This window comes from Streptococcus alactolyticus, from assembly GCF_012277075.1.
Taxonomy (GTDB): domain Bacteria; phylum Bacillota; class Bacilli; order Lactobacillales; family Streptococcaceae; genus Streptococcus; species Streptococcus alactolyticus.
This window is the reverse complement of the sequence record NZ_JAAXMT010000008.1, coordinates 1-57,671: the sequence shown is the minus strand read 5'-3', so window position 1 is coordinate 57,671 and position 57,671 is coordinate 1. Positions and strand designations below refer to the sequence as shown.

The following is a 57,671-nucleotide window of genomic DNA, read 5'->3' as shown; positions in this document are numbered from 1 at the left end:
TCCTACTGTTTGATAGATAGAACTTTCATATGCTTTGTCTGACCAGAAGCTGAGTTTATAACGCGTATTATCATAAACTTCGGTCTTAATCCCAGAAATTTGGCCATTTTTCCAAACATTCCAAGATGATGGACTTTCGGTATAACCATCCCATTCAAAGCTATTGTTTTGAAGGAGATTTGTTAGATTAGAGTAATTAAAGGCTTTGATGCCACGTAAAGCATTTCCTTGGAAATCGAAGACAGCTTGATTTTCCCATTCGTTACCTGTCATATCTGAAACGCCAAGATGTGACATACCCACTTGCGTAGCTCACAAGACGTTACCGTTGTACCAGAGTGGTTCCTAATAGAAGAAACCAAGTCCATTGTTATTTTTGACATCCTTAATCTTATCAACTAAATCTGTCAAAAATTCGTACTAACCATCTTGGCTAGCTTTGTAACCAGCTGCTGCTTCTTCTGTTGCTGTGACAGCATTTGTCTTTTGGTCAAGATTGTCAAGAGTATTGGCATAAGCTGTTTCAACCACAACAACTTTTTTAATGTTTGAGAAATAGTACCAGGTACTTCTTTTGGTATCTTGATGGTGATGTCACGAAGTACACAGAATTTATAAACATTGACAGTGATAAAGGCTGCTAGGATACCTTTTACTCGTGGTGCTAGTTCATTTCATTTGGTAAGTAACTTTATTTTATGATGAAAACCCAAAAAAGCCCTCCGTCGTTAGACGTAAGGCTTTTTGGGTTGTATTCTAGAAGAGTTCTGTTTTGGATAGCGTTAAATTAGCGAATAGCTTTTTCTGTTTCAGGGTCGAAGAAATGTCCTTTGGCAACGTTGAAGGTTAATTCAACAGCTTGACCTGGTTCGAAAACGTCACGCGCATCGGTACGTGCTACCAATTCAACACCACCTGAACGAACGTAAAGCATGGTTTCTGAACCAAGCAACTCTGATACGGTCACTTCAGCTGAAAGCGTTGCGCCAGGGTAAGTTTCACGTGCCAATGGGTTATTTGATACGTCTTCTGGACGAATACCAAAGATAACGCGTTTGCCATTGTATCCTTTGGTTTCAAGCAATTTCTTTTGGCCTTCTGGCAATTTCACAGTGAAGCCACCATCGCTCACTAGCGTATCACCGTCAACAGTTGCTTCAAAGAAGTTCATGGCTGGGCTTCCGATAAAGCCAGCGACAAATTTATTAGCTGGACGGTTGTAGAGTTCTTGTGGGGTTCCGATTTGTTCCACGCGTCCAATAGTTCCTGAACCGTCAGGGTTTTTCGTTGAACTCATGATAACGATGCGGTCAGCCAGTGTCATGGCTTCGGTTTGGTCGTGGGTAACGTAGATAGTTGTTGCCCCGATACGGCGGTGAATTTTAGCGATTTCAGCACGCATTGACACACGCAATTTCGCATCCAAGTTTGACAAAGGCTCATCCATCAAGAATACTTTGGCGTCACGGACAATTGCACGTCCCATGGCAACACGTTGGCGTTGGCCACCTGACAAGTCAGCTGGTTTACGTTGAAGAAACTCGGTCAAACCAAGGATTTGAGCAGCTTCACGAACACGTTTGTCAATATCGTCTTTTTTGTATTTTCTTAATTTCAGACCAAAGGCCATGTTATCATAAACGCTCATGTGTGGGTAAAGGGCGTAGTTTTGGAAAACCATGGCAATATCACGATCTTTTGGTGCTTTGTCATTGACCACTTCGCCGTCAATTTTAAGTTCACCTTCTGTGATGTCCTCAAGACCTGCAACCATACGAAGCGTTGTTGACTTCCCGCAACCTGAAGGTCCTACGAAGACGATAAATTCTTTATCTTTAATGTCAAGGTTGAAGTCCTCAACAGCATAGTGGCTTGCATTTGGGTATTTTTTGTAAATGTGGTTAAGATTTAATTCGACCATTTTGTTACTCCTTTGAACGATGTGCTTTTATTATAGCAAAGGCAGCGTTTACAAAATAGAGACAAAATGCCCAAGTTTTTTTGTGCAAGATGACCAAAATTAAGACATCTTGACCAACAAATAAGACAAGGTCAAATCATTTAAGTTTTTCACATTCAAACCAGAAGCTAAGCGAAATTTTTCCAACTTATACTGAAGGGAGTTGCGGTGAATGTACAGGTGTTGAGCTGTTTTAGCTAAATTCCCCTGCTCTTGCCACAACATCATGATGACATCACGCATATCTTTGCTACTGTCAATACACTCCAACAGCGTGCGTTTAATCGTAGGAACATCTGAAGCATGCGCAAGGTTTAAGAGGAGCAATTCTGAAAAAGTACTGGTTCTCTCATTGCCACCATACAATTTGACACTTGAAAAAAGCCGCATCTCCTCCTCAAAATAAATCTGAGCATCTTCCTTTTTCACACAATTCCAGCAATTGCCAAAGAAAACGGTCAGCTTGGTTCCAAAATCACTCTCCAAAGTCGGCAACACATCTTGAATGACATCCTCAACCACCATTGGCTGTTCTTGATTGAGCAAGAGCAAGCTACGATTTTCCGACAAGGTCACCACCGTAATGAGATTAGGCAATAGCGCCTTAAAAAACGTGAACAACTCTTTGGGAAGGGCATAAGGATGCTCGATGTAAATCATCTGTAGTCGTTTGTAGGTTGTTGGAGGATTGCCCTTTTTTTGCACCAAATACCGATACCAAGAATGGTTGGTGTGACTATTATCTGAAATGGCCACCTGCTTAAACTGCAGCAAGGCTTTTTCACGCTCACTGAGTTGGGCAATGGGAAGGTACCACTTTTGACCATTTTCCTCTAAAACAATCCACTCCTCACCAGACGTGTCCTCTTTGTCACGACGAGCTTCAGGGAACCATTTCTCTATTGACATATCTCTCCAATCATTTTAAATACAGACATTACTAGCGCGATTTGGTGTCTAGTAGGATAGTCACAGGGCCGTCATTGACTAGACTTACCTGCATATCAGCACCAAATTGCCCTGTTTCAACTGGGACAAATTGGGATAGGGCAGCATTAAACGCTTGATAATACTTCTCTGCCATCTCAGGCTCTGCAGCACCTGAAAAAGCTGGGCGATTGCCTTTTTTGGTTTCTGCAAACAGCGTAAACTGAGAAACAGACAAAATCTTGCCCTTGATATCTTGGACTGACAAGTTCATCTTACCATTATCATCTGAAAAAATACGCATATTGACGATTTTACGCACCGCATAATCCAAATCTTCCTGCTGGTCATCTGGTCCCACGCCAACCAATAATAGAAGTCCTTGGTCTATCGCACCAACAGTAGCCTCATCGATGCTTACGGCTGCACGCTTGACACGTTGCATCACAATTTTCATTTTAATTACCTTTCTTAGACGAAAGACCCCCAATAGTGAACAAAACTACTGGGAGTCTGTGCTTTATTTAACAGAAAACATCACCCATTTGTTCGCTTAACAGAATAAACATCGGGAATGATTTTGATTTTATCAACCACGCTTGTCAGAGCTGTTAGATTAGGAATAGCAAAGCTAATATGGATATTAGCAAACTTCATATCCTTAGTTGGTTGGGCATTGACGGTTGATACGTTTTTTGTCGCATTTGACACGACTTGTAGCACGTCATTGAGCAATCCTGAACGGTTCAAGCCGTAAATATCAATTTCCGCCAAGTAGTCATTGCTTGAATTAGCATCGTCCCACTCCACTTCAATTAAACGTTCTTCATAGCCCTCTTGGCTCTTGATATTATGGCAATCAGCACGGTGAATGGCAACCCCGCGACCTTTTGTAATGTAGCCTTCGATAGGATCACCTGGTACAGGATTACAACATTTTGCGATACGCATCAGCAAACCTGACGCCCCTTGAATAATCACGCCATTTTCACTGCGAACCTTCAAAACATCGCGGTTTTCAGTCTTGACTTCGCCGCCTTTCATCAATTCTTCGGCTTCGGCTTTGGCTCTCGCACGCTCTTCCTCACGACGTTCTTTTTCAGTCAGGCGATTAAAGACAGCAACGGCGCTGATTTCGCCAAATCCAACAGCTGCATACAAGGCTTCCTCACTGCGCACACTAAAACGTGGCAAAATCGCTTCGATATGCTTTTTATCTAGATATTTATTAGCAACGTAACCATGGTCTTGAAAATAATCCACCAACAACTCACGACCTTTATTGGCCGAGAGTTCCTTGTCTTGGTTTTTCAAAAATTGACGAATACGATTGCGAGCTTTGTTGGTCTTAACAATCTTAATCCAGTCACGGCTAGGCCCAAATGAATTTTGATTGGTGACAATTTCAACGACATCACCTGTTTTTAATTTAGCCGTCAAGGGAACCATGCGTCCATTAACCTTGGCACCAACTGCCTTTTCACCTACTTGTGTGTGGATAGCGTAGGCAAAATCAATCGGACCAGAATCTTTTGGCAATTCTTGCACGGCACCTGTCGGTGTAAAGACGTAAATGCGCTCTGAGAAAATATCTTCCTTAACAGAATCCACAAAGTCAATGGCATCACCGTTTGAAGCGTCTTGCAATTCCACAAGCTCTTTAATCCAGCTCATGCCGACCGCTTGTTCTTGCTTGTCAACCTTGCCTTTGATTCCTTTTTTATAAGCCCAGTGAGCAGCTACACCATATTCGGCGACTTGGTGCATTTCCTTGGTTCTAATTTGGATTTCAATGGGACCTTTTGGACCATAAACAGTGGTATGGATTGATTGATAACCATTTGCCTTTGGAGCCGCAATGTAGTCTTTGAAACGTCCTGGCATTGGGCGCCACAATTCGTGAATGTAACCCACCATGGCATAAACATCGCTTGGTGTTTCCATAATGCAACGAATGGCAATCAGATCATAAATCTGATCAAAGCGTTTCTTTTTGTCACGCATCTTGCGGTAAATTGAGTAAATGTGTTTTGGACGTCCATAAACATCGCCGTAAAGCCCTTGTTCTTGCGTGTAGTCCTTGATTTTCTTGACAATCTCGTCAACCAAGGCTTCTCTTTCACGACGTTTTTCCTTCATCATGTGAGAAATCTTGTAAAACTCGACTTCATTAAGGTAACGAAAAGACAAATCTTCCAATTCCCACTTGATACGGCTAATCCCTAAACGGTGTGCCAAAGGTGCGTAAATTTCCATGGTTTCACGCGAAATACGTTCCTGCTTATCCTTACGTAAGTGTTTCAACGTACGCATATTGTGTAGCCTGTCTGCCAATTTGACCAAGATAACGCGAATATCTTTTGACATCGCCATCAGCATTTTACGATGGTTCTCTGCCAATTGTTCTTCGTGTGATTTGTATTCAACCTTACCAAGCTTGGTCACTCCATCCACGATATCACGCACATCGCGTCCAAATTCTTTTTCAATGTCTTCCAAAGTCAACTCGGTATCTTCTACCACATCGTGCAAGAAACCACAAGCCACTGTTACCGCATCTAAATGAAGTTCCGCTAAAATGCCCGCTACTTGGATCGGGTGAATGATATAAGGCTCACCAGATTGTCTGACTTGGTAAAAATGAGCTTTAGTAGCATAATCCAACGCCTTTTGGACCATTTGAACATCAGATTCGCTCATGTACTGAGCTGTCAGCTCAACGACTTCTTCTCCTGTTAAATTTACATTTTTTGCCATAATGACCTCTTCTTACGCATACAGATTGTTGATATTGTCTATTATTTTAACATTAAATACCCTAAAATACCAACTCATCTGCCGTAAAAATCACGGCATCTCTAGCATTAATTATGGGTCAAAACAATATCAACAGAAAATTCGTCGTAGCGGTGTTTACTGATAGAATATTCAAAAGCCACACCTGTATTTAAATAACCTGTTTGAACCGCAACTGCCACAGGATCGCCGCTTTCCAAATCCAAATAATGTGCTTCCGTATCTGTTGCACGGCGAACCGTAATCGTACGGTGACCTGATTGGATTTTCAAACCTAAATCATTCTCAATGTAATCATAAATCGAATGCTCAACTTGCTCTAAGCGCAATCCTGTAATCAAATCGATAGGCATATAAGTTTCTTCGATGACAGTAGGCTTATCATTCACAAAACGCACGCGATTGATTTTGTAAACAAAGCTGGTTTCTTTGATTTTCAATTTATCAGCAATTTCAGGTGTTGCTTTCACCACTGAAAAATCCAAAACTCGACTAGTAATCATTTTATCAGGATAAAAAGCTGTCATCCCCATCATCTGAATATCCATCAGCATTTTTTCCATCTTTTCAACTGGTAAATCCATGACAAAAGTCCCAGCCCCACGACGTTTGTAAATCAAACCTTCCGCCACCAAAATATCCAGAGCTTTTTTAACCGTCATTTTACTCACATTGTAGTACTCACAAAAATCACGTTCAAAAGGCAACTGCTCATTTGGCTTATAAAACCCTTCTAAAATTTTCTTTCGGACATCGTTTGCAATAAGATTGTATTTTTCCATAATTTTCCCTTCTTTCAAGCCTTGACACGTCGTTGACAAGTTTGCCAACTTAACTTGACAAACTTGTCAACCCATCAGATGTTAGATGCTAATATAACTAACTTTTTCTCGTTGACACAAGTAAAACATCTTGTCACAGGTTGTTGACAAGATAACAGAAAAGAAATCCATACGGATTTCCTGTTTTATTATAAAAAGTAGAACAAACCAAAGATGCGTATTAGTCTTCGTTAGGATGGCTCACAATCATCTCTAATTTCCCATCAAATGACCATTCTTTCACGTCATTTGGCAAGATAAAGTGATCACCTTTTTTCAGATCATAGACACGACCATCAACAGTCAATTGTCCCTGACCAGACAAGACACTAAGCAACAAATAAGGAACAGTTTGCGTGAAATCGACCAAGCCTGTAACTTCCCAACGGTAAACAGAAAAGAATTTGTTTGATACCAACAAGGTTGATTCCAAATGGTCAACTGCCATCGTTGCTGGCGTGCTGTTTGCTGGTTTCCCAATAGTTAACACATCAATTGACTTATCAATGTGAAGCTTTCTTAAATTGCCTTGGGCGTCACGACGATTAAAATCGTAAACACGATAAGTTGTATCACTGGATTGTTGTGTTTCTAAAATCAAGATTCCCTTACCAATCGCGTGCATCGTCCCACTTGGAACATAGAAGAAATCACCAGCCTTAACAGGGATTTTTGTTAACAAATCATCCCAGCGACCTTCTTCAATCCATTGGCGTAACTCTTCTTTTGACTTGGCATTATGACCGTATATAATCTCAGCTCCTTCATCTGCTGCAATGATATACCAGCATTCTGTTTTACCAAGTTCGCCTTCGTGAGCTAAAGCAAAAGCGTCATCAGGGTGAACCTGAACACTAAGCCAGTCATTAGCATCCAAAATCTTAATTAACAAAGGAAAAACTTCTGATTTTGGGTGGCCAAAAAGCTCTTTGTGCTCGCGATACAATTGATCTAAGCCTTCGCCTTCGTAAATGCCATTTTTGATAACCGAAACCCCATTTGGGTGAGCTGAGATTGCCCAATACTCACCCGTTGTTTCAGTTGGAATATCATAACCAAAGGCCTCACGAAGCTTCGTGCCTCCCCAAATTTTATCATGCATTTGCGATTTTAAAAATAACGGTTCTGACATAAATGCCTGCCTCCTCCAAGTCCATTCCTTACTGTACGTTTTATTTTAATAAGCTCCTAATGTATAGACCAATATTCCAATAATACCTTTATTATAACGCAGAATCCTCTTGTTTGTCTAGCATTCTTAAGAATGGATACCAAATAAATCCTACAAGTATAAAATCGACAATTTGGAGAAGTCCTCCTGCTAGCGAATTGGTTGCAATTATACCACTAAAGAATATTGGGACAGTCCAAGGTACAGACACACCTGTTGGAGCAGGTACGATCCCAATGGCCATAACAAAATAATTAAATGCTGTAACAATGATTGGAGCAATGACCCAAGGAATAAGAATCGTTGCATTTAGTACAATTGGTAAACCAAAGATAACAGGCTCGTTAACATTGAATATTCCTGCACCTAACGCTAAACGACCAACATCACGATATTGTTTCTTTCGCAAGAAGAATGCCATAATAATGACAGCTGCCAAAGTCATACCTGAGCCACCTAAACCAACTGTAAATACCTCCATGAGAGGTTTTGTAATAATATGAGGAAGATGCTCACCTGCTTTGTAGGCTTCCAAGTTTTCGAACATTAGAGTATTCCAAACGGGATCCATTACCGAATTTACAAGAATTTGTCCATGAAGTCCGAAAAACCATAAGAATTGAATAAAGAAGATAGCAAGCAACGTTGCCCAAATACTACTTCCCAAACCAACTAACGGAACTTGAATAATATTATAAATAACATCATGAAGATTGGTATTTAAACCAACTGTCACAATAGCATTGATAGCGGTAAAAATAGATAAAGTTAATATAGCTGGAATCAATGCGGCAAATGATTTAGCAACTGCAGGTGGAACGCTATCAGGCATTTTTATTTGCCAACCTTTTCGGCTAGTTCTACTATAAATCTCAGCTGCTATAAAAGATACAATCATTCCAAGAAACATCCCTTTAGCACCAAGTCGATCAAGACTTAAAACACTCAAAATCGTTTCACCACTATCGCTTGTGACAAAAAATGGTGTCAATATAAGGAAACTTGCAAATGAAATAGCACCCCCAAAAATACCTTCCACATCATAAGATTTTGATAAATAATAACCAATACCAAAAGTAACAAAGACGGTCATAATAGACATGGTTGCACTTTGACCACTACCTAACAGTTCGTTAAAAAGCGCTTTCATTTAGCCGTTTAAAAAAGGAAGATTACAAATAACCACAACAATCGAGCCAAACATGGTTAAAGGAAACGCCAATATAAAAGCATCTCTTAAAATTGATAGATATCGATTTGATGCTAATTTGTTTGCTACAGGTAAGAGCTTGTCGCTAATACTATCCAGAAATTTGTTCATAACTACGCCTCTTTCTTCTAATTTTATCTTTACAGTGTAAGTATAAAATATTCCTGATTAAAAGTATAGTATTTTTAAATATGAATATTGTTTTTTGTATTTGAAAAGTATATAATTTTATTGAAAATAAAATGAGGTGAAGCTTATGGTAACTTACACATTTCCAAATCATTTTTGGTGGGGTGCTGCTACATCAGGACCTCAAAGCGAAGGACGTTTCAATAAAAAACACGCTAATATGTTTGACTATTGGTATGAAATTGAACCTGAGGTATTTTATAACCATGTAGGACCTGATACAGCCTCAAACTTTTATAATAGCTAAAAAGAAGATATTGCTTTAATGAAAAAAGTTGGGCTTAATAGTGTTCGTACCTCTATTCAATGGACCCGTCTAATCGATGACCTTGAAACAAATACCGTTAATCAAGAGGCACTAGAATTCTATAATAATGTCATCGACTGCTTCATCGAAAATGGCATTCGTCCCATTATGAATTTGCATCACTTCGATCTACCTGTTGAGCTTTATCACAGATATGGAGGGTGGGAAGCACGCCATGTCGTAGATCTTTATGTTGGCTTTGCAGAACAAGCGTTTAAGGCTTTTGGCAATCGCGTTAAAGATTGGACAACACACAATGAACCAATGGTTGTTGTTGACGGAGAATACCTTTATCAATTTCATTACCCTAAATTAGTTGATGGTAAAAAAGCAGTTCAAGTTGCATATAACTTAAATATTGCTTCTGCAAAAGCTATCGCTAAATTTAAAGAGCTTGGTTTAGATAAAGACGGTGGACGAATTGGTACAATTTTAAATTTAACACCTACTTACTCTGCCTCTAATTCCAAAGAAGATTTAGCCGCAGCACACTTTGCTGAACTTTGGAACAACAAAATGTTCCTTGAACCTGCTATCAATGGAGAATTTCCAAAAGAACTCGAAGAGATTCTAACAAATGATGGGGTTATTTGGCAAACAGAACTTGGAGATTCTGACATCCTTAAAACAAATACTATGGACTTTTTAGGAGTTAATTTTTATCACCCCAATCGTGTAAAAGCACCTGATATTGCGCCGAATTCTGTAGGCGATTGGTTACCAAACCGTTACTACGATGAATACAACATGCCTGGTCGTCGTATGAATATTGATAAAGGATGGGAAATTTATCCAGAAGCTATTTACGACATCGCTATCAATATTCGAGATAATTATAAGAACATTCCTTGGTTTGTTTCTGAAAATGGGATGGGGGTTTCTCATGAGGGACGTTTCATGGACGAAAATGGGCAAATTCAGGATGACTATCGTATTGACTTTATCAAAGAACATCTTGCTTGTCTTCACCGAGGAATCAAGGAAGGTTCAAATTGTTTTGGATATCACCTTTGGACACCAATTGATTGTTGGTCTTGGGTGAATGCTTATCGTAATCGCTATGGATTTATATCAAATAATATTCATACACAAGTCAAAACAATTAAAAAATCTGGTGAGTGGTTCAAACAAGTTACTGTTGACAACGGATTTAATGAGTAGTCAATATCCCTAAAGGTTTACAGCGCATCTGATCCTTTAGGGGTATTTTAAAATCTATAGTTCCCCTCTTCCTTGTCTATCTCAGTCCTTTATGTTACATTTTTAGGTAGACTATTGAAAGGTACATTGCGATGTTAGATCAAAAGAGACAATCACTCTTATATGTTGTTTATATTAGTTTAAGTGGCAATACCAAGAGCTTTGCCAAGCGTTTTAGGGAGCATTTGCTGAGTCAGTATGACTTACAGACAGAAGAAATCAATGTTAAAGACCTTAATCATGATACTTTCCCTATTACAGAACCTTTTGTCGCCATTTTGCCAACTTATTTAGAGGGAGGAAACGGCATTGATACAGGCGATGTGGAAATTTTAACCAATCCTTTGGGGGATTTCATCGTTGCACACGGCAATGATAAGCACTGCATTGGTATTATTGGCTCTGGAAACCGCAATTTCAACGAGCAGTATTGCCTGACAGCCAACCAATACGCCAAACGTTTTGGTTTCCCAATGTTAGGTGATTTTGAATTACGTGGGACCGGTGCAGATGTGGAACGTCTTGCCAAAATTACCATGAAGCGATTAGCCCAAGTCAGCCAAGCCCATTAGCCAAATCTTCTACCAAACGGAAAAGTCATGGTATAATGGTAATGAGCTTATTTTATAAGCTGATTAGATATTATTGGAGATCATTATGCAAACAACAGTTGATTACATTACAAAACTCACGAATATTCCATCACCTACTGGCTACACTAGCCACATCATGAATTACCTCATTGCTGAATTGGAAAGTTTTGGTTACGTTCCAACTCGTACCAATAAAGGGGGTGTCATGGTTAGCATGACAGGAAAAGACGATAACAAACACCGCATCGTGACCGCTCACCTTGATACACTTGGTGCCATGGTTCGTGCCATCAAACCAGACGGTCGCCTAAAAATGGATCTTATCGGTGGCTTTGTTTACAATGCGATCGAAGGGGAAAACTGTATTGTCCATGTGGCTAAAAACGGCAAACAAATCAGCGGAACCATTCTCATGCACCAAACATCTGTCCACGTTTACAAAGATGCTGGTACAGCCGAACGCAACCAAGCCAATATGGAAATCCGTTTGGATGAGAAAGTCACTTCTGAAGCAGAAACACGCGCTTTGGGCATTGAAGTCGGTGATTTCATCTCATTTGACCCTCGTGTGGTTGTCACAGAATCAGGTTTCATCAAATCACGTCACTTAGATGATAAAGTTTCAGCAGCCATTCTCATCAAACTGCTTAAAACCTACAAGGAAGAAAATATCGCCTTACCATACACAACCCACTTCTATTTCTCAGCATTTGAAGAATTAGGACACGGTGCCAACTCAAGTATCCCAGCTGAAACTGTTGAATACCTTGCCGTTGACATGGGAGCCATAGGAGATGATCAACAAACAGACGAATACAGTGTATCAATCTGTGTCAAAGATGCTTCAGGACCTTACCATTACGAATTGCGTCAACACTTGGTCCATTTGGCTGAAGAAAATAAAATTCCTTATAAATTGGATATTTACCCATACTACGGCAGTGACGCTTCAGCAGCTCTTCGCGCAGGCGCTGAGGTCAAACACGCTCTATTTGGTGCAGGTATCGAATCAAGCCACTCATACGAACGTACGCACATCGATTCTGTTCAAGCAACCGAACGCCTCGTTGATGCTTACCTAAAAAGCCCAATTATTGATTAACATAGTAAAAAGGAAGATGGCAACATCTTCCTTTTATTTTTGCTCATTAAAACTCAATATCAACCGCAATACCAAAGTGGTCGCTCACAATTGGTGAAGCACCGCCGTCAAATACAACCACAGACGACAAGACATCAATATCTTTACTTGTAAAGACGTGATCAACTTTTAGAGACTGCTTATTCCCTTCCCAACCGTCGATATCTTCGATGATGGTGTGATCACCTTGAATGACTTTTGCTACCTTGTGGCTATCTTGCAACTCAAGCGGGCTCTTTAAAACCATGTCATAACCAGCAGTATCTGTCGGGTTATTAAAATCTCCCATGAGCACCATTGGTTTTGGATAATCACTCAAAGCGGTTTCCAGCTTGTTCCATTCTTCTTCGAAGCCTTTGCCAAACCAAGACATATGCAAACTAACAACTGTAATAGGCTTTCCATCGGCTTTGGTTTCACCAACAAGGACACGTCGTGTGTGATAATCCGTTTCATCGTCCACATCAGACACTAAAACATCTTTGACTTTCAGTGGCTCTTTTGACAAGATAACAACACCCTCATTGTATTTGTCATAACCGATATGATTATAAGCCCAAGACCAGTAATAATGTCTGCCTTGGCTCTTAAGATAATTGACTAATTGTAGGGCATAATTGTCACGATGGAGTTCTGGACTACCTGGTAATTCCTCATACCCTTCAATCTCTTTGGTTAATAAACCACGAATATCTTGATTGATTTCTTGCAAACAAATCACATCATAATCTTCAATGTAAATGTGCTCCGCCAAATCGAATAATTTCTTTAATGAATTTGCCTCTAACCAAGAATGCGTATTAAGCGTTAAAAATTTAGCCATGTCTTTCTCCCCAAAAATCAAAGGAGAGTCCTCGATTCTTATCTTAGACTCTCTTTGCTTATTAGATATTCTAATCTTATAATTCTACTTTAGCAACCACTGTGTTGGCTTTTTGTTTACCAACTTTTGTCAAGGTTACTGATTTGATTTCAGCAGTATTTGTAAAGGCAACGATAACAGTTGTTTCACGTCCTGCAGATTCGATAGCTGCTAGGTCTGCTACTACAAGAAGATCGCCAGCTTTCACACGTTGACCTTCAGCCACTTTAACAGAGAATGGCACACCGTTAAGGGCTACTGTATCCAAACCAATGTGAACAAGCACTTCAAGTCCGTTATCTGTCAACAAACCAAAGGCGTGTTTTGTTGGGAAGACACTTGTCACGATACCTGATACAGGAGAGAAGATGTTACCATTTTCAGGTTCCACGATGAAACCATCACCCATCATTTTACCTGCAAAGACAGGGTCTTTAACGTCTGTGATTGGTCGTACTTCACCATCAACGACAGATTCAACCATTTCAACAGCACCTTTATAAGATACTTGAGTAACGTCGTGACCTTCTACTTCTGAAAAATCAATTTTTGGAACTTCAGCACCTGAGTCTAGGAAGTCTTGGATATCAGATTTCAAGATATCAGCTTTTGGTCCGTAAACCGCTTGAACACCATTACCTTTGATAATCAAGCCCATCGCACCAGCTTTTTTCCAAGTTTCTTCGTCACCTACTTTAGCAATATCTTTAACAGTTACACGAAGACGCGTCATACAAGCATCTACATCTTCAATGTTTTCACGTCCACCAAGAAGGTTGATGATTTGGATAACTTGAGTATCTGCGTGACCGATAGTGCCACCGTTTGATGAATCACCTGATGCTGCTGCATCTTCAGAATCCATATCGTCGTAGTTACCGTTACGACCTGGAGTTGCGTAGTTAAATTTCTTAATCATGAAGTCTGCGATGAAGTACATCAACACACCTGACAAGATTGAGCAAATAACAAAGTTGAATAAGTCGCCACCAAGTCCTGCTTTAATAGCCATCGGTGTACGTGTTAGCAATTCGATATTACCGAATGAGTGAAGACGTAGGTTTACCAAGTCAGCCAATGCAAATGTCAAACCTTGTACCACTGCATACACAACGTAAAGTGGCATCGCAACGAACATGAACATGTACTCGATTGGCTCAGTTACACCTGTTAGGAAAGTTGCTGCTGCTGTTGAGATAAACATAGCAGAGTATTTTTTCTTCTTGTCTGGGTCAACATTACGGTACATTGCATAAGCAACCCCCATCAAAGTACCAGTTGCACCAATCATTTGTCCAACTTTGAAACGAGCTGGAACAACTGTTGCAAGAAGGTTTTGGTATTCTGTTACATTAGAACCTTTAAGGTTGATAAGGTCAGTTACCCATGCTAACCAAAGTGGGTCTTGTCCAAATACTTCTGCACCTTTTTGAGCACCTGTAAGGATAACGTAAGTACCACCAAGAGAAGTGTAGTTCATTGGGATTGTAATCATGTGGTGCAAACCAAATGGTAGAAGCAAACGCTCTAACGTACCATACAAGAATGGCGCCAAGAATGGAGCAGAATCTTGTGATGATGCAATCCATGTACCAAATCCATTGATACCTGATTGGATGATGGGCCAAACAACAGCCATGATCAAACCAACGATTGTTGCACGGAAGATAACGACAAATGGAACAAAACGTTTTCCGTTAAAGAATGACAAAACATCTGGCAATTTACGGTAGTTGTAGTATTTGTTGTAAGCTGTTGCCCCTACAAAACCTGAGATGATTCCGACAAAGACACCCATGTTAAGAGCAGGTTGTCCAAGAATGTTAACGAAATAGTCAGAAACAAGCATTGGTGAACCAAGAACGTTGTGAACCACACTTGTTCCATCTTCAATCATATCAAGGGTAACACCATAAACGTGACCTGTGATAAGATTGATCAAAATAAATGCAATACCAGCTGCGAACGCACCACCTGCACGCTCCTTAGCCCAGCTACCCCCGATAGCTAATGCAAAGAGAATGTGAAGGTTATTAATAATTCCCCAACCAATTTGGGCAATAACGTTACCAACAGTTGCTAAGATAGCTGAGTCGGCATTGATCAGAGAAAGTGAGTTTCCGATACTAACCATCAACCCTGCTGCTGGCATAACAGCAATAACAACCATCAAGCATTTACCGAACTTTTGCCAAAATTCAAAGCTGGTTAACTTTTGAAATGCTTTCTTCATGTAATAACTCCTTAAACCTTTTTGCTAATAAACCAATTACTTTTTGACTTAAAAAAATAATGCCATCTATTTTTCCATTTAAAAAGAGATTGATTTGCGCTTAAAGCTACGCAAACGTTTGCGTTGCTTTGATGATTTTATTATAGCACGTATTTTCATTTTGTAAAGCGTTTTCTGAATTTTTTTAAAAAAAGCTTTTTAGAACTTGAAAACAGTTACAACTTTGCGCTTATCCTCTTTTAAGACAACCAAAAAAGCAAGGATATTTCGACCTTATTTGCTTAATTAAAAATATATTAAAACACCACTAGATAACTAGTGATGCCTGTCAAATAATAATAAGGCCTACTAGAAACACTCTAGTCGAGAACCTTAGACCTTACAAATCATTTCTCTTGTCATACCTGCTACTGCATTAATTTAAAAATCGATCCATAATGCACCGAACCACCACCATGGTATTTATCTTAGGTATGACCTGCTAGTTTGAGCAAGTCAAGCGTCAAACTCTTTTACAAGTAATGATCTTTCATCTCTCCCTAGGAAAACCTAGTCCCCCTAACAATCGTTTTTTAGCATCGCCAAATCAAACAATTGTTGCATAAGTACTATCAGTAAATACTTATAAGAATACTATACCATAAAAAAAGTGAAATTTACAGAATTTTCAAATATGAAAATAAATTTTTTATTCTCACATCTGATAATCAGATGTTTTTAGTCATTTCTCGGTTATTCGGTTATAATGGTAAGAAAAGGAGGTTTTTGAGATGCGTTTTAAAGGATTGCTTTTGGCTTTTTTGCTACTTACTTTTCGTATTTGGCCATTTTAAAGAAATAATTATCAAAATCTGAGTGCAAAGGCTCAGATTTTTTCTATCAATCCAAAGGCTACAAGACGCTCAGTCAGCAAATCAGCCAAGGTCGGATTGCCCACTTTTTTAACCATATCAATATAATCTTTGATAGGTGTCACACTTACCAAAGAGCCATTGAGATAATCAAGTACTTGTCGCAAAAAGGTCAAGACGCTCAAGGCAAACATATCTTGATAAGTCAGCAAAGCTTCCAATTTTTCCATAAAATAAGGAATGTGATGCAACTCACGCCGCTCAATTAAGGCAAACATGATATTTAAAAAGATCAACTCAGCTGTCTTTCTGTGCTGAGGCAAGGTTTGGTAAAAGCTGTCCCGCTCAGCAAAGGCTTTACCCAGAAAAATCAAATCCTTACTAGACAAGATAGACATGGTATTGCCAAACAAGTAGAGTTCGTATTCTGTCCACTCCTCGATGCCATAGAGATAATCTGTCAAAAAAGCCTTGTCTGCTTCTGAAATCGCATAAACTGGGTCAAGCGACTGAATAGCACTCGCCACATCGATGGCATTCAAACGCGTGTAAACATCGGTATCTGCCACATCATGTATCAAAGCTTTTAAACCATCAACATCACCTGTCAATTGAAGCATTGCAATTTGCTTGCCTTTAGAAAAGAAGGGGCTCTCTTGGTAATGGTTAAGAGCGTGGCCAAATTCTGCTAAACTCATGTGAATGCCAGACAGCGCAACCAACAACTTATCTGCCGCAATCATGGTCTGCCCATTTTCAAATTTAGAGAGTTGGGAAAGGGATAATTGTTGGTTAGCAACGTCTTTTAATTTCAAACCACGCGCTAAGCGTAATTCCCGATACAATTCCCCAATCTGCAGGAATTCTTTATCATCCAATACCCTCACCTCCATCTGTAAACCTTATCATGTGTCATATTTGTCCTATTATATCAAATTTTAAGGGAAAAACTAAAAAAAAGAAGCTAAGAGAAACCTCTTAACTTCTTTATCGAGTAAAATCTGACTAGAGTGGATAATTAGAAGCCACCCATCATTGATGGATCCATACCTGGAGCAGGTTGTGCTGGAGCAGCAGGTTCCGGTTTGTTAGCCACGACAGCTTCTGTCGTCAAAATCAAACTAGCAACAGAGGCAGCGTTTTGAAGAGCTGAACGTGTTACTTTCACTGGGTCGATGATACCAGCTTCAACCATATCTACCCATTCACCGTTAGCAGCGTTGAAACCTGTACCAAGTGATTCATTTTTCAAACGTTCAATGACAACTGAACCTTCGTAACCAGCGTTTGTTGCAATTTGACGAACAGGTTCTTCCAAGGCACGAAGTACGATGTTACGTCCTGTTGCTTCGTCACCTTCCAATTCAAGTTCTGCAACTTTTGAAATGACATTAACAAGTGCTGTACCACCACCAGCAACGATACCTTCTTCAACGGCAGCACGTGTCGCGTTAAGGGCATCTTCAATACGCAATTTCATTTCTTTCAATTCTGTTTCTGTTGCAGCGCCGACTTTAATTACGGCAACACCACCTGCTAATTTAGCAAGACGTTCTTGCAATTTTTCACGGTCAAATTCAGATGTTGTTGCAGCCAATTGTGATTTAATTACATTGACACGGTCAGCAATAGCAGCGCTATCACCAGCACCTTCCACTATAACTGTACTGTCTTTATCAACGGTTACTCTAGCGGCTTGTCCAAGAGCAGTCATGTTTGCGTCTTTCAACTCAAGACCAAGATCTTCAGTAATCACTGTACCACCTGTCAAGATAGCAATATCTTCAAGCATGGCTTTACGACGATCACCAAAGCCTGGTGCTTTAACCGCTACGACATTAAAGGTACCACGGATTTTGTTAAGAACAAGTGTTGGAAGAGCTTCACCATCGATATCATCGGCAATAATAAGAAGCGGACGGCTTGTTTTCAAGACTTCTTCAAGCAATGGCAAGATGTCTTGAATATTTGAGATTTTCTTATCGGTAATCAAGATATAAGGGTTGTCAAGTTCAGCAACCATTTTTTCATTGTCAGTTACCATATATTGTGACAAGTAACCACGGTCAAATTGCATCCCTTCAACCACGTCAAGTTCTGTTTCCATACCACGTGATTCTTCGATTGTGATAACACCGTCATTACCAACTTTTTCCATAGCTTCTGAGATGTATTCACCAACTTTTTCAGAACGTGATGATACGGCAGCAACTTGGGCAATTGCTTCCTTGTTAGCAACTGGTTGTGCAATTGATTTCAAAGCATCGACAGCTACTGAAACCGCAGATTCGATACCGCGACGAATACCAATTGGATTTGCTCCTGCAGTCACGTTTTTAAGACCTTCACGCACGATAGCTTGTGTTAAAACAGTCGCAGTTGTTGTACCATCACCAGCGATATCATTTGTTTTAGAGGCAACTTCTGATACCAATTTAGCACCCATATTTTCAAAATGGTCTTCTAATTCGATTTCTTTGGCGATTGTCACACCATCATTCGTGATCAATGGTGAACCAAATGATTTTTCAAGTACCACATTGCGTCCTTTAGGACCTAAGGTTACTTTCACCGTATCTGCTAAAATATCAACCCCGCGTACCATACTTTCACGCGCATCTGATGAAAATTTAATATCTTTAACCATAATATATCCCTCTTTTAACTTTAATAGATTAACGTACCACTGACGTTTTTATTAAGCTAATACCGCTAAAATTTCTGCTTCACGAACAATCATGACTTTGTCGTCACCATCTTTGACTTCAATTCCAGAACCATGTTCAATAAGAACCTTGTCACCGGCAGCAACACTTGGTGCTACCAATTCACCAGTCAACGTACGGCTACCTTCACCGACAGACACAACAGTCGCTACTTGTGTTCTTTCTTTACTTACTCCAGCTAGGACAAGACCACCAACGGTTTGTTCTTTTTCTTCTTCGACTTTTAAAACAACACGATCTCCTAATGGTTTTAACATGCCTTTTGCCTCCAAATTTCTTATTTATCCTGAGAAATAGAAACCTAAATCTCAAATTAGCACTCTACACTCTTTAGTGCTAACTCATTACAAGAACTATTTTAGCACTTAGTCAGAAATAGTCAAGAAAAAAACTCAATTTCTAAAAAATAAGTCAAGCAGTTATTTGAGCATTGAAAAAGTTCCTAGCTGGGAGATTATCAGCATTAGGAACTTTTTCAATATTATGTCAAGGGGAAAAATAAACTACTTTTGATAGTATCGTGAATTTCACGCGCAATACGTCTACGTTCTCTATCCTCAGTAATTTTTTCAGATACTGCAACATATTCTTTTAATCGTGTATTCGCCTGTGACGCCATTAACAGCTCCTTTTCAATCTTATGATTTTCAGTGACAGAATAAACAATATAAGTTACCAATGAAATGATAAAAACAATAATATTTAACGAAACCAAGCAATTTTTTATAAAAAGAATGGCTAAACGTGTACTTGAAGGAAAAACATCAATATAGACATCTAATTCAGGAGTACGGACTAATAATGATAGAACATCGTAATTTGACAATAAAAGAGCGCCAAAGTTTGCTAAAATAAAGAATAGCCATGATCTCTTCTCACGAAAAGTATAAAAATCTGTATACGAAAAAAAGATATCCATGAAAACTAATAAAATCAAACCATTATAGGAAAACTGTAATGCTACAAATGTAGCTAAAAGTAAAAAAACCTCTAAAATAGCAAACCAATCACGAACTACTGTCTCTTTTTTTAACTTCTGATTTCTAGCATATATGACAAATAAAAGTATTGCAAAAAAAAAGATTAGACAAGCAAAAAATTTGTTCAGGTGAACCGGGAATAATACTAATCTTTTCTAATAAAGAGCGACTCAAACCATTATTGATAATATATTTAGTCGCTGCTAAATAAACCGAACTATAAAATAAAACAGCTAAAAAATTAATGATAATCAGAATAAATTTAGCCAAATCAATATTTCTTAGACTTTTCATCACTGCCATCCTGTTAAGTCAAAATTACATACAGTCTCACTAGTCATAAATTCAACAGGAATAATAATCTCCTTATCCACTGACCTTTATTTAAGTAAAGAATATCCTGTCTGTATAGCTCTTTTCCCCATGGTCAAAGGGGATTGGGCTACTGTTGCTTGAATTGAATTTGTTGTAGCTAATAGGTTCTTCATATCAGGGGAACTATCAACACCGTAGATTTTTATTGGAGTGCCTATATGTTTATTTTCAATTGCTGCTAGAGCACCGATAGCTACTTGATCATTAAGTGCCATTACTGTATCAAATTCCATACCTGAAGTAATTACAGATTCTACTTGCGGCATAGCAATTTCTGTTTGTCCTAAACAATCTCTTCGTTCAATCACTTGATAAGCGTCATTTCCTTCTATTGTATCTAAAAATCCATTGATACGTTCCACGGCAGATACCGCATCATTGTGCTCTAGTAACAAAATCTTAGCGTTAGATTTTATCTGCATTAAATTTTGAGCACATAGAACACCAGCTTGATAATTATCTGATACAATGATCGTATCTACTGAAGAATCGTCTGATAATTGACTATCTACAACAACGATTTTAATACCGGCTTTTTTAGCATCCTTTAAAGCTTTTATCAATTTTGGACTATTAGCGCTAACAGGATTGATAATAATGATATCAACTTCTTTTTGGATAAATGAGTCAATTTGTTGTTTTTGTTTATCTACATCTAGAGCGGGATCTCTAGTGTACAAAATATCATTATTCTCTTTAACAACCTTTTCAATTTCGTTGTTTAATACCTTATAAAAATCATTATTCATCGTCATATAGGTGGCACCAATTTTGATGCGACTCGAATTTGAGGGAAATATTTTATAATTTAAATAAGAGCCAATTACTATCAAAAAACCAAAGATGGCGCTCACTAAAATACCTAAATTTTTTTGTTTTTTCATTCTATACCTTTTCAATAATCTCTGAAAAACCAATAATTATTTTATCTTAATTATAACATTTTTAAATTGTATATACAATTCAGTCAAAAAGTATAGCTAGCACTTAAACTTCAACTATCATCCAACAAAAAACAGCCCAAGTCAAAAACTTGAACTGTTTCATATTAAAACGGGAGTTCCTCTTCTTCTAGTACGAGGTCGGCTAGGTTGTTTGGGGTGTTGTTTTCTCGCATGGCACGTTTGGTGCGGCTTTCTAATAACTGGAAAGAATGACATAGGACTTCGGTCACGTACTGCGTCTGTCCATTTTTATCGTATTTGCGTGTGCGAAGTTCGCCATCGACTGATATGAGGCTACCTTTTCCCGCGTAAGACGTTAGGGTTTCTGCCAAACGTCCCCAAACCACAAGGGAAATAAAATCCGCATCACGTTCCCCATTTTGCGATTTAAATCGTCTATTAACTGCCAAAGTCACGCGTGTGACTGATTTATCGTTTGGTGTTGTCACCAGCTCTGGTTGTACAGTCAGGCGACCAATCATAATAACTTTATTGTACATAAGCTTCCTCCTATCTTATTATTCGAAAAACAAGAGAAAAAAGAGCTGGAAACTCCAACTCCTTTCATTACTATTGAGCTTTCCAGTGTTTTTCTGGATCAAAGGCTTCGCCAACCACTGCTGTATCATCCAATTCAATGATCCCACGTTTTTGTGGCGCATTTGGAAGAGCCAATTCACGAGGTGAGCACATCATCCCAAAACTCTTTTCACCGCGAAGGGCACCTGGGAAAATCAAACTACCGTTTGGCATCATTGCACCTGGAAGAGCAACAATAGTTTTTAAGCCAACTGCTGCATTTGGCGCTCCTGCAACAATTTGAACGGTTTTATCATCTGAGATTTGCACTTGGCAAATATTCAAGTGGTCACTGTCTGAATGAGCAGCCATTTCTTTGATTTGACCAACGACAAATTTTGGTGATGGGTCATTTTCCAATTGCTCGCTGAAGTCTTCTTTTGTCAATTCAGCGTTAAGGGTTGCCACATCTTGGTCAGACAAGGTCACTTGACCCTTACCACTAATCGCAATCAAGCTTGACACATCAAAAATATTCCAAGCAACTGTTTCACCATTTTTTTCAAGAAATACGCGTGATACCTTGCCTTTGCGTTCGTAATCAAGCTTAGCACCCTTACTATCTTTGACAATCACCATAAGGACATCACCGACGTGTTCTTTGTTGTACGTAAAAATCATTTTCTCTCCTATTTCAATTCAGCTAAAAAGCTGTTAATTTCTGCTCTGGTTTTGCGTAATTTGTTGACTAAACGCCCGATTTCTTTGCCATTTTCGGTCACTACAAAACTTGGAATACCAAAAATATCCCAGCGTTGTGCGACTTCCATAAATTCGTCACGATCAACACGGACAAAGGTAAATTCAGGATTTTCAGTTTCAATCTCTGGCATGACAGGATAGATAAATTGGCAATCTGGGCACCAATTTGCCGTAAAAAAGAAAACCACTTTACCAGGTTTTTCCAAATAAGTCGCCATTTCTTCATAAGACGCTGGACTAATCATTTTTTCTCCTCCACATAGCTAATGTCACCCCTTTGGTGAACAAATCGAAAAGTACGACCATCTGTCAGGACAACACCACCTGTCGTTGTTGTTTTGTCAGACTCAAAATGATTCACATAAAGAACCAAAATAGAACCAAGCTGACTAAAACAATCACGCACTTCTCTTTTAACTCTTTCTTGCCGTTTCTTTTCCTGTTGCTTGCTTAACATTGTGCTAAAGGCGATAAGACCAGTCACTCCCACCACACTAGAGCCCAAAAGGAAACTGCTTTTTTTACTTATCATACGCTTTATTTTACCATTTTTATGCTAAAATAGAAAATATAGAATCGAGGTTTTTATGTCAGAATTATTTTCTAAAATAAAAGAAGTTACAGAACTTGATGGTATTGCAGGCTATGAGTACAACGTTCGAGACTTTTTACGTTCGAAAATCACGCCACTAGTTGATAACGTGCAAACAGATGGTCTGGGCGGTATTTTTGGAATCAAAAACTCTGATGCCAAAGAGGCTCCACGTATCATGGTGGCCTCTCACATGGACGAAGTCGGTTTTATGGTGAGCGACATCAAAGCAGATGGGACAATGCGTGCCGTGGGTATCGGCGGCTGGAACCCTTTGGTTTTGAGTTCGCAACGTTTTACCCTTTACACTCGTGAAGGTCGTGCCATTCCAGTTGTATCTGGTTCTGTTCCACCACATTTTCTTCGTGGGGCAAATGGCTCTGCATCACTTCCAAAAATCGATGACATTATTTTTGATGCTGGATTTGCAGACAAGGCAGAAGCAGAAAGCTTTGGTGTCCTTCCTGGTGATATCATTGTACCAAAATCAGAAACCGTCCTTACGGCTAACCAAAAAAATGTGATTTCTAAAGCTTGGGATAATCGCTTTGGTATTTTAATGGTGACTGAATTGCTCGAAAGCCTTAAAGGAAAACGCTTGGACAACACCCTTATCGCTGGGGCAAATGTTCAAGAAGAAGTTGGGCTGCGTGGGGCACACGTGTCAACAACCAAATTCAAACCTGAACTCTTCTTTGCCGTTGATTGTTCACCTGCGGGAGATATTTATGGCAACCAAGGTACAATTGGCGACGGAACCCTTTTCCGTTTCTACGACCCAGGCCACATCATGCTAAAAAATATGCGTGATTTCCTTTTGACAACTGCCGAAGAAGCTGGTATCAAATACCAATATTATCCTTCTAAAGGGGGAACAGACGCTGGTGCTGCCCACCTTCAAAATGAGGGTATCCCATCAACAACTATCGGTGTTTGTGCCCGTTACATTCACTCACACCAAACCCTTTACGCTATGGATGACTTCTTACAAGCCCAAGCCTTCTTACAAGCCATTGTTAACAAATTAGACCGCTCAACTGTTGATTTAATCAAAAATTATTAGAGAGGAATGAAGGAAGCATGAAAATTGGATTTATCGGAGTTGGTAAAATGGCCTCTGCCATTATCAACGGACTCAAGACAACATCGCATGACATTATCATTTCAGGGTCATCACTAGCTCGCTCACGCGAAATAGCTGAGCAGCTAAATGTAACGGCAGCACCATCACACCAAGAACTCATTGACCAAGTGGATTTGGTTGTCCTTGGTATCAAGCCACAAATGTTTGAACCTGTTCTTTCCGAACTTCATTTTCATCAACCTATTCTATCAATGGCTGCAGGTGTCACCTTGGAGCGTCTTGGCAAATTAACAAGCCCTGAACTGCCCTTGATTCGCATCATGCCAAATATCAACGCACAAATTTTAAAAAGTACAACGGCTATTTGCATCAATGAACACGTTTCTGAAGAACTGTTCACAAGCGCTAAAGAAATCACGGACAGTTTTGGTACAACGTTTGACATACCAGAAAAAGATTTCGACACCTTTACAGCCCTTGCTGGTTCTAGTCCAGCCTACATTTACCTATTTATCGAAGCGCTCGCCAAAGCGGGTGTCAAATACGGTATTCCAAAGGGCAAATCATTAGAAATTGTCACACAAACGGTCCTAGCCAGCGCTGAAAATTTGCTGCAAGGGGCTGATAGCCCACACGATTTGATTGATAAAATCTCAAGTCCTGGTGGTACAACTATCGCAGGATTGCTTGACCTTGAAAAAACAGGTTTAACAGCTAGCGTCATCTCTAGCATTGATGCCACAATTGATAAAGCCAAAAACTTATAATAGTCAAAAAGCTGAGCGAAAGCCCAGCTTTTTTTATAACAATAACATGAAAAGCACACCCAAAGCATTGTTAATAAAATGAACAGCTATCGTGTACTCGAGCTTTTGCGTACGGTGATAAATGAGAGCGAGAACCAACCCCATACCGCCATAAATAATCCAACTTCCAAGGTCAGTCGGCATGTGCAACAAGCCAAACAAGAAAGAACTTAACAAAACACCAAGGTAAGAATTGTTAAAGACCTTTCCTAAAATCAGCCCTCGCATGACCGTTTCTTCCACAATCGGTGCAGTAATCACCGTCAACGTAATTAGCAATATTGGCGACATACCAACTTGCTCAATCGCTGCTTGATTGCCTGTATTGGCGTCAAGGCCTTTTTCCAAAACCAAAATGACACCACCAATATATTTGACAACCGTCAAGGCCGTAAAGCCAATAAGAATGATTTTCCAAGCCTGCCAGGTTTTTAAATCCTCCAACTGTTTCAAAAAACCAACACGCCTAGCAACGTAAATCGTAAAAATTGACACCACCAGCAAAGCCAAAGTAATTCCCAAAGTTTGGTTGAATGGTTGGTTAGCTCTAATAAAAACCGTTGGCAATTGTTCTAAAAAAATCAGAGTAAAAGCCAAGAAAAAATAACCCACGGCCGTTACAAATCGTTTCATTTCATCATCTCTCCTAACATCCTGTTTCGTACTATTGTAAACAAAATCCAGCCCAAAAACAATCCAAACAACTGCAAAAAAGCTGACCCAAATGGGCCAGCTTTAATGGTCTTATCATATTTAATAATTGATAACTTCGTTAGTTGCGTTTTTAAAACGCTCAACATCACGCGCAATCACGAGTTCCTCATCTGTTGGGATGACCATAACTTTCACGCGTGCTTGATCCGTTGAAATCACGCCATAAGCACCTGGTACATTCTTAGCAGGATCAATATCCACACCAAACCAAGTCATGCCAGCAATAATATCCTCACGCACGACATCTGAATTTTCACCAATACCAGCCGTAAAGATAACTGCATCTGCGCCATTTAACACAGCAAAGTACTGCGCAATGTATTTTCGCAAACGGTCGATATACATATCATAAGCTAACTCGCAATTAGCATCTCCAGCTTCTTTGCCAGCAAGAATATCACGCATATCACTTGATTTTTCAGAGACACCAAGAAGCCCTGACTGACGGTTTAGCACTGTTCGAATGTCGTCAGACGTATTGAGTTCAGGATCTGAATCCATTAAGAAAGCAATCACACCAGGATCAATACTTCCTGAACGTGTCCCCATCATGGTACCACCAAGTGGTGTCAAGCCCATTGACGTATCAACCGATTGACCACCCTTAACCGCAGTAACTGAAACCCCATTACCAATGTGGCAAGTAATCAATTTCAACTCTTCCAATGGTTTTCCAAGGACTTTGGCAGCTTCTTGGGCGACGTATTGATGACTAGTCCCGTGTGCTCCATATTTACGTACCTTGTATTCTTTGTAGTAGCGGTTCGCAATTGGGTAGCGATAAGCGACTTTTGGCATTGATGTGTGAAAAGCCGTATCAAAAACAACGACACTGGTAATATCTGGCAAAAGCTCTTTAAAGGCTTTGATACCAAGGACTGCTCCAGGGTTGTGTAGAGGAGCCAAAGTTGACAACCCTTCCACTTTTTGAATGACATCATCCGTCACCAATGCAGACTCTTTAAAATATTCGCCACCAGCCACAACACGATGTCCGACACCGTCAATTTCGTCATAGCCTGTGATAATAGCCATCAAAATCAAATTATCCAACAAAATTTTAACAGCTGCCGTATGGTCTGGAATATCTCTTGTTTCTGAATGAGTTTTCCCTTTGAATTTAACCGTAGAAATCCCACAAGAAAGACCAATACGCTCAATTAACCCTTTTGCAATAACCTCTTCTTCTGGCATATTGTATAATTGCCATTTTAGACTTGAGCTTCCTGCATTGATAGAAATCGTTTTTGCCATAACTTTACCTCTAAAGCGCTTTCTTAATATAACTCATTCTATCATATTTTTTTAGAAAAGCCTATTGTCTTTTTTCCAATTTTGAAATTCTTTTACAAAATCTTCCAAAACAGCTTGTTCTTTCAAATCTACCAAGGGGTAAACAAAAGTTTCAACTGGATGAGTGGATTGTTTTTTGAAAACAAAGATGGACTTGGTGCTGGCTGCACTACCAAATAAGGTTTCAGGCAAGGTAATGACCGCAATCACATCTGCATAGCCTTTTAACCACTCTTTCAGCAAATCACTCTGTGGACTTGTCAACAAATCAGACGGTGCTAAAAAGATAGCCAAACCATCTTTTTTCAGGTATTTCAAAGATTGCTCCATTAACAAATGGTGAGCGTAGGTGTGTTCTTTGTTGCTAGCCACTTGGTAACGTTTAGCAATGGCATCATTAGGATAAAAACCGACTGGTAAATCACTAATAATCACATCACTTTCTTTTAAAATTTGTGGGCGTACAGCATCCTCTTGGATAAACTGAGCAGATGAGCCCATCACTTCAGCGATACTAGCAGATAAATCAATCAATAAATCATCCACTTCAATACCAAGATAGTTCAGGGTTTTGGAACTGTTTGTTAATAAAGTTTCAGCCAAATTTCCCGTTCCACTACCGATTTCTAACACATCAACCGTATCAGGGGCTGTTAAGCTTTCTACTAAAAAGAGTAAGATAAAGCCCACGCTATCTGGTGTGAATTGGTGATTGGCTTGTAATTGCTCGGTTTGAGCTGCCTTAATGAAAATAAATTGAAAGGCTCTACGCCACTCTTCCTGACTTAATTGCAATTGACGTAGTTTGTCATTATTTGCAGCTACTTCCTCACTTGCACCTTCTTCTCCAAGATAAAACGAGTTTTGTTCAATCAGGGCATCGTAAAGATGTGTTTTCAACTCATTTTCAATCAATTGGATATTTTCTAAAATTAAATCGTAGGCTTGTTCGATTTTTTCAAAATTCATAGTTTCCTCCGCACGTTTTATCATATCAAAAAATAAGAAAAATGGGAAGAAGTCACCTTTTTCAAAAAAAGTCACTAATCATTTTCATCATTTCTGTGAAATTGGGATTGAAATTCTTGCTGATTGGCTAAGGTGACGGTGATATGAATATGCTGACCTTGAATGTGATATTGAGCCTTGCCTTTGTCAAAATGCATTTGTCCTGAATGTTCCTTGGCAAACTTATCCACTACTTTTGCCATCAGATAAGCCTGACTTGAGGCTCGCTGCGCTTGGTGTTTTTGCTCAACTGCTACCACGCGCCCCAAATAAAACTGCAAAACCAAGGCAAATACAGCTACCATGAGCAAAGAATACAGCAAAATACCAGCCTTAACCTTCCGTCTTAAAAGTGTAAACAAATTCTCTCTCCATACGATTTTTGAAGCCAAGTTTGATCGTTACTTGCTGACCGTCTTGTGATATGCTCGATGATTGCAAGCCAAAAAGCATGGGTTGGTAACCACGACCAGAAGCGTTTGTTTTGCGAAAATCATGGCTGTTAGATTGACCAAAAGCTAGGTGCTGATTGGCTTTAGTGACATACAGTTTATTAGATGCTACTCTGTCTAATTGGCTCCCCTCTAGTTCCGAGCGTAATTGCTGGGAAAATAAAAGCCACTCTTCTTCCTGATTGTTGGATAGGTAGTGGATATTGGCTTTGACCGAACGTGCTAAACCGTCATAAACCAAGACCGTTCCTGCGATAACCAGCAACGCCACCAAGCATTCTAAAAGGGTGAATGCTTTTAGTCTAGTCTTTTTTAATGTGTAATATCCGTTTTTTTCCTTCATAAACTAAAAGCTCACCTTCTTGTTCTACAATGCTGACCTCGACCCCATTGATTGCCAAATGACCTTGTTCTGTTTGAATCGCCATTGTTGCCACATTTAATACTTCTTGTTGGTGCAGGCTTGCTTGCATCTGTTGCCTGCTTTTGGTGACTTCTCCCAAAACAAGACTGGTAATGGTCGCCATTAAGCCCAAGGCAACTAAACTCTCAAGGAGTATGTAGGCGGCTACTCTCTGTTTTTTTATATTTACCACTCCCTAAATACAATTGATAATAAATCTCTTTGTCTTGTAATTGAAAAACAACCTTGCCCAAAGATGAATTGCCCCCTTCCTTGCTCAATACAATCTGCTTGGTATCTCCCACTTTTACCTGACGTGGAAGGCTCACCTTAGACACGCCATTTGAAATCGCATCTTCTGAAATAGTCAAAGTCATTGCTCTTTGGTTAACGTTGGCTAGCGTTTGCGTATCGCGATAAAGATTTTCAAACGATAAAAAGAACAAGGTTTCTTCCACACTTTGAAAAATACCGTTTAGCGAACCCGACAAACTCATGACCATAAAACACGTTATGCCCAAAGTCACCAAGGATTCCAAAATGGTAAAAGCTGGAACACCTTCATTGCTTAGTTTTGCGATAGGTTTCGGCTTGATCACCTGTAATATAACCCGCTTTAACAAGTTGTTCAATGCTTGGTTTCTCACCTTCTTTGAGTTCATAAAGCGATAGCTGACTTTCTACCACCTTGACCACTGCCTTGTTACCTTTTTCACGCACCGCATCTTTTTGATTGCTTAAATTTGGTACAAAAAGCAACATCAAAACGCTAATAATAAGCAAAACAATTAACATTTCCACCAGAGTGAATCCACGAACAGTCTTTCTACGCCATTTAGCTAATCTATTTTTCATTAAAAATACCCTCCCATATTTTGATACATTGGCAACAACATCGCTACGTAAATCAAGACAATCACCAAAGCCACAAAGATAAAGACTAGCGGTTGAATCAACTGGGTTGCTTGGTTCATTTTGCCAAAGAAACGTTGCCAGGTTTCCTCGGCGTAAATGTCTAATTCACTGCCTAATTTTGATTTGATTTCACCGTACTCAATCATCAGTCCTAGTTCTGTCAGAAAAAAAGGATAATCCAATACTTTTTGATGAAAGGCTTGTCCTGACAGTAAAGCTTCTTGCATATCTTGCCCAATTTCTTGAAACAAGCGTGATTTTTGTTGCTGCATAATCGCCACAATGTCAATTAACTCAACACCTTGACCGATGAGGTTGCCCCATTCCCGTGCGTAATAAGCCGTCAAATACAACCGAATGGTATTTCCAATAAAAGGAAGGCGACTGAGTTGACTGTACACCCGAATGCGAGGCAAGCGTTTTTGGTAAAGATAAAGCGCAAGAACCACGAGCGTAATCATCACAGTTCCCACTAAAAACAGCAGGGGAAAATGCTGAATCAACTGAGTGGCTAGATTGCTACCTTCCAGTTGTGGCAATAAATAATGATTTAGCCCCACCATAATCAACACAAGGAAGCCAAGTAACATGACAGGGTAGGTCATAACCTCGAGCAATTTCTTTCTCACGGCACCCATGCTAGTTAGATAGGCATCAATTTTTACAAGGCTCCTTTGACTATTGCCGTGAATATCCGCCAAAGCCATCTGCGTTACAATCGTATCAGAGAAACCTAGCTGGGACATCATGAGCGATAGATTACCTCCAGCCAATAAGCTATTTTGCATCACATCGATATAATCAGCCTCCAGCAGCTGACTACGTCTTAGAAAGGACAGAATTTCCGACAAATGAAAGCCACTATGAAACAAATTATTAAATAACTGAATGAGTTTTCGTTGTTTGCTAAAGGGTAATTTTTTCAATGGCCGCTTGTTCTTTGGAAAGATGTCCTTGTGCAACCAACTGGTCCATTTTTTGATTCCAGTTGCTTGGCTGGTGCTCTTTAAATCCATCTTTTGCAACATCTATCACACCTCCTCCCCCAATTAACCGTTGGTAAACCACTGCGTGCAGACTATTCTCCAACTCTTGCTGACTGATACCTAATTCCAATAAACGCGCATAAACACCTGAAATGCTTTTAGCATGAATGGTCGAAAATACCACAGCTCCTGTTAAACTGGCCCTAATAACCGCGTGTGCCGTATCGCTATCACGAATTTCTCCGATAATGAGAATATCTGGTCGATGCCGCAAGGACAATTTGATCAGCTCATCGTAAGTCATGCCTATTTCATCGTTTAATTGCAGCTGCAACATATTATCCTGCTGAATTTCCACAGGATCTTCGATGGTAATGATTTGTTTATCTGGAAATTTTTCCTGAACCAACTGATACATCAGCGTGGTTTTTCCACTACCAACTGGACCTGAAAAGAGATAAAGTCCCCTACCATTGACAACAGATAAAGCTTCCTCTAGCCCATCAAACCAATAATGGAGAGATTTTTGACCATAATAAAGCAAACGAATTACCAAACTCTCTCGACCGCGGTAGTCCCCGACACTTGATAAACGTAGCGAGATTTGCTCATCTTCTGCAAAGGTGTAGTCGCACGAACCTAGTTGGCTACGACGCTTTTCCCCAACGTCCATGCCTGCGACAAATTTAAAATGGCTAATCAGGTTAGTCATTTTGTCAGCATCAAAGCAATCTATCAATTCCTTGTCATTGCCTAGCCGATAATAGACTTCATAGCGGTTTTGCCTAGGTAGGATATAAATATCTTGAGCAGCTTTAGCGACCGCATTTGCTATGATAGCTTTTGCTAAATCTTGAATCATAAAAACCTCCTCATCTCATTATTCGAAAAAAGAAAGGTATCATGGCCATTTAGCCAAAAACAAAAAAAAATAGCTAAGCTACCTTCTTCGCTTATATAAAGAGTAAGCATTGCCTACTCCATTAAATACATTTAGTAAGACAATGCCTCTTTTGATAACTCACGACCATCTTCGAGTATAACAATGGAATGGTACTGTTGCAAGTAGCTGCCACACATCTCACACCAGCGTTGGTCCTCTTGGTTCCAAAAAGCTGCTTGAAAATTGTCATGGCATTTACAACTTGGTAAAGATGATTTGAGTGTTTGGCATTCTTGTTGGTAAAAAGCACGTGCTTCTTCAAAATCATCAAAGCATTTTGTTTCTATGATGTCTTCCTGCCAATTTTCCAATGACCACCAGGGTTCCCAGTCGCCATATATTTTTACAACTTGATACATTTACCTCACTTCCTTTTAAGATTTATTATATAAAAATTAACGCTATTTTAAAAAATTTTTGCTTATTTATCATGATTACAAAAAAAGAGAGAACGAATCGTTCTCTCTTTTGGGTTTTATTCAGCACTTGTGATGATTTCTTCTTCCACCACAACATCTACTTCTTCAGTAGGTTCAAACTCATTAACAGCTTGTGGTTCGATATTGCGGTAACGTGCCATACCTGTACCAGCTGGGATAATCTTACCGATGATAACATTTTCTTTAAGACCAAGAAGATGATCTTTCTTACCACGTATAGCGGCATCTGTAAGAACACGAGTTGTTTCTTGGAATGATGCTGCTGACAAGAATGAATTTGTTTCAAGGGAAGCTTTGGTAATACCCATCAAGACTGGACGTGATGTCGCAGGAATACCACCAGCAATAACGATGTCTTTGTTGGCATCTGTAAAGTCTGAGATGTCCATCAAAGTACCTGGAAGCAATTCTGTATCACCTGGATCCATGATACGAACTTTACGAAGCATTTGGCGAACCATTACTTCGACGTGTTTGTCACCGATTTCTACCCCTTGGCTACGGTAAACTTTTTGTACCTCAGCAAGAAGGTAAGTTTCAACTGACAAGGTGTCACGAACTTCAAGCAAGCGTTTTGGTTGGATAGAACCTTCAGTCAATGGGGCACCACGGTGTACTTCGTCACCGACAGCTACTTTCATGCGAGCTGTAAATGGTACCACGTATTCACCTGTACCTGTTTTACCTTGTACAAAGACTTTCTTCGTACGTGTTGCGGCATCTTCTTCGATGTCAACAACAGTACCCTTAACTTCTGTGATGACCGCTTCCCCTTTAGGATTACGGGCTTCAAAGATTTCTTGGATACGAGGAAGACCTTGTGTGATGTCGGTATTTGACGCTACACCACCCGTGTGGAAGGTACGCATGGTCAACTGTGTACCAGGTTCACCGATAGATTGAGCGGCGATTGTACCAACAGCTTCACCAACTTCAACGGCATCGCCTGTCGCAAGGTTGATACCATAACAGTGGCGGCAAACACCGTGGCGAGTATTACATGTAAATACTGAACGGATGGTTACTTCTTCAACACCAGCTTTAACAATAGTAGCAGCCAAGTCTTCTGTGATTAAAACATCAGGACCAACAATGACTTCGCCTGTTTCTGGGTGTTTAACAGATTTCTTAGTGTAACGACCAACAAGACGTTCTTCAAGTGTTTCTGTCACTTCTTTTCCGTCTGTAATGGCGCTGATTACAAGACCACGGTCAGTTCCACAGTCGTCTTCACGAATGATAACGTCTTGGGCAACGTCAACCAAACGACGTGTCAAGTATCCAGAGTCAGCAGTCTTAAGGGCTGTATCAGTCATACCTTTACGCGCACCGTGAGTTGAGAAGAACATTTCCAAAACAGACAAACCTTCACGGAAGTTAGATAGGATAGGCAATTCCATGATACGTCCGTTCGGAGCGGCCATCAAACCACGCATACCGGCAAGTTGTGAGAAGTTAGAGATATTACCACGGGCTCCTGAGTCCATCATCATAACGATTGGGTTCTTAGGATCTTGTGTTTCAATCAGACGTTGTTCCAACTCTTCTTTTGCTTCACGCCAAGTTGTCGTAACCGCAACATAACGTTCATCGTCAGTGATAAGACCACGACGGAAGGCTTTGTTAATTTGTTCAACTTTCGCGTGAGCGGCATTGATGATTTCTTGTTTGTTATCAATAACTGGGATATCGGCAATACCCACTGTCAAACCAGCAAGGGTTGAGTGGTAGTAACCGAGGTCTTTCAAACGGTCAAGGAAAGCAGATGTTTCTGTTGTACGGAAACGTTTGAAGATTTCAGCAATGATATTTCCAAGATTTTTCTTCTTGAATGGAATGTTTGTTTCAAGGTTATCAATGACAGACTGGATTTCTTGACCTGGTGCCAAAAAGTATTTATCTGGTGTTTTTTCAGTCAAGTTAGCGTTGTTTGGCTCTTGAAGGTATGGTAGATCATCAGGCATGATAGCGTTGAAGAGGATTTTACCAACTGTTGTCACCATGATTTTATGTCTTTGTTCATCTGTCCATGGTTTGTTTGGCATACTATCAACAGCGATACCAACACGTGAATGCAAGTGAACATAACCATTGCGGTAAGCCATAATCGCTTCGTCACGGTCTTTAAAGACCATACCTTCCCCTTCACGACCTGGATCTTCCATTGTCAAATAGTAGTTACCAAGAACCATATCTTGAGATGGGGTTACGACTGGTTTACCATCTTTAGGGTTAAGGATGTGTTCTGCGGCCAACATAAGAAGACGTGCTTCTGCTTGCGCTTCTTCTGAAAGCGGCACGTGGATGGCCATTTGGTCACCGTCAAAGTCGGCATTGTAGGCCTCACAAACAAGTGGGTGAAGACGAAGGGCTTTACCATCGATAAGGACTGGTTCAAATGCTTGAATACCCAAACGGTGAAGAGTCGGTGCGCGGTTAAGAAGTACTGGGTGTTCTTTAATGACTTCTTCAAGAATATCCCAAATGCGTTCGTCACCACGTTCAACCATACGTTTAGCAGCTTTTACGTTACCAGCGTAGTCACGCGCTACAATTTCACGCATAACAAATGGTTTGAACAATTCGATAGCCATTTCACGTGGCACACCACATTGGTACATTTTAAGTGTTGGACCTACGGCGATAACAGAACGACCTGAGAAGTCAACACGTTTACCAAGCAAGTTTTGACGGAAACGACCTTGTTTACCTTTAAGCATGTGGCTCAAAGATTTCAATGGACGGCTACCAGGACCTGTGATTGGACGACCACGACGACCATTGTCGATAAGGGCATCAACCGCTTCTTGCAACATACGTTTTTCGTTTTGCACGATGATACCAGGGGCATTCAATTCAAGCAAACGAGCCAAACGGTTGTTACGGTTAATTACACGACGGTAAAGGTCATTCAAGTCTGATGCCGCAAAACGTCCACCATCCAATTGAACCATTGGACGCAGATCTGGTGGAATAACTGGCAAGATGTTAAGTACCATCCATTCTGGTTTGTTACCAGATTTGTAGAAGGCATCTAACACATCCAAACGACGAACAGCTTTGATACGTTTTTGACCAGTAGCCGTTTTCAATTCTTCTTTTAATTCAGCGATTTCAGATTTTAAATCAACGCGTTTAAGAAGGTCTTGGATGGCTTCAGCACCCATTTTCGCAACAAATGAGCCTTGTCCATATTCTTGTAATTTTTCACGGTATTCGCGCTCAGTCAAAAGTGATTTTGGTTCAAGCGGTGTATCTTTTGGATCAATAACAACGTAAGCTGCGAAGTAGATAACTTCTTCAAGAGCACGTGGGCTCATGTCCAATGTAAGCCCCATACGTGATGGAATACCTTTGAAATACCAGATGTGAGAAACGGGTGCTTTCAATTCGATGTGTCCCATACGTTCACGACGAACTTTAGCACGTGTTACTTCAACACCACAGCGGTCACAAATAATCCCTTTGTAACGAATACGTTTGTATTTACCACAAGCACATTCCCAGTCTTTTGTTGGACCAAAGATAACTTCGTCAAAAAGTCCTTCACGTTCGGGTTTGAGCGTACGATAATTGATTGTTTCAGGTTTTTTAACTTCACCATAAGACCATGAGCGGACTTTGCTTGGTGAGGCTAATGTGATTTGCATACTTTTAAAACGATTTACGTCAACCACTAGATTTACCTTTCTTTATGTTCTTTGAAAATAGCCAAGCTACTTTCTTAAATGCGACAACTTACAAAGAAAACTTCATAAGCTTTTTATCTCTGTTTTAGCACACCATCAATACTATGGAAAGCTAAGAAAGCTTCCCATAGCCTGACTGGCTTTATTTTTCTTCAGATTCTTCTTTGATAGATGCTTCTGCTTTTTCGGTTTCTTGTTTTTGACGTGCTTTTTCAAGGTCATCAACGTGCATGACATCATCATCTTCACCTTCGTCAAGATCACGGAGTTCTACTTCGTTGTCATCTTCGTCAAGCACACGCATATCAAGACCAAGAGATTGCAATTCTTTGACAAGAACTCGGAATGATTCTGGCACACCTGGTTTTGGAATTGGCTTACCTTTAGTGATGGCTTCATAAGCTTTAAGACGTCCGGTCACGTCATCAGACTTGTAAGTCAAGATTTCTTGAAGAACATTTGATGCACCATAGGCTTCCAATGCCCAAACCTCCATCTCACCAAAACGTTGTCCACCAAATTGTGCTTTACCTCCAAGAGGTTGTTGGGTAACGAGTGAGTAAGGACCTACTGAACGAGCGTGAAGTTTATCATCAACCATGTGGTGAAGTTTGATCATGTACATGATACCCACAGACACACGGTTATCAAATGGTTCACCTGTACGTCCGTCATAAAGAACGGTTTTAGCATCGCTGTCCATACCAGCTTCACGAACGGTATCCCAAAGGTCGTCAGAAGTTGCCCCATCGAAAACTGGAGTCGCAATGTGAATACCAAGGTTACGCGCAGCCATACCAAGGTGAAGTTCCATAACTTGTCCGATGTTCATACGAGATGGCACCCCAAGTGGGTTCAACATGATATCAACTGGTGTTCCGTCTGGAAGGTAAGGCATGTCTTCAACTGGAACGATACGAGAAACAACCCCTTTGTTTCCGTGACGACCGGCCATTTTATCTCCAACTTTGATTTTACGTTTTTGAGCGATGTAAACACGAACCAACATGTTAACACCTGATTGTAATTCATCACCGTTAGCACGTGTAAAGATTTTAACGTCACGAACAACACCATCACCACCGTGTGGCACACGAAGTGACGTATCACGCACTTCACGTGATTTATCACCAAAGATAGCATGAAGAAGGCGTTCTTCAGCAGAAAGATCTTTCTCACCTTTAGGTGTCACTTTACCAACAAGGATATCCCCTTCTTTAACCTCAGCACCGATACGGATAATACCCATTTCGTCAAGGTCTTTCAAAGCTTCTTCACCGACGTTTGGAATTTCACGAGTGATTTCTTCAGGGCCAAGCTTTGTATCACGTGTTTCTGATTCAAATTCTTCCAAGTGAACAGATGTGTAAACATCTTCTTTAACCAGACGTTCACTCATGATAACCGCATCCTCGAAGTTATACCCTTCCCAAGTCATGTAAGCGACAATTGGGTTTTGACCAAGAGCCATTTCACCTTTTTCCATTGAAGGACCGTCAGCGATAAAGTCACCTTTTTCAACGATATCTCCAACTTTAACAAGGGTACGTTGGTTGTAGGCTGTGCCTGAGTTTGAACGACGGAATTTTGTAATGTGGTAAACATCAAGTGAACCATCTTCACGACGCACTTCTACTTTTTCAGCGTCTGAGAAGACAACGCGTCCATCGTGTTTTGCGATAACGGCAGCGCCTGAATCGTGGGCTGCTTGGTATTCCATACCTGTACCAACATATGGTGCATGTGGGTCAATCAACGGAACGGCTTGACGCTGCATGTTGGCACCCATGAGGGCACGGTTTGAGTCATCGTTTTCAAGGAAAGGAATACATGCTGTCGCAACGGCAACTACCTGTTTAGGAGAAACGTCTACGAAATCAACAACGCTTGCTGGGAACTCTTGGTTATTACCTTGGTGACGTCCCATAACGATGTCTTCAGCAAATGTACCGTCTTCGTTTAGTTTTGAGTTTGCTTGTGCAACAGTGTACTCATCTTCTTCATCGGCAGTCAACCAAACGATTTCGTTTGTGACAACACCTGTCGCACGGTCAACTTTACGATACGGTGTTTGGATGAAACCATATTTGTTCAAGTGTCCGTAAGTTGACAAGTTGTTGATCAAACCGATGTTAGGTCCTTCAGGGGTTTCAATCGGACACATACGACCATAGTGAGTGTAATGCACGTCACGAACTTCGTAACCTGCACGGTCACGTGTCAAACCACCAGGTCCTAAGGCAGACAAACGACGTTTGTGTGACAACTCAGAAAGTGGGTTGTGTTGGTCCATGAACTGTGACAACTGTGAAGAACCGAAGAATTCTTTAACCGCAGCTGTTACAGGACGGATGTTGATGATTTGTTGTGGTGTCAAGACTTCGTTATCTTGAACAGACATACGTTCGCGAACGTTACGTTCCATACGAGCAAGACCAATACGGAATTGGTTAGCTAACAACTCACCAACGGCACGGATACGACGGTTACCAAGGTGGTCGATATCATCCACTTTACCAAGACCTTCTGCAAGGTTCAAGAAGTATGACATTTCTGCCAAGATATCCGCTGGTGTAAGGGCACGCACTTTATCATCAGGGTTTGCGTTACCAACGATTGTTACCACGCGGTCTGGGTCAATTGGTGACACCACTTTGAATTTTTGAAGCACAACTGGCTCAGTAACAACAGCGTAATCGTTTGGTGTGTAAACGAATTTGTTAAGGTCACCGTCCAATTGGTCAGCGATAGAATCAATCACATCGCGGGTCATAACAGTTCCTGCTTCAACAAGGATTTCCCCTGTTTCAGCATCAACCAAATTTTCAGCGATTGTTTGATTCAACAAACGTGTTTTAAGGTTTAATTTTTTATTGATTTTGTAACGACCAACAGCTGCCAAGTCGTAACGACGTGGGTCAAAGAAACGAGCTACAAGCAAGCTACGCGAGCTGTCAGCAGTTTTTGGTTCACCTGGACGAAGGCGTTCGTAAATTTCTTTGAGGGCTTCGTCTGTACGTGAATCCGCTGGGTTTTTGTGAATGTCTTTTTCGATGGTGTTGCGGACAAGTTCGCTATCACCAAAGATATCCATGATTTCATCATCACCTGAGAAACCAAGGGCACGCACAAGTGTTGTAAATGGAATTTTACGCGTACGGTCAATACGAGTGTAAGCAATGTCTTTTGAATCTGTTTCTAATTCAAGCCAAGCACCACGGTTAGGAATAACCGTTGAACCGTATCCAACCTTACCATTTTTATCCACTTTGTCATTGAAATAAACACCAGGAGAACGAACCAACTGAGAAACGATGATACGTTCACCACCATTGATGATAAAGGTTCCCATTTCAGTCATGATTGGGAAATCACCAAAGAAAACTTCTTGGGTTTTAATTTCGCCTGTTTCTTTGTTAATCAAACGGAAAGTGACAAAAATTGGTGCTGAATAAGAGGCATCGTGGATACGAGCTTCCTCAAGCGTATACTTAGGCTCTTTTAACTCGTAACCAACAAATTCAAGTTCCATAGTATCTGTAAAGTTACTAATTGGAAGCACATCTTCAAAAACTTCTCTTAATCCATTATCCAAGAAGTCTTTAAAAGAATCTGTCTGAATTTCGATCAAGTTTGGTAAATCAAGAACTTCCTTAATTCTTGAAAAGCTACGACGTGTACGGTGTTTCCCGTACTGAACTTCATGTCCTGCCAAAGTGTATTACTCCTTCATTAAAATACAGAGGTCAATCGACGCTTGACGGCTTTGTTTTGTTTGTTTAATAACCACACAAAACCCTAGCATTGACCCAACTAGCTCTAGAATACGTTGCCGTATTCTGCCAAAGTTGTCCTTAATGTGAATTTTTAGAATCTTTAAATATAGGTTACAAATGCTGTATTCTTCCAAAATTAAGCACAAAAAGAGCAGCTAAATCTAACACCATTAAGAGTGATTTAACTGCTGCAAACCTTAGTTGGACAATATTTCAACTAAGGTAGACGACAAATAGTTGATACTATTATACCTTATTTTTGATTTTTTTGCAAGTGATATGTTAGTTGCTACTTGTTGTGGTAATAGAAGAATTATGCAGCAAACTATCCCAAGCTTTGGTGTAGTCGCTGTCGGTACCACCGATGGCAAATTTATAAGTCATATTACCTGCTCCATTTTTCGCCCAATAGCTTGTCGTGGTTTCGCCATTAACCAAGAGTGGACGTCCATTAACCGTTACAGTTCCTGGCTGCAATCCTGTCGCTTTTAGGACGGTTGATTTGATAACGCTAGAAGATAGGGAGTACTTGTCATTGACCCCTATTGCGCTCGAATCGGCATTGTAAATGGCATTGACCAGATAAGCCATGTATTGCGCATTGTACTTGTAACCCGTGCGGGAATCCATAGACGTGTTGTCATCATTTCCTGCCCAACCACCTAAAGTGATTTTTGGCGTTGACAACATGAGCCAAACATCGGTGTAGTTGTCTGTCGTTCCCGTTTTTCCTGTCCAATCAGCACTTGCTGCCGTTTGATTCAAGTCTTTCAAATCATTGTAAAATTCTGTCGTAGCCCCACCTGTGACCACTTCTTTCAACAATTGATTCAAAATGCTTGCCGTCGCTTCTGAGAAGACACGAACAGGATTGGCCTTGTGTTGGTAAATAACCTGACCTTTATTGTCAGTGATGCTATCAACCAAGTACCCTTTGAGGTAAACACCACCATTTGAAATCATCTGGTAGGCATTGACTTGCTGAAGAACAGTTGTTTCAATACCACCACCCAGCGGTAAACTTTCAATATTGTAATTGTCGATATCGTATCCCATTTTATTCATGTAAGATTCCACATCAACATTATTGTTTAACAACATTTGGTAAGTCCAATAAGCTGGGATATTCCAAGACGTGTTCAAAGCTTCTTGCAAGGTAATCATTTCTGTTCCGACATCATTACCGTGCATAATGGCTTGACCACTTGAAAATGACGTAGGATAGTTTGACAACATGCTGGCACTACCCAAAAGGCCTTGATCAATGGCAATACCATAAGCGATAATTGGCTTGATACTTGATCCTGGTGAGCGAGCGGTGTCAAAGGCGTGGTTATTTTGGTTTGTTGTGTAATTCCTTCCTCCGACAAATCCTAAGATAGCTCCCGTATCATTAGCCATCAAGACATTACCAACTTCGACCATTTTAGCATTATCTTGGTCAAGCGTACTGCCGTACTGTGCCACAGTATTTTGCATGGCATCATAAATCGACTTGTTAATCGTCGTCTTAACCGTGTACCCACCTTGTTGCAAGGTTTCTAGAGCTAATTCTTTGTACGATTCTTTAGTAGTATCGTTTTTAAGCTCTTGGTCAGAAACCCCATTTTGCTTAATCAAGTAGTTATACATGATGTCTTTAGCTTCACTGAGAACCGCATAGTAAAGGAAGTCGTGCTCATTGGTTGTGGCTGATTCTGACGGAATGAAGTCTTGGCTCACATCATAAGCCTTGTACTCTTCGTACTCGGATTCCGTTAGGTAGCCCGCACGGTACATATTGTAAAGAACATCTTGTTGACGAGATAAGCCGTAAGCTAAATTGTCCTTGTCTTTTAATTGCCCTGTTGCTGTATAAGGTGAATAGACAATCGGACTTTGTGGCAAACCAGCTAGAAAGGCTGCCTGAGGCACCGTCAAATCTTTAGCCGACACGCCAAAGATACCCCTTGCTGCCTCTTCAATCCCAGCAATATTTTCACCTTTATTATTGCGACCAAATGGCGACACATTTAAATAATCCGTCAAAATCTCATCTTTGTTGAGGTAACGTTCCAAAGCCAAAGCGTAAATAATCTCACGCGACTTGCGTTTAAAGGTCGGATCATCTCCCAGCACCTGTTGTTTAATCAATTGCTGCGTAAGAGTCGAGCCACCGCTGGTTTCGCCCAACCCCAAAACAGATGCCAAGGTTGCCCGAAAAACAGCTTTAGGCACTACCCCATCATGGTTTTCAAAATTTTCATCCTCAGTCGCAATGATGGCTTTCTTGACATTATCAGAAATAGCACTACTCTCAACAGGAGTCCGCAACAAATCCGTGTCAATACTTGCAATCGAGCTACCATTAGAATAAGTCATCTCAGACACCCGACTCAAGGATGTTACTTGTTGAACCAAGGTATCCTTATCAGGTACCTTAACCGAGTCAATCTGACTAGCCAGATAACCAAAGGCAATCCCTATGCCCAACATACCAAATAAAATAATAATAATATAAAAAAAGTCAGCTAATAGTTTGAAGGTTCTTAAAATGACAGAGCCCAACTCTAACAAACCAAACGACTGACGTGGTTTTTTTCTCTTTTTCTTAAACATTCAAATACCTCATTATTCATTATACCAAACTTTGATAAAGCTTGCATAGAGGGATAATATTTTGATATAATAGCCTGTAAACTATACTATTTTCAACGAAGGAGAACGCTCATGAATATATTCGAAGAATTAAAAGAACGTGGCTTAGTTTTTCAAACAACTGATGAAGAAGCCCTTGTCAAAGCATTAACAGAAGGGCAAGTATCCTATTATACTGGTTATGACCCAACTGCTGACAGCTTGCACCTTGGACACTTGGTGGCTATCCTCACGTCACGCCGTCTTCAATTAGCAGGGCACAAACCTTACGCTCTTGTTGGTGGGGCAACTGGCTTGATTGGTGACCCATCATTTAAAGACGTTGAACGTAGCCTCCAAACCAAAGAAACCGTTGACAGTTGGGTGGTTAAAATTCAAAATCAATTATCTCGCTTCCTTGATTTTGACAATGGTGACAACAAAGCAGTCATGGTCAACAACTACGATTGGTTTGGGCAAATCAGCTTCATCGACTTCTTGCGTGATGTCGGAAAATACTTTACAGTCAACGCCATGATGAGCAAAGAATCTGTAAAAAAACGTATTGAAACAGGGATTTCTTACACAGAATTTGCTTACCAAATCATGCAAGGCTACGATTTCTACGAATTAAACGACAAATACAACGTAACACTCCAAATCGGTGGGTCAGACCAATGGGGTAATATGACAGCTGGTACAGAATTATTGCGTCGTAAAGCTGATAAAACTGGTCATGTGATGACTGTTCCACTTATCACCGACTCAACTGGTAAAAAATTCGGAAAATCAGAAGGTAACGCCGTTTGGCTTGATGCTGACAAAACATCACCATACGAAATGTACCAATTCTGGCTCAACGTCATGGACGATGATGCTGTTCGTTTCTTGAAAATTTTCACTTTCCTTTCATTGGAAGAAATTGCGGACATTGAAAAAGAATTTAACGCTGCTCGTCACGAACGTTTGGCCCAAAAAATCTTGGCGCGCGAAATGGTAACCTTGGTTCACGGCGAAGAAGCTTACAAAGAAGCCTTGAATATCACAGAACAACTATTTGTAGGAAACATCAAAAACCTTTCAGCAAAAGAATTGAAACAAGGGCTTAACAACGTGCCAAACTACGCTGTTCAAGCTGACGACAATCTTAATATTGTTGAGATTTTAGTGGCAGCAAAGATTTCACCTTCAAAACGCCAAGCACGCGAAGACGTTCAAAACGGAGCCATTTACCTCAATGGTGAACGCATCCAAGATTTGAACTACACGCTTTCAGAAACCGATAAAATCGACGATGAATTAACTGTTATCCGTCGTGGTAAGAAAAAATACTTCGTACTGGACTTTAGATAACCATACGCTAACATAGAACTCTTGAAACGTTGATATTATAGGATTTATGGAAAAACCTATCTCCTTACATTTTTACTTATTTCTATCAAAAGTCCACAAAAAGGGGAGTAAATTTTTACGAGTTCAGCAGGCAAGAAACTAGCACCCAAAAGGTGCTTTTTTTAGTTTGTCCGTGGTATAATATAATTGTTCTTGATAAACTTCCTTTATACTTTTAAAAGTTCGTTCATGGCTAACACTTTCTATTGGTTACCCCACTATTGGGGTAGCTTTTCTTTTTGCTCATAGGTCGTTATATAGGCGCGTGAATTGTTCCAAAGAAAAGCCCTAACAGTTCACCCCATCATAAATAGCCATAATATTATTACCATAAGCGTGTACATCGCTTCTTTTTTTAGTCATGTACTCGCTCAATCTGTTTTGTCTCGTCTTTAGTTTCTTGTCTGTGTTTGTCCATGCCATTGTTCACGCGCTTACAGTTGTATATAGCCATATAAAGCCAATGTTAGCAAAGGTTAGCAAAATAGAAAAGGTAGGTTTTTCAAGGTTTTACAACCGTACTAAAAAATACGCTTGTTACTACATTTCACTACATTAGTAGGCTTTTATACTCACCCAACTATTCTAGTTGTTAAGTTTTGTTAAGTTTTTACCGTGTATTTAAGCTTTTATACTCACATTTTCCAACAAATCTAACACCATAAAAGACAGTTATATACTCACGCAACTATTCAAAATATAAAACGTTTAATAATTTTATTTTTATCCCATGCTATTTTTATATCTGTCTTCTTATTGTAGCGCTGTCATAACCGTGATATAATAATTACGGCGCAAGCCAAAATAAATATAGAAAATGGTATAATATTAGTAACGGATTTCATATTTTACGAGGGCTTTTGCGTGAGCGTGGTTTTTTCGGGTCTGTAGGTTCGTCCTATGGGCTTTTTTTGTGTCGTCTAAAAGCTGAATAGATAGATAGTTAACTGGTAAATAAAATACAATCAAAATAAGACCTTTCAAGGTTATATGACACCCCCTAAAAATCTAAAAAAATGGCGCGTGATACAAGCGAACACCTTGCAGCGGCTCTCCTTGGCACAAAACAGGGGGCGGGGGTCAATTAAAACAGCAAGGCAATATAATTATACCCCCAACAATTAAAACAGCGCTGTGGGGATTTTAGGAGGGTTCTCGGGCGTGCTAGAAAAATCAAAAAGGGAAAACCGCACACAAAATAGGGCAGCGTTGTTATATCCGAACAATAGCAAGCCCCGTTTAAAATCAATGGGGTATTTCCGAATAATAAACAAGGGAAGCGCGTGCTTACTGTATTCCTACTGTTTTCTACTGTATCCAAACAAACAGAAAAAGCCTACTGATAATCAGTAAGCTTCTTGTCTGTGTTAACGCTTGATACTATGATAACAGTTTTTGAATTAGTCTTCTTTGTTTAAACTTGTATCATAGTATTCTAACCCTTGATACTCGTTAGCAATATCTAAAGACTTAAATAAATCAATCGCTTCATTATCCAACATCTCAAGCGTTCCCATTGCTGTTTCACTATCTGCAATCAAAGGTTCATCACTTAGCAAACGCTCAGCATAATCTAACAACTCACTCTCATACAATGCAACCTTATCAACCAATTCTTCAAACGTTGCTTGTTCCTTTAGTTGTTCTTTTCGTTCGTTAACATACTTGTCAACAGTACCATCGCAAGCAATCTCACGCGCTTCGTTGTCGCTGTCTTCTACTTCTTTCATCAGTTCGTTATCTTGTGCCATCTCGTTTTCTTCCTCTTCTTCCTCAATTGACTTTGGTTGATAATGTAGTTCTTTATCTTCTAACATCATCAAGAAGCTTTCTAAACAATTGAAAACACTAAAAGCAATCGCTTCATATTCTTCTTGTTTCTCTTCAGGGAGGTAGCTCTTATAGTCTTTTGTCTGTAGTAGTTCAGATAGCTCGCAAGTTTCTTCTACCCATGTTTTGAGTTCTGTTAGGGTCATTGGTGCTGTTGTTTTGTTTGTGTTAGTCATATTAGTTTACCTCCTCATAAATAACCATGATATTATCGCCGTAAGCTTGTACATTGCTCACTTTCTTATCAGCCATGTACTCGTTAATTCTGTTTTCTAATTCTTCATTAGTTTCTAGCCTAGTCCTTGGTATGCCATTGTAATGCCCGTCGGGAAGTACCCCATGTTTGAATAGTTTAATTTTCATCTGTTTTTGTCCTTTCTGTTTTATAACGTGTTGCTAATTCGCCAAATAGCACTCCCAACGCTTTCTAAGCCGTCTTGGATCCTTTTAGCATTCTCACTCTGACGGTCTAAGCGCTCAACATCTTTGTAGCTTTCGTAAAGTGTCGCCGATAGCTTACAAATTTCTATGGCTGTTTGTTCATCAAGTTGGTATCTTTCCTTGATTGTCAGAACTGTATCAACTAGCATGTACACAAAAACCATGCTATTGTTATAAGTCGTTTTCATATCTTGTTTTTCCATTTGCTTACTTTCCTTTCTTAGTATCTGTTGGGATTGCAAAACCACAATCAAACACCCATTTATATCCACGTCTTACCAATTCTTGATAGGTAAAATCGTCATCACCATTTTTGGCGCTTACGGCAAAAACAATTCTGTTAATATAATCATAGCCTTGTTGACCGTTTGGCAATTCTAGGCGGTAGGTTTGGTTGTCTGGTAGTGATTGATAATTAATTTTTGTCATTTTTGGATTTCCTTTCTTGATTTTTACTCCAAAATACCCCCCAATTTACACCATTGAAAATTTTTACTCCACCACCTAAACCCTTGATACATAAGGATTTGACCGTATTTGTGGCGTAAAAGAGCAAAAATTTCCGTCCGCTATATTATATATATGTATATGGTATATTGCTATATACTAAAATATTTTATTTTTATATAGAATTTTATTTATATTTACTCTATAAATATGCCTAACTCCTTGATATATAAGGGGTTAAGGTATGGAGTGGTTTTTTTAAAATATCGTTTTCATGGAGTAAAAGAGGTATTTTTTGGAGTGAAAATAGTCTTTTATGGAGTAAAAATTTAATGCTTTTTGATAAATCCGCTTGTTCTGCGCTTACCAAAATACACAGCCCTCTGATATTCCCAACCGTCAAGGCTGTTCATATAAATTTTGATTTTCTTCTTGATTTTGGAAGCTGGCTCGCGCTCATCTTCAAATATCTCATAGATAACATCATTGATGTTCAAACGGTCACGCGCTACCGTTCCCACCCATTCAGTCCCCGCCTGTCGGTCGTCATTGGTCTTGTAGGCTGTGCCTGTTTCTTCTAAATCAGTATAATACTGTTTGCGATAGTATTTTATGGTGGTAACGTCAAAAAAATCTTCTGGGATTTTGATAGACAAATACCACTCCAATTTTTCAATAATATCATCTTGATATTTGTATTTCGCACGTTCTCTAGCTATTAGTTTGCCCTCTTCGCTAGTATCATCATAATAAAGTTTGCTGTTAATCTCATAGGCTTTATAGTAGTTGCCCCAGATATTCAATAAGTCCTGTGGGCTTATCTGGTTAACTTGCTTGTCCGTCTTTGGTAATACCTCAACACCTAAAAAGCGCCTATCGCCTGTAAAGTCCCTTAAATGCCCTGTATCGTTTGTTGTCCGTGTGAAAACAAAATCAACGGGTATAATCTCTGTTGATTTTCCGTATGGTCGTCTGATTCTGATTTCTCTCATGGTTATAATCTGCTTTAATTCGTTCGGTTTGATTTTATTAGTGGCGACTAACTCATCATCATTTACCGCCCATAATTCAACCATTTTCAAAAGGTCGTCCTTTTCGGTGTAAGAACTAATTTCACCGTAAAAACCTTTAAAAATCTCACGTAAGAATGTTGTTTTACCTGTTCCCTGCTTACCAACCAAGTCAAGACAATAGTCAAACTGTATCCCTGCATGATAAACCCTTGCAATCGCTCCACGGAACATTAAATCAAAAACAATTCGGTTATATTGGTTATCTTCGATATTGATATACTTTTGAATAACCTCAAACGGGTCTACTGGTTCGGCGGTTGCTTTGGCTTTCTCTAAAAATATCTTGATAGGGTTATAGCTCTTGTTTAAAGCAATGATTTTTACAACGTTGGCTATGTCATTTTCTTTATACTCCAAGCCCCAGCATTCGGACAAATAAGCCCACAACTGCCTAATAGTATCATCAGACAACAGCCCATGTTTGATAGTGATATAGTCGGATAACTGTTGATTTCGGGTAACCTCTACATTTTTTGTCGCTTCATTGTATTTAAACAGCTTATTTAACTTAATATCCTCCCCACGGAACAATAATAAGAGGTTGTTTCGGTTTTTGATGATTTTCCCGTTCTCATCTCGTTTTAGTCGTCTACTGTTGATACTCGTAACATTGGTTTTATGGTCTGGCACTTTTTCGTCAAGCTGATTTAAAAAGTCGCTCATTCAGTTCCTCCTTGAAAATCGTATTAATGGTGTTTAGAAAGCAGATATTAAGGTTATTGCTTTTGGTTAAGCTAGCATACAACTGTGTTATTTGCTCGTATGAATAGCCGTTTAGATAAAATAACTTAACAAAGGCTATGATTTCTTCTTTGCTAGATAATCCGTAAGCTATCCAATCAAACACAAGTCCCATGATAGGCAATGGGCTTCCTGCTCTCTGCCTACTTAGGTATTCATGTTCTAACTCGCCTAACACGTCCGCCAACTTGTTTCCCACGCTTGCTGTTTGGTAGTCTCTAGCAACTTGCCAACCGTCCTCTAAATAGCTTTCTAGGTCGTCTGTGGCGGTTACAGTTACCGTGATACCTTTATAGCTAAATGGCACTAGATAAAAGTCTGGTGGTTGGTAGTAGGTCATCATGACGTGCTTACCTTTGGCAAGGGTTCGCGTTTGGTTGTCCTTTAGAAAATTAAATAAAGGTAAGACCTGCTTATTAATTTGTAAGTTAATGAATTGATACATACTAACGCCCCTTTCTCCGTTTCTTTTTCAACTTTTTCAGTCTCTTTCTCTCTTTTTGTTGTTCCAATGTAGGACGGCGGTCTTTGTAACGCTTCTCATTGTGATAATGTCCGCTACCTTGTGCGGGGTGTGTGTTATATCTGCCCATTATCCAACTCCTCTAACATTCCGATGATCTGCGGTAGTTTTTGGCTTATCACTCGTAAGACTGCTTGGCTAGTGTTCAAATTACCATCAACCAATGCGACTTCCGTCAACGTCTGTAGGTCGTTTAGTTCGGGTATGATATCATCAATCATTTTTCTACTCCTAAAAACAATAAAACGTCATCAATTTTGTAGAATACGGTGCGCGTGCCTTCGATTGGGGGAATGTATCGCTTTAATCCTGCCTGTTCCCAACGTTGCAACGTGTTAAAGCTAACAGACAAGTCTGCTAGTAGTTCATCTTGTGCGATTAGCCCCAATGTTTTAGGTTTCGGCTTGGTATAGGACTTTAGAAAACTAGATACCAGTTTAAGCACTTCCATTTTTAGGCTTTCTTCGCTTTCTTTACTTAATCCAAACATACTTTATCCCCTTATTCCAAAAGTTCTTTTATAAGCTCCCTAGCTTTTTCAGGTTTTGAATTGGCTAGGGCTGTCACTCGTTTTTGCTCCTCGCTTATTTGATTTATAAGAGAGGTAACCCCCTCTAATAACTCCGCCTGTGTTGTTGCAATAAATACCCCGTTAATCCCTCGATTTCGTAACCCTGTTATGGGTATGCTGTATTTAATGGCTAACCGCCTTAGAATGTCACGCGCTCCCCTTTCGGTTATTGGTAACCCTCTGATTATCTCTCTTGTGGTCTTTGCGTTTTCTTTACCAAGTCCCAACCGCCTTAATAATTGTTTTTCGTTCTTTGATAAGCTCATAAAAGCACCTCCCTATTCTCTAATGTTTCCACCTTGTCGCCTAGCTTAATAAGTTGCTCCTGAATTGTGTCGCTGTTGTCTTTTAACATTCTAATAACGTCTATTGTGTTTTCTAGTGTATTAGAAATAATAATAAGATTTTTTGCTAGTTGTTCCGTGGTTAATGCTGTAGCTTCCTCAAAAGTAAGGTTTGATAGGTTGTAACGTGTTTTCTCTAAATTCTTTTGAATGTCTTGAAAGTTGATAACATTGTCTGTCATGGCAACAATTCTCCTTTATCTAGCTTGGCAATCTGATTTTCAACCCATGCTTTCCTATCTTCTCGCCGTTCCAAGTGTTTAAATTCTTCTAATTCGTCAACCGTTGCGCGTGCCTTGATAAGGTCAGCTATTTTATTCAACTCTTTGTCTGTCATTGTCTGCCTCCTCCTCAAAGTTGATTAGTTTAAAAGCTATGTCATCAATTTCAGCACTCAATTTTTGCATTTGTGTGTAGATATTTGAAAGCACCTTTGTAGCCATGTATGCCGTGGTGGTGATATCTGCTTTATTGTTTAAAACTGTCACTGCCTCGCTGGCGTGTTGTATCATTTCCAATCTTGGAAGTAAGTCACTTAGTGCAAAGCCAAGTTTTTCAAGTTCATCTTTTTTCATGTTATGCCTCCTTAGTTGTAATATCGTCCCTGTGATTGAATATAAGCCCCGTAGCGCTCTTGGATATGGCTATCTGCCTTAATTTCCTGTGTCTGCTTTTTTTCCTCTTTTGTTGGTGGCTCATACGTTAACAGTAGAAAAATAACAATCGGGACAATAATTATAATAAGAATGTCCGCCCATATAGGGAAAATAGGCTCTTGGTATATCATGCCTCAACCTCTTCTTTCTTGCTTTTTGCAGGTAACCTGTTAACGGCTCGCCAAACAATGTCATTTGTAATTTCATAACCTAGAGCGTTCCATGCTTGCTCAAAAGTATCGGCGCTCCCTTTGCCTAAATTCATATAACCAATTATCACGTTAGCAACAATCACATCGGCTGTATATTCGTCATATTGTGCCGTGAAAAACGATTTTGCCTTTGCTTTGCTCTCTTGTCGCTTTCTGAATGTTGCTAACTGTTCTTCGGTGTATTCTTCCTCGTCAATTGAAAAAATAGCCATGTTATTTCCTTTCTTCTTTGGTTTTTTCTTGTTGCCCTTTAATGCTGTTTACTATACATACCAATTTTTTTGTAGTTTTAAGAGTTCTCGCTCTCTGTCTGGGAAAAATGTTTAAAGTCTGCTATAATATAAATATAAAACCTTTTCAATAATGGCTTGCCTGTCTATTTATTTGAAATGGTTATTGTGTTTCATTTTCTGGGACTTGGGTTGTGGTTAATCAAGTCCCTTTTTTTTATACTCTCACGCGCCTAATCTTTCGGTGGTACTAATATCACCATTGGATTATGTAAAGATTGCACCTTTTTGCTTCGTTTAGTTTCTGAGTTCTGTTTTTTTCGTACTATCGCCTAAAAAAATATCATCTAATTTTACATTGTAAAGAGTAGCTAAATCTCTTAAAAGTTCAAAAGGTATATTCGTACTGTTTTTTTCGTACTTTGAAATGGTTTGAAAATTCTTGTTAACTTTTTTAGCCACCTCTCTCAATGTATAGCCTGCGTTGATTCTGCAAGCTTTTAACGTCCATTGTTGCATTACTTTACGTCTCCTTTCAAAAAAATAACAAATCAATAGTACTATTTTATCCGTACTGAGTCAAGTATTTTTGTAAAAAAGTTTCATTTTTTTAGTACTTAGTGCTATAATGTTCCTGTGAAATAATTTCAGGAGGTATAAATAATCATGTCAAAAAATAGCCCCCAAGATATAAAAAATAGGGAGATATTCTCCCAAAATCTCAACAGAATTATGAAAAACAAAGGTGTTAGACAAATAGATTTACATAACAATCTAGGTATCCCCAAAAGCACTATAACAGGATATGTTAAAGGTTATTCAATGCCAACGTTTGGCAATATCCAAAAAATAGCCGATTATCTCAACGTCAAAAAATCAGACCTTGACCCTCGTTTTTCTGCCAATAGTTCCGCACTTAAAAACGACACCGAACCAATACCAGTAGAGGATTTAAAAAACAGGTTCATGACGTTTGACGGTAAACCGCTAACAGAAGATGACTTGGAAGCAATCCAAACCATTATAGAAGTATATCTAGGAAAACAAGGCGGTAACTAAATGGAAGAATTGGAAAAACTAGCTAGCCAATACGGGTATAAAGTTCTATTTTTTTCGCCTGAATTTTGGGGACGTGCTGGGGTGATAGACCATGTTAAAAAAATAATATTTGTTAACGCTATGGCAGACCCAATAACCATTAAAAAGGTCATCTACCACGAGTTAGGGCATAAAGACCATAACCCCGCCAATTATGACCGATTGCGTGAAAAATACGAATTACAAGCCAACAAATCCATGTTACAAAATCTTGTAGCGGAAGAATTAAAAAACATTGAATTGCAAGACTTTAATATTTTACAATTTTGTCAAAAGTATCAGCTAAAAGAAAGCTATTATATGGATATGCTATATTCTATGTTAACCTAACCCACGCGCCATCATTCGCCTATATTTTGGCTTACAGTAGCGCTCAATTTTGAGCTATTTCTATACTATGATTTTCTATGATTTCTGACCTGCCTAGATATTACATAGGTCAACCGTTTTGTTACGTCATATACTAGGATTTTCCAGTATTTCATTCCAACATTTTCCAACAATTCATATAAACCTAAAACCTTTTCAATAATGGCTTGCCTGCTGTAGAAAGGTTTATCATGAACATCAAAGAAGTTATTAAAAAAAACGGTACAAAAGTGTACCGCTCAAATGTTTATTTGGGAGTAGATAGCATTACAGGAAAGAAAGTTAAAACGACTATAACAGGGCGAACGAAAAAAGAAGTTAAAGCTAAAGCCCAGCAAGCCCAAAACGATTTTAAAGCTAACGGGTCAACCGTATTCAAGAGGGTAAAGGTCACCACATATAAGGAACTCGCTGCCTTGTGGTTAGAAAATTATCAAATGACAGTTAAACCCCAAACACTCGTAAGCACGCGCCAGTTTTTGAAAAACCATATTTTGCCCGTGTTTGGTGATATGCAGCTAGACAAGATACATATAGCACACGTACAAAGTTGGGTAAACAAGCTAGCTTTCAAGATTGTTAATTATGGGGTGGCTGCCTCAATAAACAAGCGTATTTTACAGTATGGGGTTAGTATGCAATTGATACCGTTCAACCCTGCGCGTGAAGTTATTCTACCTAGACCACAAAAGGCAGGCGCTAACCGTATCAAATTCATAGATAAGGAAGACTTGAAAACATTCCTAGACTACATGGAACGACTAGCACCAACCGCCTATAATTATTACTATGATAGTGTACTGTATAATCTGTTACTTGCTACTGGGTGCCGATATGGGGAGGCTGTAGCTCTTGAATGGTCTGATATTGATTTTAATAGTGCAACTATCAGCATTACCAAGACTTATAACAGAATTGTAAAACAGGTTGGCACCCCTAAAAGTAAAGCAGGTATCAGAACTATCAGCATAGATAACAAAACTATTCTCATGCTCAAGCAGTACAGGAACAGACAACGTCAAGCATTTATGGAGATTGGTTCGCCTGCTCCTGCCTTGGTATTCTCTACAACGGTATCACAATACCCAAATAGTGACGCTAGAACCAAGTCACTTAGACACCGTTGCAAGGAAGCGGGTATCCCACAATTTACCTTTCACGCTTTTAGACACACGCACGCTAGTTTGTTGCTTAATGCTGGTATTAGCTATAAAGAATTGCAGCACCGTCTAGGACACGCAACGTTAGCCATGACCATGGACACGTACAGTCACTTATCAAAAGAGAAAGAAAAAGAGGCGGTACTGTATTATGAAAAAGCTCTCCAAAATTTGTGAAAGTCCACAAAAAGGGGAGTAAATTCAAAACAATAGACCTAAAAACACCCCTCAAACGTTGATAGTATAGGATTTTAGATAGCAAATAAGAAAAAATACTTCGTCTTGACTTACTAATTTATCCTGACTCTAAGAAGACCGTTTGGTCTTCTTTTTTGTGGCTGCCCTTTTTGAGTGAGGTCAAAATACACTCTTTCACATTTATTTGTTATAATAGTCTTTAATATGTTAAAAGGATTATTATATGGCTATTATTGAAAAAGCTCCCGCGAAGATTAATTTAGGATTGGACATTGTCGGGCGTCGCTCTGACGGCTATCACGACTTGTCTATGATTATGGTCAGCGTGGATTTAAACGACTACATCACAGTATCTGAAATAGATGACAATGCCATTATCGTTGAATCGAACAATCATAAAATGCCACTCAACGATAAAAACGATGTGTTTAAGGCTGCCAAACTCATTCGTGAAGCCTACCACATCTCCTCTGGCGTCAAGATTGAATTGCAAAAATCTATCCCGATTTGTGCAGGTTTGGGAGGCGGGTCAACCGACGCCGCTGCTACGATTCGTGCCCTCAACCAATTATGGCAACTCCACTTATCCAAACAAGAAATGGTCGCAATCGGACTTGAAATCGGTACAGACGTGCCGTATTGTCTAGAGGCGGGGTGTGCTTTTGTGTCTGGAAAAGGGGAAATCGTTGAACACCTCGACCACCACCCTTCAGCTTGGGTAGTCTTGGTCAAACCTGATTTTGGCATCTCCACTCGAACCATTTTTCCTGAAATCGATTGCCAAACCATCTCAAGAGTTGATATTGCTTCTTTAAAAGAAGCCATCTTGACAGGCAATTACAAGCAAATGATTGCAAACATGGGCAATTCCCTCGAGGACATTACCATCAAACGCAAACCATTTATCCAAAAAATCAAACAACGAATGCTCAGTTGTGGAGCCGACGTCGCCTTGATGTCGGGCAGCGGACCAACTGTATTTGCCTTGTGCCAATCAGAAAAGAAAGCCAATCGTATCGTGAACAGCATGCGTGGATTTTGTAACGAAGTTTACAAGGTGCGGATGTTGTAGTGTAAAGGGTCAACTCATTGATTCTTTTTTTCTTTTTTGATATAATTAACTGGTTAATTATTATTGCAGCAGACGAAAGGGTGTGAAAAAATGCCAATCGCAAACCAAGTTGACCATTTGGTTAATCAAATCTTGTTAAAAGCAGAAAACCAACACGAATTGTTATTTGGGTCTTGCCAAAGTAACGTGTCCCTTACCAATACGCAGGAGCACATTTTGATGCTATTGTCACAGGAACGCCTGACCAATTCAGAATTGGCAAAACGCTTAAATATCAGCCAGGCGGCTATTACAAAGGCCACAAAATACCTTGTCACAAAAGGCTTATTGGCTAGCGTTAAAAACAAGGAGGACGCTAGAGTCACTTATTTTGAATTAACCGATAATGCCAAACCCATTGCTCAAGAACATATGCACCATCATGACAGCACTATTGCTGTTTATGAAAAACTGCTCGGGCAATTTTCTGAAAATGAGCAAGCTGTGATTACCCGCTTTTTAGACATCTTTTTAGTCGAATTGGAAAGGGAAGCATGAGATACATTACTGTAGAAGATTTATCGTTTCAATATGACAGTGAACCTGTTTTAGAAGGCATTCATTACCACTTAGACAGCGGCGAATTTGTCACCTTGACAGGAGAAAATGGTGCTGCCAAATCAACCTTGGTTAAAGCAACTTTGGGCATTTTATCTCCTAAAAGCGGTCGTGTGACCATTTCAAAGAAAAACAAGGACGGAAAAAAACTACGCATTGCCTACTTGCCGCAACAAATTGCCAGTTTTAATGCTGGTTTTCCTTCGACCGTCTATGAATTTGTATCATCTGGCCGTTACCCACGAAACGGTTGGTTCCGCCGTTTAACCCAGCACGACGCCGAACACATCAAAACTAGCTTAGAATCTGTTGGTATGTGGGAAAACCGCCACAAACGCATTGGTAGCCTCTCAGGTGGTCAAAAACAACGCATTATCATTGCTCGTATGTTTGCTTCAGACCCTGATATTTTCGTCTTTGATGAGCCCACAACAGGTATGGACGCAGGAACAACCGAACGCTTTTACGAACTGATGCACCACAGTGCCCACCAACACGGAAAGGCTGTTTTGATGATTACCCACGACCCCGAAGAACTCAAAAAATACGCTGACCGCAACATCCACTTGATACGCAACCAAGAAACCAGCTGGCGTTGCTTTAACGTTCACGATAACGGTGGGAAGGAGCAAGTCTAATGGCCGAAATTTTATCTTATGATTTTATGCAGCGAGCCATTCTAGCTGTCATTGCAATTAGTGTTTTCGCCCCTATTTTAGGCATCTTCCTTATCTTACGACACCAAAGCTTAATGAGCGATACCTTAAGCCACGTATCCTTAGCAGGAGTTGCCTTGGGAATTTTACTAGGAGTTTCAACCACCTGGTCAACCGTCATTGTGGTCACCATTGCAGCTGTTATTTTAGAATACCTGCAGACCGTTTACAAGCACTATATGGAAATCTCCACCGCGATTTTGATGTCGCTCGGTTTGGCTATCGCACTCATTGTCACAAGTAAATCAGACAATGGAAATGTCAATTTGGAACAGTACTTGTTTGGTTCGATTATCACTATCAATTCAGGACAGGTTATCGCACTCTTTGCCATTGCCATCTTAGTCCTCATTTTGACAGTTCTGTTCATTCGCCCAATGTACATTTTAACCTTTGACGAAGAAACAGCTTTTGTAGATGGCCTACCTGTGCGCCTCATGTCAGTCTTGTTTAACATTGTCACTGGAATTGCCATCGCCTTGACCATCCCAGCTGCTGGGGCACTTTTGGTGTCAACCATCATGGTTCTCCCAGCAAGTATCGCGATGCGCCTAGGGAAAAACTTCAAATCCGTTATCTTCATCAGCATTATCATCGGCTTTATTGGCATGATAACAGGGATTATGGCCTCATATTATTGGGAAACACCCGCTAGTGCAACTATCACCATTATCTTTGTCGCTATCTTCCTCCTCGTCAATATCTCTAACCTCATCCAACACCGCCTCAATTTCAGATAAAAAAGCAGTGAACTGATCTGACCCCAAAAAGTTGGACAAGTGATTATTGAAAGGATTTAGTCCTGTATTGTACAGGGCTGAGTCCTTTTAGTTTTACTTGAATACGTTTGTTATTGTAATAATCTAGGTAATCTATAATGGCTTGTTTAAGTTCATCTAGCGATTTGAATGTCTTCTCAAAGCCATAAAACATTTCTGATTTTAAGATACCAAAGAAGGATTCCATCATGTCATTATCTGGGTTATTGCCTTTACGGGACATGAATGGACGAATTCCCTTTTGATTAAGAAATTCATGATAACATCGCTGGAATAGCAAATTCTGTGACATCTGTATAACATTTTTCATAGGGCTTTGAAGCTTCAAACTGACATTGGATGAGATTATCGGCTTTCTTACCAACTTCACCCTTGTAAGATGAATAGTGACGTTTGCGGCGAATGCGTGCCGTTACATTCATGAGTTTCATTAAGCGTTGCACTTTTTTGTGGTTGACCAAAAAGCCTTGGTTTCTTAGTTCCAAAGTGATACGACGATAGCCATAATTAGCTTTATGCTCATCATAAATCGTCTTGATTTTAGCTTTAAGAGCTTTGTTCTTGTCAAGCTTATTTTGCTGTTTCAAGTGGTAATAGTAAGTTGAACGAGCTAAACCTGAAAACTCTAAAAGGATATCTAATCTAAATCCTCCTCTAACCATTTCTCTAATTGTCGCTGTTGTTCGCGCATTTTTGCTTCGTCCCTCAAGCGAGCTTCTCTCAACTTTTTTAGAAATGCCACCTCGGTCCGTAGATGCTCATTTTCCTCTCTAAGTCGTTCTAACTCTGTCATTTCTTCCCAAGTTTTCTCCGCTTTAGGTCCCATTTTAGAAGATCTCCCTCTTGTTTTCTCAACAATAGCATACCCATTTTTCTTATATTGTACTAGCCAATTGGAAAGAGTTCCTATGTTAGGAAGAGTATAATCGAGAGAAAAG

General features: G+C 39.7%; 56 protein-coding genes and 5 pseudogenes (1 of these 61 running past the window's edge). 13 read left to right on the top strand and 48 right to left on the bottom strand.

Annotation, left to right across the window (positions count from 1 at the left end; translation table 11 throughout):
* The 8 genes and pseudogenes from HFK82_RS05445 to celB form a co-directional block, all read right to left on the bottom strand.
* Positions 1–297 carry the 5' portion of a hypothetical protein gene (locus HFK82_RS05445; RefSeq protein ID WP_239472517.1) on the bottom strand. 255 nt of this gene lie to the left of the window's left edge, so the window shows 297 of its 552 coding nt (coding positions 1–297); its start codon is at positions 295–297; the stop codon falls past the left edge of the window.
* 490 nt (positions 298–787) lie between these two features.
* Positions 788–1,921 (bottom strand): ABC transporter ATP-binding protein, encoded by a 1,134-nt coding sequence (locus tag HFK82_RS05440; protein ID WP_168261090.1) that lies wholly within the window; start codon positions 1,919–1,921, stop codon positions 788–790.
* A 99-nt stretch (positions 1,922–2,020) separates the two neighbouring features.
* The gene (locus tag HFK82_RS05435; RefSeq protein WP_168261089.1) at positions 2,021–2,869 is read right to left on the bottom strand and encodes a helix-turn-helix domain-containing protein; all 849 of its coding nucleotides are present in this window, start codon (positions 2,867–2,869) and stop codon (positions 2,021–2,023) included.
* 31 nt (positions 2,870–2,900) lie between these two features.
* Entirely contained in the window at positions 2,901–3,344 is a 444-nt protein-coding gene (gene dtd, locus HFK82_RS05430; protein WP_154454123.1) for a D-aminoacyl-tRNA deacylase, read from the bottom strand.
* A gap of 80 nt (positions 3,345–3,424) precedes the next feature.
* Complete coding sequence (locus HFK82_RS05425) at positions 3,425–5,644, bottom strand: RelA/SpoT family protein (RefSeq protein WP_168261088.1); 2,220 nt, start codon at positions 5,642–5,644, stop codon at positions 3,425–3,427.
* Positions 5,645–5,751: 107 nt separating this feature from the next.
* Positions 5,752–6,465, bottom strand: coding sequence for a GntR family transcriptional regulator (locus HFK82_RS05420; RefSeq protein ID WP_168261087.1), 714 nt, complete (start codon positions 6,463–6,465; stop codon positions 5,752–5,754).
* Positions 6,466–6,685: 220 nt separating this feature from the next.
* The gene (gene manA / locus HFK82_RS05415) at positions 6,686–7,636 is read right to left on the bottom strand and encodes a mannose-6-phosphate isomerase, class I (RefSeq protein ID WP_168261086.1); all 951 of its coding nucleotides are present in this window, start codon (positions 7,634–7,636) and stop codon (positions 6,686–6,688) included.
* A 91-nt stretch (positions 7,637–7,727) separates the two neighbouring features.
* Positions 7,728–8,996, bottom strand: a pseudogene (celB, locus tag HFK82_RS05410) (PTS cellobiose transporter subunit IIC).
* 145 nt (positions 8,997–9,141) lie between these two features.
* Between celB and HFK82_RS05405 the strand changes: the two are divergent.
* From HFK82_RS05405 to HFK82_RS05395, 3 genes and pseudogenes are all read left to right on the top strand, one after another.
* Positions 9,142–10,542 (top strand): annotated as a pseudogene (locus tag HFK82_RS05405) (glycoside hydrolase family 1 protein).
* 131 nt (positions 10,543–10,673) lie between these two features.
* A complete protein-coding gene (nrdI, locus tag HFK82_RS05400; protein WP_168261085.1) occupies positions 10,674–11,153 on the top strand; it encodes a class Ib ribonucleoside-diphosphate reductase assembly flavoprotein NrdI in 480 nt (159 codons plus the stop codon).
* An 85-nt stretch (positions 11,154–11,238) separates the two neighbouring features.
* Positions 11,239–12,276, top strand: coding sequence for a M42 family metallopeptidase (locus HFK82_RS05395; RefSeq protein ID WP_168261084.1), 1,038 nt, complete (start codon positions 11,239–11,241; stop codon positions 12,274–12,276).
* A 46-nt stretch (positions 12,277–12,322) separates the two neighbouring features.
* Here HFK82_RS05395 and HFK82_RS05390 read toward each other — a convergent pair whose 3' ends face one another.
* The 11 genes and pseudogenes from HFK82_RS05390 to HFK82_RS05340 form a co-directional block, all read right to left on the bottom strand.
* Complete coding sequence (locus tag HFK82_RS05390) at positions 12,323–13,138, bottom strand: endonuclease/exonuclease/phosphatase family protein (protein ID WP_168261083.1); 816 nt, start codon at positions 13,136–13,138, stop codon at positions 12,323–12,325.
* Positions 13,139–13,214: 76 nt separating this feature from the next.
* Complete coding sequence (locus tag HFK82_RS05385) at positions 13,215–15,410, bottom strand: PTS transporter subunit IIBC (RefSeq protein ID WP_168261082.1); 2,196 nt, start codon at positions 15,408–15,410, stop codon at positions 13,215–13,217.
* Between the two features lie 865 nt (positions 15,411–16,275).
* On the bottom strand, positions 16,276–17,154 hold the full coding sequence (locus HFK82_RS05380) for an Rgg/GadR/MutR family transcriptional regulator (protein WP_168261081.1): 879 nt from the start codon (positions 17,152–17,154) through the stop codon (positions 16,276–16,278).
* Between the two features lie 125 nt (positions 17,155–17,279).
* Positions 17,280–18,908, bottom strand: coding sequence for a chaperonin GroEL (gene groL / locus HFK82_RS05375; RefSeq protein ID WP_168261080.1), 1,629 nt, complete (start codon positions 18,906–18,908; stop codon positions 17,280–17,282).
* A gap of 51 nt (positions 18,909–18,959) precedes the next feature.
* Complete coding sequence (gene groES, locus HFK82_RS05370; protein ID WP_154454134.1) at positions 18,960–19,244, bottom strand: co-chaperone GroES; 285 nt, start codon at positions 19,242–19,244, stop codon at positions 18,960–18,962.
* A gap of 224 nt (positions 19,245–19,468) precedes the next feature.
* A complete protein-coding gene (locus HFK82_RS09305; protein ID WP_240928925.1) occupies positions 19,469–19,906 on the bottom strand; it encodes a histidine kinase in 438 nt (145 codons plus the stop codon).
* Between the two features lie 354 nt (positions 19,907–20,260).
* Positions 20,261–21,226 (bottom strand): annotated as a pseudogene (locus tag HFK82_RS05360) (substrate-binding domain-containing protein).
* A 164-nt stretch (positions 21,227–21,390) separates the two neighbouring features.
* A complete protein-coding gene (locus HFK82_RS05355) occupies positions 21,391–21,786 on the bottom strand; it encodes a single-stranded DNA-binding protein (protein WP_168261079.1) in 396 nt (131 codons plus the stop codon).
* A gap of 70 nt (positions 21,787–21,856) precedes the next feature.
* Positions 21,857–22,486: a YtpR family tRNA-binding protein gene (ytpR, locus tag HFK82_RS05350; protein WP_168261078.1), complete on the bottom strand. Its 630-nt coding sequence runs from the start codon at positions 22,484–22,486 to the stop codon at positions 21,857–21,859.
* An 8-nt stretch (positions 22,487–22,494) separates the two neighbouring features.
* On the bottom strand, positions 22,495–22,812 hold the full coding sequence (locus tag HFK82_RS05345) for a thioredoxin family protein (protein WP_168261077.1): 318 nt from the start codon (positions 22,810–22,812) through the stop codon (positions 22,495–22,497).
* Entirely contained in the window at positions 22,809–23,099 is a 291-nt protein-coding gene (locus HFK82_RS05340; protein WP_154454138.1) for a DUF4651 domain-containing protein, read from the bottom strand. Before HFK82_RS05340 ends, HFK82_RS05345 begins: the two co-directional genes overlap by 4 nt.
* 55 nt (positions 23,100–23,154) lie before the next feature.
* Here HFK82_RS05340 and pepA point away from each other — a divergent pair, with 55 nt between their 5' ends.
* Together pepA and proC are read left to right on the top strand one after the other, a co-directional pair.
* Positions 23,155–24,222, top strand: coding sequence for a glutamyl aminopeptidase (gene pepA, locus HFK82_RS05335; protein WP_168261076.1), 1,068 nt, complete (start codon positions 23,155–23,157; stop codon positions 24,220–24,222).
* A gap of 17 nt (positions 24,223–24,239) precedes the next feature.
* Positions 24,240–25,010, top strand: a complete 771-nt coding sequence (gene proC, locus HFK82_RS05330) for a pyrroline-5-carboxylate reductase (protein ID WP_168261075.1) — start codon at positions 24,240–24,242, stop codon at positions 25,008–25,010.
* 33 nt (positions 25,011–25,043) lie between these two features.
* Here proC and HFK82_RS05325 read toward each other — a convergent pair whose 3' ends face one another.
* The 14 genes from HFK82_RS05325 to pbp1b all read right to left on the bottom strand — a co-directional run bounded on the left by HFK82_RS05325 (position 25,044) and on the right by pbp1b (position 42,266).
* Positions 25,044–25,682: a CPBP family intramembrane glutamic endopeptidase gene (locus HFK82_RS05325; protein ID WP_168261074.1), complete on the bottom strand. Its 639-nt coding sequence runs from the start codon at positions 25,680–25,682 to the stop codon at positions 25,044–25,046.
* 120 nt (positions 25,683–25,802) lie between these two features.
* Positions 25,803–27,017, bottom strand: a complete 1,215-nt coding sequence (locus HFK82_RS05320; RefSeq protein ID WP_168261073.1) for an acetate kinase — start codon at positions 27,015–27,017, stop codon at positions 25,803–25,805.
* A 51-nt stretch (positions 27,018–27,068) separates the two neighbouring features.
* Positions 27,069–28,025, bottom strand: a complete 957-nt coding sequence (locus HFK82_RS05315; RefSeq protein WP_168261072.1) for a class I SAM-dependent methyltransferase — start codon at positions 28,023–28,025, stop codon at positions 27,069–27,071.
* 74 nt (positions 28,026–28,099) lie between these two features.
* Complete coding sequence (comGG, locus tag HFK82_RS05310) at positions 28,100–28,426, bottom strand: competence type IV pilus minor pilin ComGG (protein ID WP_168261071.1); 327 nt, start codon at positions 28,424–28,426, stop codon at positions 28,100–28,102.
* Entirely contained in the window at positions 28,398–28,859 is a 462-nt protein-coding gene (gene comGF, locus HFK82_RS05305) for a competence type IV pilus minor pilin ComGF (protein ID WP_168261070.1), read from the bottom strand. The genes comGG and comGF overlap by 29 nt, the downstream gene beginning before the upstream one ends.
* On the bottom strand, positions 28,819–29,043 hold the full coding sequence (comGE, locus tag HFK82_RS05300) for a competence type IV pilus minor pilin ComGE (RefSeq protein WP_154454160.1): 225 nt from the start codon (positions 29,041–29,043) through the stop codon (positions 28,819–28,821). Before comGE ends, comGF begins: the two co-directional genes overlap by 41 nt.
* Positions 29,044–29,065: 22 nt before the next feature.
* On the bottom strand, positions 29,066–29,527 hold the full coding sequence (gene comGD / locus HFK82_RS05295; RefSeq protein ID WP_394949410.1) for a competence type IV pilus minor pilin ComGD: 462 nt from the start codon (positions 29,525–29,527) through the stop codon (positions 29,066–29,068).
* Positions 29,481–29,774: a competence type IV pilus major pilin ComGC gene (gene comGC, locus HFK82_RS05290; RefSeq protein WP_168261069.1), complete on the bottom strand. Its 294-nt coding sequence runs from the start codon at positions 29,772–29,774 to the stop codon at positions 29,481–29,483. Before comGC ends, comGD begins: the two co-directional genes overlap by 47 nt.
* Positions 29,774–30,850, bottom strand: a complete 1,077-nt coding sequence (gene comGB, locus HFK82_RS05285) for a competence type IV pilus assembly protein ComGB (protein WP_239472521.1) — start codon at positions 30,848–30,850, stop codon at positions 29,774–29,776. The genes comGC and comGB overlap by 1 nt, the downstream gene beginning before the upstream one ends.
* Entirely contained in the window at positions 30,741–31,682 is a 942-nt protein-coding gene (comGA, locus tag HFK82_RS05280) for a competence type IV pilus ATPase ComGA (RefSeq protein ID WP_239472519.1), read from the bottom strand. Before comGA ends, comGB begins: the two co-directional genes overlap by 110 nt.
* A gap of 131 nt (positions 31,683–31,813) precedes the next feature.
* Complete coding sequence (locus HFK82_RS05275) at positions 31,814–32,122, bottom strand: DUF1033 family protein (protein WP_168261067.1); 309 nt, start codon at positions 32,120–32,122, stop codon at positions 31,814–31,816.
* A gap of 116 nt (positions 32,123–32,238) precedes the next feature.
* Positions 32,239–35,880, bottom strand: a complete 3,642-nt coding sequence (gene rpoC, locus HFK82_RS05270; protein WP_168261066.1) for a DNA-directed RNA polymerase subunit beta' — start codon at positions 35,878–35,880, stop codon at positions 32,239–32,241.
* A gap of 154 nt (positions 35,881–36,034) precedes the next feature.
* Positions 36,035–39,607, bottom strand: coding sequence for a DNA-directed RNA polymerase subunit beta (gene rpoB, locus HFK82_RS05265; protein WP_168261065.1), 3,573 nt, complete (start codon positions 39,605–39,607; stop codon positions 36,035–36,037).
* 343 nt (positions 39,608–39,950) lie between these two features.
* Entirely contained in the window at positions 39,951–42,266 is a 2,316-nt protein-coding gene (pbp1b, locus tag HFK82_RS05260; RefSeq protein WP_168261064.1) for a penicillin-binding protein PBP1B, read from the bottom strand.
* Between the two features lie 111 nt (positions 42,267–42,377).
* Between pbp1b and tyrS the strand changes: the two genes are divergently transcribed.
* The gene (gene tyrS / locus HFK82_RS05255; RefSeq protein WP_168261063.1) at positions 42,378–43,637 is read left to right on the top strand and encodes a tyrosine--tRNA ligase; all 1,260 of its coding nucleotides are present in this window, start codon (positions 42,378–42,380) and stop codon (positions 43,635–43,637) included.
* Positions 43,638–45,076: 1,439 nt separating this feature from the next.
* Here the strand turns inward: tyrS and HFK82_RS05250 are convergent.
* The 14 genes from HFK82_RS05250 to HFK82_RS05190 form a co-directional block, all read right to left on the bottom strand.
* Positions 45,077–45,682, bottom strand: coding sequence for a hypothetical protein (locus HFK82_RS05250; protein ID WP_240928843.1), 606 nt, complete (start codon positions 45,680–45,682; stop codon positions 45,077–45,079).
* A gap of 1 nt (position 45,683) precedes the next feature.
* Positions 45,684–45,869: a hypothetical protein gene (locus HFK82_RS08985; protein WP_240928842.1), complete on the bottom strand. Its 186-nt coding sequence runs from the start codon at positions 45,867–45,869 to the stop codon at positions 45,684–45,686.
* A 20-nt stretch (positions 45,870–45,889) separates the two neighbouring features.
* Positions 45,890–46,150: a hypothetical protein gene (locus HFK82_RS05245; RefSeq protein WP_168261062.1), complete on the bottom strand. Its 261-nt coding sequence runs from the start codon at positions 46,148–46,150 to the stop codon at positions 45,890–45,892.
* Positions 46,151–46,154: 4 nt separating this feature from the next.
* Positions 46,155–46,376 carry a hypothetical protein gene (locus HFK82_RS05240; RefSeq protein WP_168261061.1) on the bottom strand — a complete coding sequence of 74 codons (222 nt, stop codon included), beginning with the start codon at positions 46,374–46,376 and terminating at the stop codon, positions 46,155–46,157.
* Between the two features lie 347 nt (positions 46,377–46,723).
* A complete protein-coding gene (locus HFK82_RS05235; protein WP_168261060.1) occupies positions 46,724–48,130 on the bottom strand; it encodes a VapE domain-containing protein in 1,407 nt (468 codons plus the stop codon).
* Complete coding sequence (locus tag HFK82_RS05230) at positions 48,105–48,653, bottom strand: hypothetical protein (RefSeq protein ID WP_168261059.1); 549 nt, start codon at positions 48,651–48,653, stop codon at positions 48,105–48,107. The genes HFK82_RS05235 and HFK82_RS05230 overlap by 26 nt, the downstream gene beginning before the upstream one ends.
* Before the next feature lie 134 nt (positions 48,654–48,787).
* A complete protein-coding gene (locus HFK82_RS05225) occupies positions 48,788–48,910 on the bottom strand; it encodes a flagellar biosynthesis protein FlgC (protein WP_240928924.1) in 123 nt (40 codons plus the stop codon).
* A 38-nt stretch (positions 48,911–48,948) separates the two neighbouring features.
* Complete coding sequence (locus tag HFK82_RS05220; protein ID WP_168261057.1) at positions 48,949–49,221, bottom strand: hypothetical protein; 273 nt, start codon at positions 49,219–49,221, stop codon at positions 48,949–48,951.
* Positions 49,222–49,232: 11 nt separating this feature from the next.
* A complete protein-coding gene (locus HFK82_RS05215; RefSeq protein WP_168261056.1) occupies positions 49,233–49,568 on the bottom strand; it encodes a hypothetical protein in 336 nt (111 codons plus the stop codon).
* Positions 49,565–49,828 carry a hypothetical protein gene (locus HFK82_RS05210; RefSeq protein ID WP_168261055.1) on the bottom strand — a complete coding sequence of 88 codons (264 nt, stop codon included), beginning with the start codon at positions 49,826–49,828 and terminating at the stop codon, positions 49,565–49,567. The genes HFK82_RS05215 and HFK82_RS05210 overlap by 4 nt, the downstream gene beginning before the upstream one ends.
* Entirely contained in the window at positions 49,825–49,983 is a 159-nt protein-coding gene (locus HFK82_RS05205; RefSeq protein WP_168261054.1) for a hypothetical protein, read from the bottom strand. The genes HFK82_RS05210 and HFK82_RS05205 overlap by 4 nt, the downstream gene beginning before the upstream one ends.
* Complete coding sequence (locus tag HFK82_RS05200) at positions 49,961–50,221, bottom strand: hypothetical protein (protein ID WP_168261053.1); 261 nt, start codon at positions 50,219–50,221, stop codon at positions 49,961–49,963. The genes HFK82_RS05205 and HFK82_RS05200 overlap by 23 nt, the downstream gene beginning before the upstream one ends.
* Positions 50,222–50,429: 208 nt before the next feature.
* Positions 50,430–50,726 carry a hypothetical protein gene (locus tag HFK82_RS05195; RefSeq protein WP_168261052.1) on the bottom strand — a complete coding sequence of 99 codons (297 nt, stop codon included), beginning with the start codon at positions 50,724–50,726 and terminating at the stop codon, positions 50,430–50,432.
* A 315-nt stretch (positions 50,727–51,041) separates the two neighbouring features.
* Positions 51,042–51,263 carry a helix-turn-helix domain-containing protein gene (locus HFK82_RS05190; RefSeq protein ID WP_012962608.1) on the bottom strand — a complete coding sequence of 74 codons (222 nt, stop codon included), beginning with the start codon at positions 51,261–51,263 and terminating at the stop codon, positions 51,042–51,044.
* Positions 51,264–51,410: 147 nt separating this feature from the next.
* On the opposite strand from HFK82_RS05190, the pseudogene HFK82_RS09200 reads away from it, so the two are divergent.
* The 7 genes and pseudogenes from HFK82_RS09200 to HFK82_RS05155 form a co-directional block, all read left to right on the top strand.
* A pseudogene (locus tag HFK82_RS09200) lies at positions 51,411–51,644 on the top strand (helix-turn-helix domain-containing protein); the annotation flags it as partial.
* A gap of 159 nt (positions 51,645–51,803) precedes the next feature.
* Positions 51,804–52,172 (top strand): ImmA/IrrE family metallo-endopeptidase, encoded by a 369-nt coding sequence (locus HFK82_RS05180; protein WP_168261050.1) that lies wholly within the window; start codon positions 51,804–51,806, stop codon positions 52,170–52,172.
* 230 nt (positions 52,173–52,402) lie between these two features.
* Positions 52,403–53,548: a tyrosine-type recombinase/integrase gene (locus HFK82_RS05175; RefSeq protein WP_168261049.1), complete on the top strand. Its 1,146-nt coding sequence runs from the start codon at positions 52,403–52,405 to the stop codon at positions 53,546–53,548.
* A gap of 244 nt (positions 53,549–53,792) precedes the next feature.
* Complete coding sequence (ispE, locus tag HFK82_RS05170; protein WP_154454153.1) at positions 53,793–54,641, top strand: 4-(cytidine 5'-diphospho)-2-C-methyl-D-erythritol kinase; 849 nt, start codon at positions 53,793–53,795, stop codon at positions 54,639–54,641.
* Between the two features lie 90 nt (positions 54,642–54,731).
* A complete protein-coding gene (locus tag HFK82_RS05165) occupies positions 54,732–55,178 on the top strand; it encodes a zinc-dependent MarR family transcriptional regulator (RefSeq protein WP_168261048.1) in 447 nt (148 codons plus the stop codon).
* Positions 55,175–55,876: a metal ABC transporter ATP-binding protein gene (locus HFK82_RS05160; protein ID WP_168261047.1), complete on the top strand. Its 702-nt coding sequence runs from the start codon at positions 55,175–55,177 to the stop codon at positions 55,874–55,876. Before HFK82_RS05165 ends, HFK82_RS05160 begins: the two co-directional genes overlap by 4 nt.
* Entirely contained in the window at positions 55,876–56,694 is an 819-nt protein-coding gene (locus HFK82_RS05155; protein WP_154454156.1) for a metal ABC transporter permease, read from the top strand. The genes HFK82_RS05160 and HFK82_RS05155 overlap by 1 nt, the downstream gene beginning before the upstream one ends.
* Before the next feature lie 43 nt (positions 56,695–56,737).
* Here HFK82_RS05155 and HFK82_RS05150 read toward each other — a convergent pair.
* Positions 56,738–57,671: pseudogene (locus HFK82_RS05150) on the bottom strand (IS3 family transposase); the annotation flags it as partial.

What these genes read in the sequence shown, in the direction of transcription:
- HFK82_RS09305 (WP_240928925.1), bottom strand. Translation starts at nt 19,906, where the DNA reads ATGGATATCTTTTTTTCGTATACAGATTTTTATACTTTTCGTGAGAAG.
- HFK82_RS05275 (WP_168261067.1), bottom strand. Translation starts at nt 32,122, where the DNA reads ATGTATCAAGTTGTAAAAATATATGGCGACTGGGAACCCTGGTGGTCA.
- comGC (WP_168261069.1), bottom strand. Translation starts at nt 29,774, where the DNA reads ATGAAAAATAGATTAGCTAAATGGCGTAGAAAGACTGTTCGTGGATTC.
- HFK82_RS05240 (WP_168261061.1), bottom strand. Translation starts at nt 46,376, where the DNA reads ATGACAAAAATTAATTATCAATCACTACCAGACAACCAAACCTACCGC.
- manA (WP_168261086.1), bottom strand. Translation starts at nt 7,636, where the DNA reads ATGTCAGAACCGTTATTTTTAAAATCGCAAATGCATGATAAAATTTGG.
- HFK82_RS05340 (WP_154454138.1), bottom strand. Translation starts at nt 23,099, where the DNA reads ATGATAAGTAAAAAAAGCAGTTTCCTTTTGGGCTCTAGTGTGGTGGGA.
- HFK82_RS05385 (WP_168261082.1), bottom strand. Translation starts at nt 15,410, where the DNA reads ATGAAGAAAGCATTTCAAAAGTTAACCAGCTTTGAATTTTGGCAAAAG.
- HFK82_RS05325 (WP_168261074.1), bottom strand. Translation starts at nt 25,682, where the DNA reads ATGAAACGATTTGTAACGGCCGTGGGTTATTTTTTCTTGGCTTTTACT.
- HFK82_RS05355 (WP_168261079.1), bottom strand. Translation starts at nt 21,786, where the DNA reads ATGTACAATAAAGTTATTATGATTGGTCGCCTGACTGTACAACCAGAG.
- HFK82_RS05250 (WP_240928843.1), bottom strand. Translation starts at nt 45,682, where the DNA reads ATGACTAACACAAACAAAACAACAGCACCAATGACCCTAACAGAACTC.
- dtd (WP_154454123.1), bottom strand. Translation starts at nt 3,344, where the DNA reads ATGAAAATTGTGATGCAACGTGTCAAGCGTGCAGCCGTAAGCATCGAT.
- tyrS (WP_168261063.1), top strand. Translation starts at nt 42,378, where the DNA reads ATGAATATATTCGAAGAATTAAAAGAACGTGGCTTAGTTTTTCAAACA.
- HFK82_RS05155 (WP_154454156.1), top strand. Translation starts at nt 55,876, where the DNA reads ATGGCCGAAATTTTATCTTATGATTTTATGCAGCGAGCCATTCTAGCT.
- HFK82_RS05195 (WP_168261052.1), bottom strand. Translation starts at nt 50,726, where the DNA reads ATGGCTATTTTTTCAATTGACGAGGAAGAATACACCGAAGAACAGTTA.
- pepA (WP_168261076.1), top strand. Translation starts at nt 23,155, where the DNA reads ATGTCAGAATTATTTTCTAAAATAAAAGAAGTTACAGAACTTGATGGT.
- comGA (WP_239472519.1), bottom strand. Translation starts at nt 31,682, where the DNA reads ATGATTCAAGATTTAGCAAAAGCTATCATAGCAAATGCGGTCGCTAAA.
- HFK82_RS05390 (WP_168261083.1), bottom strand. Translation starts at nt 13,138, where the DNA reads ATGGCTAAATTTTTAACGCTTAATACGCATTCTTGGTTAGAGGCAAAT.
- nrdI (WP_168261085.1), top strand. Translation starts at nt 10,674, where the DNA reads ATGTTAGATCAAAAGAGACAATCACTCTTATATGTTGTTTATATTAGT.
- comGB (WP_239472521.1), bottom strand. Translation starts at nt 30,850, where the DNA reads ATGGATTTAAAGAGCACCAGCCAAGCAACTGGAATCAAAAAATGGACC.
- HFK82_RS05235 (WP_168261060.1), bottom strand. Translation starts at nt 48,130, where the DNA reads ATGAGCGACTTTTTAAATCAGCTTGACGAAAAAGTGCCAGACCATAAA.
- HFK82_RS05175 (WP_168261049.1), top strand. Translation starts at nt 52,403, where the DNA reads ATGAACATCAAAGAAGTTATTAAAAAAAACGGTACAAAAGTGTACCGC.
- HFK82_RS05205 (WP_168261054.1), bottom strand. Translation starts at nt 49,983, where the DNA reads ATGACAGACAAAGAGTTGAATAAAATAGCTGACCTTATCAAGGCACGC.
- ytpR (WP_168261078.1), bottom strand. Translation starts at nt 22,486, where the DNA reads ATGATTTTTACGTACAACAAAGAACACGTCGGTGATGTCCTTATGGTG.
- HFK82_RS05315 (WP_168261072.1), bottom strand. Translation starts at nt 28,025, where the DNA reads ATGAATTTTGAAAAAATCGAACAAGCCTACGATTTAATTTTAGAAAAT.
- comGE (WP_154454160.1), bottom strand. Translation starts at nt 29,043, where the DNA reads ATGGCGACCATTACCAGTCTTGTTTTGGGAGAAGTCACCAAAAGCAGG.
- HFK82_RS08985 (WP_240928842.1), bottom strand. Translation starts at nt 45,869, where the DNA reads ATGAAAATTAAACTATTCAAACATGGGGTACTTCCCGACGGGCATTAC.
- groL (WP_168261080.1), bottom strand. Translation starts at nt 18,908, where the DNA reads ATGGTTAAAGATATTAAATTTTCATCAGATGCGCGTGAAAGTATGGTA.
- HFK82_RS05230 (WP_168261059.1), bottom strand. Translation starts at nt 48,653, where the DNA reads ATGTATCAATTCATTAACTTACAAATTAATAAGCAGGTCTTACCTTTA.
- HFK82_RS05440 (WP_168261090.1), bottom strand. Translation starts at nt 1,921, where the DNA reads ATGGTCGAATTAAATCTTAACCACATTTACAAAAAATACCCAAATGCA.
- proC (WP_168261075.1), top strand. Translation starts at nt 24,240, where the DNA reads ATGAAAATTGGATTTATCGGAGTTGGTAAAATGGCCTCTGCCATTATC.
- HFK82_RS05425 (WP_168261088.1), bottom strand. Translation starts at nt 5,644, where the DNA reads ATGGCAAAAAATGTAAATTTAACAGGAGAAGAAGTCGTTGAGCTGACA.
- pbp1b (WP_168261064.1), bottom strand. Translation starts at nt 42,266, where the DNA reads ATGTTTAAGAAAAAGAGAAAAAAACCACGTCAGTCGTTTGGTTTGTTA.
- HFK82_RS05215 (WP_168261056.1), bottom strand. Translation starts at nt 49,568, where the DNA reads ATGAGCTTATCAAAGAACGAAAAACAATTATTAAGGCGGTTGGGACTT.
- HFK82_RS05180 (WP_168261050.1), top strand. Translation starts at nt 51,804, where the DNA reads ATGGAAGAATTGGAAAAACTAGCTAGCCAATACGGGTATAAAGTTCTA.
- HFK82_RS05210 (WP_168261055.1), bottom strand. Translation starts at nt 49,828, where the DNA reads ATGACAGACAATGTTATCAACTTTCAAGACATTCAAAAGAATTTAGAG.
- HFK82_RS05320 (WP_168261073.1), bottom strand. Translation starts at nt 27,017, where the DNA reads ATGGCAAAAACGATTTCTATCAATGCAGGAAGCTCAAGTCTAAAATGG.
- comGF (WP_168261070.1), bottom strand. Translation starts at nt 28,859, where the DNA reads ATGAAGGAAAAAAACGGATATTACACATTAAAAAAGACTAGACTAAAA.
- HFK82_RS05190 (WP_012962608.1), bottom strand. Translation starts at nt 51,263, where the DNA reads ATGCAACAATGGACGTTAAAAGCTTGCAGAATCAACGCAGGCTATACA.
- HFK82_RS05395 (WP_168261084.1), top strand. Translation starts at nt 11,239, where the DNA reads ATGCAAACAACAGTTGATTACATTACAAAACTCACGAATATTCCATCA.
- HFK82_RS05435 (WP_168261089.1), bottom strand. Translation starts at nt 2,869, where the DNA reads ATGTCAATAGAGAAATGGTTCCCTGAAGCTCGTCGTGACAAAGAGGAC.
- groES (WP_154454134.1), bottom strand. Translation starts at nt 19,244, where the DNA reads ATGTTAAAACCATTAGGAGATCGTGTTGTTTTAAAAGTCGAAGAAGAA.
- HFK82_RS05245 (WP_168261062.1), bottom strand. Translation starts at nt 46,150, where the DNA reads ATGGAAAAACAAGATATGAAAACGACTTATAACAATAGCATGGTTTTT.
- HFK82_RS05200 (WP_168261053.1), bottom strand. Translation starts at nt 50,221, where the DNA reads ATGAAAAAAGATGAACTTGAAAAACTTGGCTTTGCACTAAGTGACTTA.
- HFK82_RS05420 (WP_168261087.1), bottom strand. Translation starts at nt 6,465, where the DNA reads ATGGAAAAATACAATCTTATTGCAAACGATGTCCGAAAGAAAATTTTA.
- ispE (WP_154454153.1), top strand. Translation starts at nt 53,793, where the DNA reads ATGGCTATTATTGAAAAAGCTCCCGCGAAGATTAATTTAGGATTGGAC.
- HFK82_RS05220 (WP_168261057.1), bottom strand. Translation starts at nt 49,221, where the DNA reads ATGTTTGGATTAAGTAAAGAAAGCGAAGAAAGCCTAAAAATGGAAGTG.
- HFK82_RS05165 (WP_168261048.1), top strand. Translation starts at nt 54,732, where the DNA reads ATGCCAATCGCAAACCAAGTTGACCATTTGGTTAATCAAATCTTGTTA.
- HFK82_RS05380 (WP_168261081.1), bottom strand. Translation starts at nt 17,154, where the DNA reads ATGGAGGTGAGGGTATTGGATGATAAAGAATTCCTGCAGATTGGGGAA.
- HFK82_RS05160 (WP_168261047.1), top strand. Translation starts at nt 55,175, where the DNA reads ATGAGATACATTACTGTAGAAGATTTATCGTTTCAATATGACAGTGAA.
- HFK82_RS05345 (WP_168261077.1), bottom strand. Translation starts at nt 22,812, where the DNA reads ATGATTAGTCCAGCGTCTTATGAAGAAATGGCGACTTATTTGGAAAAA.